37 protein-coding genes, 1 rRNA gene and 1 pseudogene (1 of these 39 cut by a window edge) are annotated in these 41,844 nt (G+C 63.9%); 21 read left to right on the forward strand and 18 right to left on the reverse strand.

Translation table 11 applies throughout. The features are described 5' to 3' along the window. The 3 genes from AC1X6S_RS11365 to AC1X6S_RS11375 form a co-directional block, all read right to left on the reverse strand. Nucleotides 1–300, reverse strand: partial view of a multidrug effflux MFS transporter gene (locus AC1X6S_RS11365; protein WP_483405839.1) — the 5' end (the start) only. It extends 915 nt beyond the left edge of the window; only the first 300 of its 1,215 coding nucleotides appear in the window; its start codon is at nucleotides 298–300; its stop codon lies off the left edge, out of view. Beyond that, nucleotides 297–914 carry a CGNR zinc finger domain-containing protein gene (locus tag AC1X6S_RS11370; RefSeq protein WP_483405840.1) on the reverse strand — a complete coding sequence of 206 codons (618 nt, stop codon included), beginning with the start codon at nucleotides 912–914 and terminating at the stop codon, nucleotides 297–299. The genes AC1X6S_RS11365 and AC1X6S_RS11370 overlap by 4 nt, the downstream gene beginning before the upstream one ends. 163 nt (nucleotides 915–1,077) lie before the next feature. After that, nucleotides 1,078–2,412, reverse strand: coding sequence for an MFS transporter (locus tag AC1X6S_RS11375; protein ID WP_483405841.1), 1,335 nt, complete (start codon nucleotides 2,410–2,412; stop codon nucleotides 1,078–1,080). Between the two features lie 160 nt (nucleotides 2,413–2,572). Here AC1X6S_RS11375 and AC1X6S_RS11380 point away from each other — a divergent pair, with 160 nt between their 5' ends. The 4 genes from AC1X6S_RS11380 (at nucleotide 2,573) to AC1X6S_RS11395 (ending at nucleotide 9,577) form a co-directional block, all read left to right on the forward strand. Next, nucleotides 2,573–4,789, forward strand: coding sequence for a glycoside hydrolase family 3 C-terminal domain-containing protein (locus tag AC1X6S_RS11380; RefSeq protein ID WP_483405842.1), 2,217 nt, complete (start codon nucleotides 2,573–2,575; stop codon nucleotides 4,787–4,789). Between the two features lie 174 nt (nucleotides 4,790–4,963). Next, complete coding sequence (locus AC1X6S_RS11385) at nucleotides 4,964–7,951, forward strand: IPT/TIG domain-containing protein (RefSeq protein ID WP_483405843.1); 2,988 nt, start codon at nucleotides 4,964–4,966, stop codon at nucleotides 7,949–7,951. A gap of 118 nt (nucleotides 7,952–8,069) precedes the next feature. Next, complete coding sequence (locus AC1X6S_RS11390) at nucleotides 8,070–8,915, forward strand: alpha/beta fold hydrolase (RefSeq protein ID WP_483405844.1); 846 nt, start codon at nucleotides 8,070–8,072, stop codon at nucleotides 8,913–8,915. 101 nt (nucleotides 8,916–9,016) lie between these two features. After that, nucleotides 9,017–9,577: a dihydrofolate reductase family protein gene (locus AC1X6S_RS11395; protein WP_483405845.1), complete on the forward strand. Its 561-nt coding sequence runs from the start codon at nucleotides 9,017–9,019 to the stop codon at nucleotides 9,575–9,577. 12 nt (nucleotides 9,578–9,589) lie between these two features. On the opposite strand, the gene AC1X6S_RS11400 is transcribed toward AC1X6S_RS11395, so the two are convergent. The 7 genes from AC1X6S_RS11400 to AC1X6S_RS11430 all read right to left on the reverse strand — a co-directional run bounded on the left by AC1X6S_RS11400 (nucleotide 9,590) and on the right by AC1X6S_RS11430 (nucleotide 14,232). Further along, entirely contained in the window at nucleotides 9,590–9,916 is a 327-nt protein-coding gene (locus AC1X6S_RS11400; protein ID WP_483405846.1) for a transcriptional regulator, read from the reverse strand. Next, nucleotides 9,913–10,416 carry a hypothetical protein gene (locus tag AC1X6S_RS11405; protein WP_483405847.1) on the reverse strand — a complete coding sequence of 168 codons (504 nt, stop codon included), beginning with the start codon at nucleotides 10,414–10,416 and terminating at the stop codon, nucleotides 9,913–9,915. Before AC1X6S_RS11405 ends, AC1X6S_RS11400 begins: the two co-directional genes overlap by 4 nt. A gap of 192 nt (nucleotides 10,417–10,608) precedes the next feature. Continuing rightward, on the reverse strand, nucleotides 10,609–11,022 hold the full coding sequence (locus AC1X6S_RS11410) for a hypothetical protein (protein ID WP_483405848.1): 414 nt from the start codon (nucleotides 11,020–11,022) through the stop codon (nucleotides 10,609–10,611). Nucleotides 11,023–11,123: 101 nt separating this feature from the next. Continuing rightward, on the reverse strand, nucleotides 11,124–11,885 hold the full coding sequence (locus AC1X6S_RS11415; protein WP_483405849.1) for an SDR family oxidoreductase: 762 nt from the start codon (nucleotides 11,883–11,885) through the stop codon (nucleotides 11,124–11,126). 505 nt (nucleotides 11,886–12,390) lie between these two features. Next, nucleotides 12,391–13,113, reverse strand: coding sequence for an alpha/beta fold hydrolase (locus tag AC1X6S_RS11420; RefSeq protein WP_483405850.1), 723 nt, complete (start codon nucleotides 13,111–13,113; stop codon nucleotides 12,391–12,393). Further along, nucleotides 13,106–13,459 carry a hypothetical protein gene (locus AC1X6S_RS11425; protein ID WP_483405851.1) on the reverse strand — a complete coding sequence of 118 codons (354 nt, stop codon included), beginning with the start codon at nucleotides 13,457–13,459 and terminating at the stop codon, nucleotides 13,106–13,108. The genes AC1X6S_RS11420 and AC1X6S_RS11425 overlap by 8 nt, the downstream gene beginning before the upstream one ends. 512 nt (nucleotides 13,460–13,971) lie before the next feature. Next, entirely contained in the window at nucleotides 13,972–14,232 is a 261-nt protein-coding gene (locus tag AC1X6S_RS11430) for a GNAT family N-acetyltransferase (RefSeq protein WP_483405852.1), read from the reverse strand. A 687-nt stretch (nucleotides 14,233–14,919) separates the two neighbouring features. On the opposite strand from AC1X6S_RS11430, the gene gad reads away from it, so the two are divergent. The 3 genes from gad (at nucleotide 14,920) to AC1X6S_RS11445 (ending at nucleotide 18,783) form a co-directional block, all read left to right on the forward strand. Next, nucleotides 14,920–16,296 (forward strand): glutamate decarboxylase, encoded by a 1,377-nt coding sequence (gene gad, locus AC1X6S_RS11435; protein ID WP_483405853.1) that lies wholly within the window; start codon nucleotides 14,920–14,922, stop codon nucleotides 16,294–16,296. A 9-nt stretch (nucleotides 16,297–16,305) separates the two neighbouring features. Continuing rightward, the gene (gadC, locus tag AC1X6S_RS11440; protein ID WP_483405854.1) at nucleotides 16,306–17,841 is read left to right on the forward strand and encodes a glutamate/gamma-aminobutyrate antiporter GadC; all 1,536 of its coding nucleotides are present in this window, start codon (nucleotides 16,306–16,308) and stop codon (nucleotides 17,839–17,841) included. 435 nt (nucleotides 17,842–18,276) lie between these two features. Next, nucleotides 18,277–18,783, forward strand: a complete 507-nt coding sequence (locus AC1X6S_RS11445; protein ID WP_483405855.1) for a GNAT family N-acetyltransferase — start codon at nucleotides 18,277–18,279, stop codon at nucleotides 18,781–18,783. 443 nt (nucleotides 18,784–19,226) lie between these two features. Here AC1X6S_RS11445 and AC1X6S_RS11450 read toward each other — a convergent pair whose 3' ends face one another. Further along, a complete protein-coding gene (locus tag AC1X6S_RS11450; protein ID WP_483405856.1) occupies nucleotides 19,227–19,715 on the reverse strand; it encodes a GNAT family N-acetyltransferase in 489 nt (162 codons plus the stop codon). 228 nt (nucleotides 19,716–19,943) lie between these two features. Here AC1X6S_RS11450 and AC1X6S_RS11455 point away from each other — a divergent pair, with 228 nt between their 5' ends. Then, complete coding sequence (locus AC1X6S_RS11455; RefSeq protein WP_483405857.1) at nucleotides 19,944–20,387, forward strand: hypothetical protein; 444 nt, start codon at nucleotides 19,944–19,946, stop codon at nucleotides 20,385–20,387. Nucleotides 20,388–21,216: 829 nt separating this feature from the next. Here AC1X6S_RS11455 and AC1X6S_RS11460 read toward each other — a convergent pair. The 4 genes and pseudogenes from AC1X6S_RS11460 to AC1X6S_RS11475 form a co-directional block, all read right to left on the reverse strand. Continuing rightward, entirely contained in the window at nucleotides 21,217–21,561 is a 345-nt protein-coding gene (locus AC1X6S_RS11460) for a hypothetical protein (protein ID WP_483405858.1), read from the reverse strand. Between the two features lie 194 nt (nucleotides 21,562–21,755). Continuing rightward, nucleotides 21,756–22,793 (reverse strand): cell division protein ZapE, encoded by a 1,038-nt coding sequence (gene zapE / locus AC1X6S_RS11465; RefSeq protein ID WP_483405859.1) that lies wholly within the window; start codon nucleotides 22,791–22,793, stop codon nucleotides 21,756–21,758. Nucleotides 22,794–22,894: 101 nt separating this feature from the next. After that, nucleotides 22,895–23,281 (reverse strand): tautomerase family protein, encoded by a 387-nt coding sequence (locus AC1X6S_RS11470; RefSeq protein ID WP_483405860.1) that lies wholly within the window; start codon nucleotides 23,279–23,281, stop codon nucleotides 22,895–22,897. 111 nt (nucleotides 23,282–23,392) lie between these two features. After that, nucleotides 23,393–23,809: pseudogene (locus tag AC1X6S_RS11475) on the reverse strand (GNAT family N-acetyltransferase); the annotation flags it as partial. Nucleotides 23,810–23,985: 176 nt separating this feature from the next. Here AC1X6S_RS11475 and AC1X6S_RS11480 point away from each other — a divergent pair. Continuing rightward, entirely contained in the window at nucleotides 23,986–24,333 is a 348-nt protein-coding gene (locus tag AC1X6S_RS11480; RefSeq protein WP_483405861.1) for a hypothetical protein, read from the forward strand. A 321-nt stretch (nucleotides 24,334–24,654) separates the two neighbouring features. Here the strand turns inward: AC1X6S_RS11480 and AC1X6S_RS11485 are convergent, their stop codons facing one another. Then, nucleotides 24,655–26,169, reverse strand: coding sequence for an SDR family NAD(P)-dependent oxidoreductase (locus tag AC1X6S_RS11485; RefSeq protein ID WP_483405862.1), 1,515 nt, complete (start codon nucleotides 26,167–26,169; stop codon nucleotides 24,655–24,657). Between the two features lie 63 nt (nucleotides 26,170–26,232). Between AC1X6S_RS11485 and pnuC the strand changes: the two genes are divergently transcribed. From pnuC to AC1X6S_RS11535, 10 genes are all read left to right on the forward strand, one after another. After that, the gene (gene pnuC, locus AC1X6S_RS11490) at nucleotides 26,233–26,922 is read left to right on the forward strand and encodes a nicotinamide riboside transporter PnuC (protein WP_483405863.1); all 690 of its coding nucleotides are present in this window, start codon (nucleotides 26,233–26,235) and stop codon (nucleotides 26,920–26,922) included. 196 nt (nucleotides 26,923–27,118) lie between these two features. Beyond that, nucleotides 27,119–29,641, forward strand: coding sequence for a DEAD/DEAH box helicase (locus tag AC1X6S_RS11495; protein ID WP_483405864.1), 2,523 nt, complete (start codon nucleotides 27,119–27,121; stop codon nucleotides 29,639–29,641). A 232-nt stretch (nucleotides 29,642–29,873) separates the two neighbouring features. After that, complete coding sequence (argC, locus tag AC1X6S_RS11500) at nucleotides 29,874–30,929, forward strand: N-acetyl-gamma-glutamyl-phosphate reductase (RefSeq protein ID WP_483405865.1); 1,056 nt, start codon at nucleotides 29,874–29,876, stop codon at nucleotides 30,927–30,929. After that, nucleotides 30,926–32,077 carry a bifunctional glutamate N-acetyltransferase/amino-acid acetyltransferase ArgJ gene (gene argJ / locus AC1X6S_RS11505; protein WP_483405866.1) on the forward strand — a complete coding sequence of 384 codons (1,152 nt, stop codon included), beginning with the start codon at nucleotides 30,926–30,928 and terminating at the stop codon, nucleotides 32,075–32,077. Before argC ends, argJ begins: the two co-directional genes overlap by 4 nt. Nucleotides 32,078–32,079: 2 nt before the next feature. Next, nucleotides 32,080–33,006 carry an acetylglutamate kinase gene (gene argB, locus AC1X6S_RS11510; RefSeq protein ID WP_483405867.1) on the forward strand — a complete coding sequence of 309 codons (927 nt, stop codon included), beginning with the start codon at nucleotides 32,080–32,082 and terminating at the stop codon, nucleotides 33,004–33,006. Beyond that, on the forward strand, nucleotides 33,003–34,238 hold the full coding sequence (locus tag AC1X6S_RS11515; RefSeq protein WP_483405868.1) for an acetylornithine transaminase: 1,236 nt from the start codon (nucleotides 33,003–33,005) through the stop codon (nucleotides 34,236–34,238). The genes argB and AC1X6S_RS11515 overlap by 4 nt, the downstream gene beginning before the upstream one ends. Next, nucleotides 34,235–35,158, forward strand: a complete 924-nt coding sequence (gene argF, locus AC1X6S_RS11520; protein WP_483405869.1) for an ornithine carbamoyltransferase — start codon at nucleotides 34,235–34,237, stop codon at nucleotides 35,156–35,158. The genes AC1X6S_RS11515 and argF overlap by 4 nt, the downstream gene beginning before the upstream one ends. 72 nt (nucleotides 35,159–35,230) lie before the next feature. Next, nucleotides 35,231–36,430, forward strand: a complete 1,200-nt coding sequence (locus AC1X6S_RS11525; protein ID WP_108962794.1) for an argininosuccinate synthase — start codon at nucleotides 35,231–35,233, stop codon at nucleotides 36,428–36,430. Nucleotides 36,431–36,434: 4 nt separating this feature from the next. Further along, on the forward strand, nucleotides 36,435–37,871 hold the full coding sequence (gene argH, locus AC1X6S_RS11530; protein WP_483405870.1) for an argininosuccinate lyase: 1,437 nt from the start codon (nucleotides 36,435–36,437) through the stop codon (nucleotides 37,869–37,871). A gap of 2 nt (nucleotides 37,872–37,873) precedes the next feature. Then, the gene (locus AC1X6S_RS11535; protein WP_483405871.1) at nucleotides 37,874–38,464 is read left to right on the forward strand and encodes a DNA-3-methyladenine glycosylase; all 591 of its coding nucleotides are present in this window, start codon (nucleotides 37,874–37,876) and stop codon (nucleotides 38,462–38,464) included. Between the two features lie 34 nt (nucleotides 38,465–38,498). Here AC1X6S_RS11535 and AC1X6S_RS11540 read toward each other — a convergent pair whose 3' ends face one another. Together AC1X6S_RS11540 and AC1X6S_RS11545 are read right to left on the reverse strand one after the other, a co-directional pair. Further along, nucleotides 38,499–39,107, reverse strand: a complete 609-nt coding sequence (locus tag AC1X6S_RS11540; RefSeq protein WP_483405872.1) for a hypothetical protein — start codon at nucleotides 39,105–39,107, stop codon at nucleotides 38,499–38,501. Beyond that, nucleotides 39,104–39,730 carry a DNA-binding protein gene (locus tag AC1X6S_RS11545; protein WP_483405873.1) on the reverse strand — a complete coding sequence of 209 codons (627 nt, stop codon included), beginning with the start codon at nucleotides 39,728–39,730 and terminating at the stop codon, nucleotides 39,104–39,106. Before AC1X6S_RS11545 ends, AC1X6S_RS11540 begins: the two co-directional genes overlap by 4 nt. A 131-nt stretch (nucleotides 39,731–39,861) precedes the next feature. Here AC1X6S_RS11545 and tyrS point away from each other — a divergent pair, with 131 nt between their 5' ends. Together tyrS and AC1X6S_RS11555 are read left to right on the forward strand one after the other, a co-directional pair. Then, nucleotides 39,862–41,157: a tyrosine--tRNA ligase gene (tyrS, locus tag AC1X6S_RS11550; RefSeq protein ID WP_483405874.1), complete on the forward strand. Its 1,296-nt coding sequence runs from the start codon at nucleotides 39,862–39,864 to the stop codon at nucleotides 41,155–41,157. A 573-nt stretch (nucleotides 41,158–41,730) separates the two neighbouring features. Beyond that, a 16S ribosomal RNA gene (locus AC1X6S_RS11555) occupies nucleotides 41,731–41,844 on the forward strand; the annotation flags it as partial.

The raw sequence follows: 41,844 nt of genomic DNA on the forward strand, positions 1-41,844 counted from the left end.
GGCCGTGATGTCCGTCGCCAACGCGCACCCGATACTGGCGGCGACGTGCACCGAGGTGCTGGCGAGGAGCGGCCAACGGCGCCCGACGCGATCGCTCAGCGCGCCGATGAATAACTCCCCGATCGCGAGGCCAAGGGTTGTCGCGGCGAGGGTCAGTTGCACCGCTCCATCTCCAACGGAGAAGTCCTCTTTCAGCGCGGGAAAGGCGGGCAGGTAAAGATCGATCGTCAGAGGCCCAATGGCGGTGAGCATGCCGAGGAGGAGGATGAAGGCCACGCGGGGCCGACGGGCGGCGGTCATTCGCGCACCGACCCGTTTCGTCCTCCTGTTCCTCTCGCTCGGGGCCGGTCACCGGTGATGGATTCCGCGCGACGCTCGGCCACTCGCCGCATCTTGATGTAATTACCGCACCCGGCCATCGAGCACCACCGGCCCGACCGGTTTCGGGACGCATCGTAGAACGCCCACTGGCACGACTCGCGAGCACATGCCTTGAGTCGTTGCCAGGTCCCGTCGGCGTGAGCAGTCGCGATGGCGTTCACGAGGGCGTTTGTCAGGCTGGTTAGATTCCCCTCCCCAGCAGCGACAAGCTCAGGATCGCCCGAGGGGCCGATGCTGAAATGAACGGTGGCTGCGGCAAGAGCCGCGTTCATTCGATCAATCGCACGAAAGTCCGCCTCATGGCGGGCGTGGAGGTGGAGCACGGCCCGCAGTCCTTCGCGGATGGTTCTCACGGTTTCCAGCTCGGTCGCCGTGAGGCGCGTGCCGGCGCTGAGCAATCGGCGTTGAGCGAGCCAGACTGCCAGTTGATCCGGGGTGCCGAAGGCATCTTCTCCGACCTGGAACTCAACGGAGTTCACGAAATCGAGTACTAACTGGAGCGATCCAGGGATCCGGGCATCGGTGCCGTCCATAACACCAGCGTAAGCGTTTTGGTGGTGTGAAGGAAGGGCGAAATCTGCGCCGTGCGGCGCCGGTAAATCCGAGTGTCACCGAGAACACCCGTGCCGGTCGAGATCACCCGGCACGCCGGATGTTCTCGACCGGAACGGGTGTTTTCGCGTTCGCGGCGAAGCGCTATCTGACTTTCTTTATCGGGAAAATCACGAGAGCACCGATGATCGCGGCGACAGCACAGACGGTGAACCACAACCCGTAGTTGCTGCCGGTTGGATCACCGACGTAAACGAGGATGCCGCCAATCAGCGGGGCAATCGTCTGCGGGAGCGCGTTGGCGATGTTGAACACACCGAGGTCCTTCCCTGAGTCATCAGGGTTGGGTAGCACGTCGACAACCAGTGCGAGGTCGACGCCAACGTACATGCCGTAGGCGACTCCCAGAATGGCCTCGAGAATGAAGAACGTACCGACGTCATCCACGAAGATCAGGGCGAACGTGCCGATGGCGAAGAGCGCCGTTGAGCTCCAGACGAACACCTTGCGTCGGCCGATTTTGTCGGAGAGCCAGCCCGCGAAATAGCTCACAGCGACGAGCGCGACGGTGTAGATGAGCACACTGGTCGAGATCACGGCGGGGACATCTTCTTCCTCGACCCCGATGTGGTTGAGCAGGTAGAAGAACCGGAAGGTAGTGAAGCCGAAGCTCGCGAAGGTGATGAGGAATCGTGACCACCAGGCCAGTCCGTAGTCGGGGTACCTCGCCGGGCTGACCCAGAACGTCTCGGCCCAGTCGCGCAACGATGCGCGCGGTGGGTGAACCGGGAGCACCTTGTCTGGCAGGACGAAAGCGAAGATGACCATCACGATGATCGCCAGAACGGACGGTCCCACAAACATGATGATCAGCTGGTCGGCGAACCACTCGGCGACGTAGGTGCCACCCAGGATGCCGACGTTCTGCGCGATGCCCAGCGCCGCGGCGATCTTGCCCCGCTGGAACTTGGGCACCTGGTCGGCAATTGTCGCAATGAACGGTGCCAGCGTCATGTTGGCACCCAGCTGGGCGATTGACCAGCCCACCGTCGCGATGAGCAGGCTCGGTGCCAGTGCCATGATGACGAAGGCCAGGGTCATGATGACGGTGCCGCTGACGACCCAGATTCGACGGCGCCCCAGCTTGCTGGTCGTACGGTCGGACAGGCGTCCGAAGATCACGTTGGCAACGGTGGCGAAGAGCGCTCCGAAGCCACCGAGTACGGCTGCCGCTCCGGTTGCGCCGTTCTCGGGGATTGCGCCCGCCGCCACGAGCGACTGGATTTTGATCCCGATTCCGACGATCGCCGGGCCGAGAAGTGCGATGAAGAAGAACAGCTGCGCGAGGAGCAGCCAGAGCACATAGCTTTTCTTGGCTGGCTCCGTCGGTTCAGGTATCCAGTGGTGCTCCCGTACGACCGTTGTCGCCGTCGTCATGCGCGACGGCATGCCCGCTGCGGACCCGCTCGATGTCGACATACCTGCCCCCTTTGGCCGGTTGGGTGGGGAACCGGTCGCTGGAGGACACGGATCCTTGTCTGTGGAAATGTAGCCCTATAGAGTTGCGAATCGCAAGCACGATCTCCGTGCCGATCCGAACCGGCAGCGTTGCCGGTTCGGCCGACGGAAGGGCTCTTTCATGGACGACCTCTCTGACCTCACCCTCGGGGAGAAGGCATCGCTCACCAGCGGAGCGGACTTCTGGAGAACCAAGGCAGTTGACCGAGCTGGCATCCCCTCGGTCATGCTGACCGACGGCCCGCACGGTCTCCGCAAACAGGCCGGTGACACCGATCACCTGGGGTTGGCGGCGAGCGTACCCGCGACCTGCTTTCCGCCGGCGGTGGGGTTGGGCGCGTCCTGGGACGTCGACGCGGCCGAGCGCGTCGGGGAGGCTCTCGGTGTGGAGTCGGCCATTGAGGACGTCGCGGTTCTTCTCGGCCCTGGCATCAACATCAAACGCTCCCCGTTGTGCGGCCGAAACTTTGAGTATTTTTCGGAAGATCCGATAGTTTCCGGCGTGATGGCATCCGCTCTCGTTCGTGGAATCCAGTCACAGGGTGTCGGTGCTTCGCTCAAACACTTCGCCGCGAATAACCAGGAGACGGATCGGCTTCGTGTGTCGAGTGACGTCGATCCTCGCCCGTTGCGCGAGATTTACCTGCGTGGTTTCGAGCGGGTGGTGCGCGACGCGCAGCCGTGGACCGTCATGTGCTCGTACAACAGGATCAACGGCGTGTACACCTCGGAAGATCCCTGGCTGCTGACGACTGTGTTGCGCGACGAATGGGGCTTCGAAGGACTCGTCGTGTCTGACTGGGGCGCGGTGAACAACAGGGTCGCGGGTGTCGCGGCGGGTCTGGACCTGGAAATGCCGTCGAGTGGCGGTCGAACCGACGCGCAGGTGGTCGATGCGGTGCAGAACGGCTCGCTCCCGGAGGATGCACTCGATCGGGTTGCCCGTCGGGTCGTGAATCTGGTGCGCAAGGCGCAGGCACGTCCGGCCGCGCCCGGTCCGCTGGACGTCGACGCCCACCACGCGCTCGCACGTGAGGTTGCCGGCAGGTGCCTGGTGCTGCTGAAGAATGACGATGAGGTGCTGCCGCTGGCGCGCGACGCCAGGATCGCGGTGATCGGTGAGTTCGCGCGGACGCCCCGGTATCAGGGCGCGGGATCATCGCAGATCAACCCGACCCGTCTCGACAACGCGCTGGATGCGATCCGCGCCGAAGCGACCGCCGACGTGGTGTTCGCTCCCGGTTTCACGCTCGACGGCAGTGGGGACACCGACGCGCTTCGAACGGATGCCGTTGCGGCGGCATCCGAATGCGACGTCGCCGTTGTCTTCCTCGGGGTTCCGGCCGACGAAGAGTCAGAGGGGTTCGACCGCCAGCATATGGAGCTCCCCACCGATCAGCTGCGCCTCATCGACGCCGTCGCGGCGGCCAATCGAAACACCGTCGTGGTGCTTTCCAACGGCGGAGCGGTCACGCTGCCGTTCGCCGGTTCCGTGCCGGCGATTCTGGAGGGATGGCTGCTCGGCCAGGCCGGTGGATCTGCGACGGCTGACGTCTTATTCGGCACCGTCAATCCCTCCGGCAAACTCACCGAGACGATCCCGCTGCGGCTGGAGGACACCCCCTCCTTCGGTAACTTTCCCGGTGAGCACGGGCACGTGCGCTACGGCGAGGGCCTCCTGGTGGGGTATCGGTGGTACGACGACGCACGAGCAGATGTGGCGTTCCCCTTCGGTCATGGTCTGTCGTACACGCGCTTCGAGTACGGCGACGTGTCCGCGACCGTGGGCGCCGACGGCGACATCGTGGTCACCGTGCCGGTGACGAACACCGGGTCGGTGGCCGGTCGGGAAGTCGTTCAGGTTTACACCTCGCTGCCCTCATCGACGGTCCAGCGGCCGCCACGCGAGTTGAAGGGCTTTGCTGTGGTGTCCCTTGAGCCGGGGGAGACGGCCGAGGCCGTTGTCGTCGTGCGTCGCGACGAGCTGGCCTACTGGGACGTCCGAATCGACCGCTGGGTTGTCGAGCGCGGTTCGTACGGTATCGAGGTCGGCACCTCGAGCCGCGATATCCGCACAACTACCGCGCTCGAGCTCGACGGCGACGACGTCGTACTCCCGCTCTCGCTCGAGTCGTCGTTCGAGGAGGTCCTGGCACACCCGGTGGCTGGCCCCATGCTGACGGAAGCGCTTGAGTCTCGTCCGGGAGGGGTCCCGCCCGAGCTGGTCCAGCTGCTGGGCAATTTCCCCGTTGGACGACTCGACGGTTTTCCGCTGCCTCGCCGGGACATGGAGGTCATCATCGACGACGCGGCGTCACGAAAAGAGCACCGCGGTTAAGAGTCTGTTTCGGTCTGATTTCCTGGCCGGTTTCGGCCGATTCGCGCCGATAGGTTTGCAGCGCTCCTTGTTGGACCGACAGTTGTACGTCGAGTGAACGGACCGGCGAGGTGCGCAACCCCGTCCCATTCACACAGGAGCAGCTTGCCCAGATCAGCGCGCCCGTGGAGAAGTGTGGCAATAGCCACCGCTCTCTGCCTTGCAGCAACCCCCGTATTCATTTCCCCACCCGCCTTCGCCGTCACAGCGACATCTCCGGTCATCGCCCAGGGCGACGACTGGTCCGTCACCACGGTTCCCGGTGGCTATCAGGTCGATAAAACTCTGTCAGTACCCCTCGAGATCCGGGCGGATGCCGCCACCCTGTGGGCTGACGGAATCGAACTCGGTATCGCGACCGAGTCGCTCGACGGCCTTACGCTCACCGTCACGACGTCGGACCCGATGGTGACCACCGCCTCTGATATCAGCCAGGGCTGGAGCGGGGCCGGCGACCCGACCGTCGACATCCCCGAGAAGCGCTCGCGGCTGCGCGCTGTCGAACCACCGGCCCGCGATGTTGCTGTCCTCGCCGATGACCCAGCGGCAGTCGGCCCGTATGCCGTCGCACGCTACGACTACGACCTCGGAGACGAGGCAGTCGAGATTCGGGACTTTGACCGGAAGGGCGAGATGCGTGCGGCTGTGTTCATGCCGACCGGCGCAACGGGCGAGCGCCCGGTCGTCGTGTTCCTTCACGGGCGCCACACCTCCTGTGCCGGCGGGGCCCGTAACCCGCTTGCGTGGCCGTGCAACCCCGACCAGGTCGATGTCGAAAGCTACCTCGGATACAACGACGCGGCCGCCATCCTCGCCAGCCAGGGTTACGCCGTCGTCTCGATTTCAGCGAACGCCATCAACGCCCTCGACGGCTCCCTCGCGGATGACACCGGTGCGGCAGCCCGCGGACAGCTGGTCCTCGACCACCTCGCGCTCCTGCGCCAGGCGAATGCGGGCGCAGACGTCGGCCTCAGCGCTGCGCTTGCCGGTCAGCTCGACCTCGACAATGTTGGCCTGATGGGCCACTCCCGCGGTGGTGAGGGCGTGATGCGTGCAGCTGTGCTCAACGCAGAACTCGAGCAGCCGTTCGGCATCACCGGTGTGCTGCCCCTTGCCCCGACGGACTACACCCGGATCACCGTTCCCGGCATCCCGACAGCCACGATCCTGCCCTACTGTGACGGCGACGTCGAAGACCAGATGGGCCAGAAGTACATCGACGACTCTCGTCACGCCTATGGCGATGACGTGCTCCGTTCGTCTGTTCTCGTGATGGGAACGAATCACAACTACTTCAACACGGCATGGACCCCGGGCAAGTACCCCGTCGCGACAAGTGACGACTGGGCGATCATGGACAGGAACCAGACCGACCCGACCTGTGGCGCGAGCGCTCCGACCCGGTTGAACGCCGACGAGCAATACGCATTCGGCAACGCGTACATCGCTGCGTTCTTCCGTCTGACCGGCGGTGGTGACGAGCAGTTCCTCCCGATGTTTGACGGTAGCGACGCGAAGCCGCTGTCGGCAGGCCGTGCCGATGTTCGAGTGAGCGCAACTCTCCCCTCGTCGGCGCGTTTCGACATCAACAACTTCACAGCTCCCGACACAACGGTGCGGGTGACGGGTGCGGGCACGTACGCCGTCTGCGAGAGCCTCAGCCCGGTGGATGTTCCTGGCGTGCTTCCGTACTGCATCACCAGGCTTGAGTTCGCCCAGGCGCCGGACTGGAGCACCACCGGTTCGAACGGCAAGGCCAACTCGGTTCCGTCCACGACGGCGATGCACTTCTCGTACACAGAACCAGTTCGAGAATCGGATGCCGCTGGCGAGCTTCGCGTGCGGGTGCCCGGTGGCTCCGTGAATGCCTCCGCGTACGAAAATCTGTCGTTCCGGGTGAGTCCGGATGACACGGTGACTGGTTCGACGGAGGTCACGGTCACTCTTCTCGATGGTTCCGGAGGCTCCGCGTCGGTGACGGCATCCGAATTCGGAGACGCGCTTACCGTGCTTCCCGGTTCGGCAAACCCTCTCCGTAAGGCACTGCTGCAGCAGATCGCGGTTCCGGTCGCGGCATTCGACGGCGTCGACCTCTCTGATGTTCGGGAAGTTCGCTTCACCGGTGCGCGGGCCGACGGGGGAGTTCTGCTCTCCGACCTCGCCTTCCTCGCCGCACCCGGCGTGGGAAGCGTTGAACTCTCGACCCGTCCGGTCGCTTCGGTGCCGGAGGTGACCGTTGATGAAGGAAATGGCATCGGATCGGTGAGCGTGCCGGTCGTGTTGTCGAAGCCTGCCGAGACCGCGTCGACGATGTACTTCACGGCGCTGGGCTCGGGTGTCGGACGCGTCGGGACAGCGATGCAAAAAGTGGAATTCTCGCCCGGCGAGATCTGCAAGGCTGTCACGATCACCATCGAGGGCGACCGCGCGGCGAGCACCGCAGCGAGTGCGTCGTACGTCACGAACGTGTCGAACACGCAGGGTGGTGCGACGATTGGCGATGCTTTCGGTGCCATTGTCCTGCGCGAAGACGACGGCGTCGTCGATCGCAACGGTGTCGCTGGGGCGTCTCTGCCAGAGGTGGGTGTGCAGGGCGATGCCTGTGAAGAGGCACTCGCTGAACTCGGGACTCTCGAGGTTTCGCCCGCTGCCGGTCCCGCTGGCACCACAGTCACGGTAACCGGTGACGGGTTCCGTACCGGGGAGACGGTGGACCTGGTGTTCCACTCGGAACCTGTGACAGTTGGCTCGGTTGTCAGCCCTGACGGTTCAGTGTCGTTCGAGGTCGCGATTCCCGCTGGCGCGGAGTTTGGCGCCCACGAGTTCGTGGCCACCGGTTTCGGCTCGGGCTATTCGCAGGCGGCTGAGTTCGAGGTTCTCGATCCGGCAGCGGTTGTTCCGCCGAGCGGTGAAGAGCCGACCGTCGGTGAACCCGGTGCGGCGATCCCGGTCGTGGACGGTCCCGTGGTCGAACAACCGACCGACGAGGCGGGTACCTCTGCAGGCACCGACGACGACCTGGCCCACACCGGCGCGTCGGTTGTGGGTTGGGTGACGGTCGCCGTTGTACTCCTCGGACTCGGTGCAGCACTGATGGTTCGCCGCCGCAGGGTCGCCGAGTAGCGGAACGATGAACGCCGGTGCGCCCAGTGGTGCGCACCGGCGTTCTGTCGCGCTCGGGGTCAAAAGGTGAACACTTCACCCCCTGCATCCGGTGGACGAATTCGGCGAAGATGATGGCATGACCGATCGCAGCACCGCGAAGCGCATCAGCACGTACTCCAGGGAAGGCCTCACCTTCGACGTGGCCGACAGCGGCCCGCTGGACGGGTCGACCGTCGTGCTGTTGCACGGGTTCCCAGCCAACCGGCACTCGTTCGACGGCGTCGTGCCGATCCTGAACGCGGCTGGGCTCCGGACGCTGGCCCCGGATCAGCGCGGATATTCCGATGGAGCTCGTCCGCGGCGGCGACGGGACTACCGCGCCGTGGAGCTCCAGCGCGATGTCCTCGCGTTGCTGGACGCCGCTGGAGTCGAGCGCGTCCAGCTCGTTGGGCACGACTGGGGTGGTGCGATCGCCTGGCAACTGGGAGTGGCGGCGCCGGAGCGGCTCACCGGCCTCACTGTTCTGTCGACACCGCATCCGGCCGCGCTGGTTCGTTCGCTTGTGACATCCGCCCAGTTGTACCGGTCCTTCTACATTCTCGTATTCCAACTGCCCGTTTTGCCCGAGGCTCTGCTGCGCGGACGCCTTGCCGCGCTGCTGCGACGGATGGGGCTGAACCCCTCTTCTGCGGATGAATATGGAAGGTTCATGTCGAAGCGGGGGCGGCTCACCGGAGGGCTCAACTGGTACCGGGGAATGTGGCTACCGGACCGGGACGCACCCCGCGCCCGGGCAGTGACGGTGCCGACCACGTATGTCTGGGGTAACGGCGATCAGGCCCTTGGACGTCGCGCTGCCGAACTCAGCGGGTCGTTCGTGCGGGCCAGGTACCGGTTTCTGGAGGTGGAGGAGAACCACTGGCTGCCCGAGAACGCGCCGGAGCTCGTTGCCCGCCAGATCATCGCCGACGTGTTGCCATGATCTGATGCGCCCGGGTCGACCTTCGTCGACAACCCCAGCGCGCCACTAGCCTCGGTTGTCGTTCGTTCTTACGATGGATCCGTTGCCGAGGAGGTCTTCTGATGCGCACTGTGACGTATTCGATGGGGGTGTCGCTCGACGGCTATGTCGTGGACCCGGACGGCGACCTCGACTGGGGCGCTCCCGATGACGAAGTTTTCAGCTTCATCATCGACGAGATCCGCGGGGTGGACGTTCATCTCCTGGGCCGACGGCTCTACGAGACGATGGTGTACTGGGAGACCGCAGATCAGGACTCCTCGCTCGACGACGCAAGCCTCACGTGGGCGGCACTGTGGAAGACCCTGCCCAAGGTGGTCTTCTCCACCACCTTGACGGAGGTGCAGGGCAATACCCGGCTGGCGTCTGGCGGGCTGGCCGAGGAGATCGAGCGGCTGCGCGCCGAGGGCGATGGCGAGATTGCGATCGGCGGCCCGACTCTCGCCGCGGCCGCAGCCGAGCTGGGCCTGATCGATGAATATCGCGTCAGGATCTCTCCGGTGTTGCTGGGCGGCGGCATCCCGTTCTTCCCGCACGAGGAGAGGCGCGCGGATCTCGAACTCGTCGAGACGCGGACGTTCTCATCAGGAGTTATCTACGCCCGGTATCGCGTGACGCGATAACCGCGGAGGAGGTCAGTCATCGACGGCGGGTGTACTGTCTGCGATCTGGGCAAGTGCGGCGAGGTGGCCTTCGAGAGCGCCGCGTCCGTTGGCGGTCAGTGACACCCAGGTCAGCCGCCGCGAGTCGGTTCTCTCGGGTGAGCTCTCCTTGCGCACCGAGATGAGTCCCGCTTCGCTGAGCACCTTGAGGTTTTTCGACAGGTTGGCATCGTTCAGTTCGAGTGTGTCGCGGATCACGGCAAACTCCAGCTCGGTGGTGCGCCGCATCAACGCGCAGATGCGCAAACGTACCGGCGAATGGATCACGTCGTTGAAGGCTGGGGGAGTAGGAGCCGTCATGCGTCTCTACTGTCCCTGCCAGCAATCTCGCTGCGGAGCGCATCGTCGTAACGGCGGCCGAGCACGACAGTGGCAACGAAGGCAAGTGCGGCCGGCGCCAATACCCACCCTTGGGCGAGCCCGCCAAGCTTGATCATCAACCCGCCGATCATCGCCAGCACGAGAACGCTGAACGTGACGATGAGGAGGCGTTTGCTGCGCGGGCCCGCGGGTTGGCTGAGCGAGACGCCGTAGCGCCGGGTGTATGTCGTGGTGAGCACAGGGAGTGCGACTATTCCGAGCACGACGACGGCGCTCGCCGCTGCTGGCGGAAGCGCCTGCGAGGCGACAAACAGGGCCACGATGCCTCCCAGCACCACGTGGTACCACCACGGAGTCACAACCTGTTGCGCGAGCCGCGAACCATCTGCCTCGAGTGCGGAGAGAACATCGCGTGCTTGTGAGGGGGAGGGGGCGGGGACTCGACCAGCTGAGTCATCGCCTGTGAAGTGATTTTCCATGTGGGCAACTCTATAGGTTACTTGCGCACTTGGAAAGAGACTTGTTCTTTTCCGCGCTATCCCGTCACAAGGGGCGTGCCATGACGCTGTCGTAGGTCTTCCCTGGCCAATGGATGGTGTCGACCGGGGTGAACCCCCACGAACCATAGAGCCGAACGAGGTGTTCTGCTGGGACAGCGGTGTCGACGAGAATCACTCGAGGGTGAGCGTGCGGGTCTCGTCCGAATCCTCGTAGCTGACATCGATTGTGACTGTGGTGCGTGTTACCTCGTCTGGCAGTTCGAACTCATGAGTTGTCGGCGCGATATCAGCGGTGCAGACTTCGTTCGGCGACGGCGCAAACGTTACGGCGATCTGATCCGTGCCCTCAGCGGTAAGGGCGGATGCGGCGGGCGGACACGTTGAACTGCCCCAGGTAACGATGGCGAACGTTTCGCCGCGTTCGAGCCAGGTCGCGGCGATTGTGGTGTCCGTTGGGTCGACGTCGAAGCCGTCCGGAACACCCGGTCGCACGTCCTGTGCGACATCGTTCCCTCCGCAACCGGTCAACAAGCACACGGCGAGTAGGGCTCCCAGGCTGACGGAGCCAGCGCGCGTATTGATCACAAGTTCATTATCGACGGGGCGGCGGGACCGTCCACTGATCGTTACGTCATCGAAGCCGGGCCTGGCGAGCGTGGGCAGCGCCGCCGGTGGGCGTCGGAACTCTAGCGTCCTCCCGCCACGTCCAGAATGCTCCCCGTGGTGTAGCTGGCATCGTCACTGAGCAGCCAAACGATCGCCGCTGCGACTTCCACCGGATCGCCGGGTCGCTGCATCGGGATGGTGTGCGCCAGGTCCTTTGCTCGATCAGGACGACCGTTCCGACCGTGCAGTTCCGTGTCGATGACTCCAGGTCGAACGACGTTCACGCGGATGCCTTCAGCGGCAACTTCACGAGCGAGGCCAACGCCGAGAGTGTCGATCGCGCCCTTTGATGCGGCGTAATCCACGTACTCGCCTGGCGCCCCAAGCCGACTCGCCGCTGAAGAGACCAGAACGATGCCTCCACCCGCGCCCCCGCGGAGTGTGGACATCCGTCGCACCGCATGTCCACAAGCAAGCAGAGGCCCCGCCACGTTGACCGCGAGTATTTCTGCGACGCGTGAAGCGGTGAGCTCATCCACTCTCGACTGAGTGGCGGCGATTCCGGCGTTAGCGACGAACGCCGTAACGGTGCCGAGCTTGTCTGCGGCCTCGAAGATCGCCGCTATGTCATTTTCGTCCGCCATGTCTGCGCGGATGGAGGATGCGAGCCCGCCTGCGGTTCGAATCGTCTCGACAACTTTGCCCGCTGCTTGCTCATCACTCTGAAAAGTGGCGAGCACTGACCAGCCGGCACGTGCCGCGGCGATCGCGGTGGCGGATCCGATTCCACGGCTCCCGCCAGTTATTACTGCGACGCCGCGTGCCCCTGGTTCTGTGTTCATCCCGCAAGTATGCACCGAAGCCGAAGGTCACCCGTCGAGAAACGCTTGCGCGGGTCTCACCAGCCGACGGGACCTCACCGCGCAGCGCGCAGGGTCGACTGTGCGAAGTAGCAGCGTCAGAGCTTTCCGTAGAAGCGTCCCTGGTCAATGTCTCGTTGAGCATCTCGTAGCGCCTGAGCGATTTCGGGATCGCTTCCTTGTAGGTCTCTCACCTTGCGATCAATCGAAGCACGACGTGAGACTGCGCCCGTCGCTAGTCCGACTATCGCAAGGCCCACGATTGCGACCCACAACATGACGTCCCCCAATTTCAGTCACACCGGTTCAACCAAAGTTCCTGAGCAGTACAGCTAGCGCAGCCTAACGGTGCACTTCGTCCGGGGACAAGCATTCATGGGGTTCGCCCAGACTAGGTCTGAATCTCAGAGCGCAATTCCTTCTTCAACTGTTCGCGCCAGCTCGTGCGGGGCGGTCACATGCGCGATGTGATCGTGCCCCTTCAAGATCACGACAGATTGGAGTCCCAGAGCCTCTTGATAGAAGTCAACGCCAGGCCCATAAGGGTGGCGATGTCTGCTGGTTTCGCCCGCAACCAGCATGGTCGGACCGTCCAGGTGGCAAGAGCTGTGAATTCGTATCTCGTGATCGCGTCTAACTCGGCCCAGGCAGGCGCGGCAAGTTCTCTCAGCCGCGGCCATGCAGGGCCGGACCGCAACGACGCGACGTGCTCTCGGCTGTAGCCGGAGAGATCGACATTGATGATCTCAACGGCGGCATCAAAATCACCAGCGGTAATGGCCGAAGACAGGAGTGAAAGAACTTCGGTACCAAAGGGCCGAACGACTGGCTCGTACAGCACAAGGGAGCGAATATCGGCGCCTTGCCGCACCGCTTCGACCGCGATGAGGCCGCCGAAGCTGTGGCCGATCACGTCGACCGGGCCGTCAAGTGTTGAGAGCCACAGAAGCAAGTCCTCGACCTCCCTCTCGACGCCATAGTCCGGGGCAAGTGGGGCGCTGGGTGTGCGTCCGCGCCGGTTGACTATCAGGGCAGGGCGCCCGGGAGCGATCAGCTCAACCACTGGCATCCATGCAGCAGCGTCTGCCATAACACCGTGGACGAGCACAATCGGGATGCCGCTCCCTCGCCGAGCAACAGCAGTAAGAAATCCGTGGCCAGAGTCGACAGTCACTTCGGTGAGTTCGTGGAGTGTGTCGGTCTCATTCATCCAAGGGCCGGAGTTCGTCGTTGTTCACGGGAAAGGACACTACGTAGTAGACCTGGGTCGCGTTCATGTCTCCCCAGTCATCTTTTTTTACGCGGATTGCGTCAGGTGACACCTCGGCGATCCGCACTCGTAGCCAGGAGCCGTCGTCCAGCCGAAACTCATGCGGGTCGGCGAGGTAGCCCAGTCCCAGCTCGTCGAGAGTCTCCTCTGCGCGTATCCAGTCCACCACCCCTGTCCGTCGACGCCCCAACAGGTCGATCGCGACGAATCCCTCACCGAGGGGTTTCATCCAGCCCACCCGCTCCCCGTCGAGCGAGCGTCGATGTTCGATCCAGTCCGCGTCCACGCCTCTAGGGTATCGACCCGCACACACTAGTGGCCCAGATTACGGTCGCCTTCGACAGTTCTCCGCGGGACAGTCTCCCTACATGGCCTCGGGAAGTCGACCGCGAGCGTCGCTGGCCCATACGCATCGCTGCTGGACGCGGGGCGGTCCGAACGCGGTATTGAACCGGAAGGCGGTTAAGTGACGGCCCTCAGTATGCTTGCGGCAGGACCCCCCAACTTCACTTTCGACCAACGAGGACTAAAGACCGAAATCGACGAGCTGCTGGGCTTCGTCCATGCGCAAGCGCCACTCCAATCGGAAGCACTTTTCGACCCAGGGAGCAGCCAACCGGGATTCGACTTGGTATGGAACCCGCTTTTACGACGCGTGCCGCAATAACGGCTCCGAAATAATCACCATGGACGCGCCATGAGACCGCTGCCAGCTCGCATCCGAAATATTGCCACGAACGTTGAGGCGTGACGCAGTCGCCGGTGGCTTACACGTCCCGTCCGGGTGAGCGAGACAGATCAGCTGGCTGGGTCGGTCAGAATCACCTGATAGAGATTGTGGTCTTGCCATGTCCCCGCGATTTGCAGATAGCGCGGCGCCATACCGATTTGTTGGAAGCCGGCTTTCAGGAGCACACGCTGCGAGCCGACGTTGTGCAGAAGGGTGCTCGCTTCGATGCGGTGCAATCCGAGTTCGTCGCGCGCCGTCTGGACGATCGCCTGGACCGCAGCTGACGCCAGCCCGCGACCTGCGTACTCCTTGTCGACCCAATAACCCAAGCCACCGTTCTGAAAGGCCCGCGCACGATTCCGGCCAGGTTGAATCGACCAACGATGGCGTCGCCAACAAACAAGCCGTAGGGATAGGCTTCTCCGGCTTCGTTCGCAGCAAGTCGTGCGGCAATATCGGTGGCCTGCCAGGCCGTGGTGTAGTACTCCTCGGGGCGCACCGGTTCCCAGGCGGAAAGATAGGCACGATTGCGTCGATATGCATCCGCAAGGGCTGTCGCGTCGTTCTGGCGCAGCAGTCTCATGCTGACGTCTCGGTCAAGCTGGCGCGGTCTAGTCACAATCAAACGCTAGTCGCTCGCGGAGGGGCGATATTCACATGCACCCGCCACCTACGCACAGCTGGAATCCCATGGAATTCGAGACATCACGGTCGTTCTCAATGCCCGTGCAGATTGTCCGGACTCGGGCAGGGCACCGATCGCGGATGAACTCGTGACCCGATCCGCACGGTGAGCACTTCGCGCCCCACAGGGCTTTAGTCAAGGAGTAGAACCCGAGGCTGAGGCGGGCCTGCTACTCGCTCGTGAGCAAATTGCCGACGAGAGGGGGGGGCGAAAGGCACTGTTGAGGTTCCTCATGGCAAGAAAGGATTTCTCCATCGGATTCGATGCGCACAAAACCGTATGTCAGCGATCCATCTGGACCGCTGCAACACAAGGAAATGGAGCCGGACCAATGAGCACATCCCAGGCTGACGACAATCTGATCCCACAATTCGCCCGACCGGGAGAAGCCACAATCGCCGCCCGACACGTTATCCCGCAGCAGGAATCTCTGCCCGGAACAGCGAAACAAATCGTCGACGACGAAACAATGCTCGACGGAAACTCCCGATTGAATCTCGCCACATTCGTCAGCACCTGGATGGATGACGACGCCAAGCAGGTCTACGAAGCATCCTTCGATAAGAACATGATCGACAAGGACGAGTACCCGCAGACGGCGGCCATCGAGGACAACTGCTGGCACATGATCGCCAACCTCTGGAACGCGCCTGACGCGTCCCAGAGTATTGGCACCTCCACCATCGGATCGTCAGAGGCATGCATGCTCGGGGGTCTCGCCTTCAAACGACGCTGGCAGCAGGCACGGCGCGCAGCGGGTAAAGACACCGCGAAGCCGAATCTCGTCATGTCCTCCGCGGTACAGGTCTGTTGGGAGAAGTTCTGCAACTACTTCGACGTCGAACCCCGATTTGTGCCCATCACCGAGGAGCACAAGACACTCGACGGGCATGACCTTGAAAAATACATCGACGAGAACACCATCGGAGTCGTCGCCATCATGGGTGTCACCTACACCGGTATGTACGAGCCGGTCGCCGAGATCGCCAAGGCGCTCGACGACATTCAGGCCAAAACCGGGCTCGACGTCCCGATCCACGTCGACGGCGCTTCCGGAGCCATGATCGCACCGTTCCTTCAGCCGGACCTCCTCTGGGACTTCCGACTCGAGCGGGTGCACTCGATCAGCACGTCAGGCCACAAATACGGACTGGTCTTCCCAGGTCTGGGCTGGGTGGTGTGGCGCGAGTCAAAGTGGCTCCCAGAGGACCTCATCTTCCAGGTGAGCTATTTGGGTGGCAAGATGCCAACGTTTGCGCTCAACTTCTCGCGCCCCGGCGCCCAGGTTCTCCTGCAGTACTACATGTTCCTCCGGCTCGGGTTCGAAGGATACCGCGCCGTTCAGCAGGCATCGCAAAACGTCGCGAAGTTCCTTTCGGCGGGTATCGCGAAACTGGACGCTTTCGAACTGTGGAATGACGGCAGCGACATCCCGGTCTTCGCGTGGCGATTGAAAGAGGGACATACCTCGAACTGGAATCTCTACCACCTTCAGGACAGGCTGCGCATGAAGGGCTGGCTGGTTCCCGCTTATCCCATGCCAGACGATCTGACCGACCTCGTCGTGCAGCGCATCGTGGTGCGCAACGGGCTCAGCATGGATCTGGCCGAAGAGTTGCTTGAAGGCATCGAAACCGAGACCGCTTACCTCGACGCACTCGAGTCGCCGATGCCCGTTGAGGGCCCGCGTCCCGCGTTCCACCACTAGGAGCCGAACATGTCAACCAACGCGTCTGCACAAACGCCGGATGCCGCGGCCCACGCCGCATCCAACCATCCACTCACCTCACGGAAGGCCGTGACGACCTTCCTCGGCGTCGGCCAGCTCGCAATGCTCACGGTCGTTGTGGTGGCGAGCCTGCGCTCGCTGCCCGCGATGGCGGTCTACGGGCTCGGCAGCGTCACGCTCTACATCATCCCGGCGATCTTCTTCCTCATCCCGACCGCACTGGTGGCAGCGGAGCTCGCGACAGGATGGAAGGGCGGCGTCTTCGTCTGGGTGCGAGAGGCTTTCGGAGATCGGTGGGGGTTCACCGCCGTCTGGCTGCAATGGATCCAGAACGTGGTGTGGTACCCAACACAGATCGCGTTTATCGCGGCGGCCCTCGCATTCGTCTTCTTCGACCCGACGCTGTCCAGCTCAGGTTTGTACACCGCGATCGTGATCCTCGTGCTGTATTGGGGTTCAACACTGATCACCCTGCGCGGTGGAAACCTGTTCGCCAAACTGGGTTCGTGGGGAGGAATCCTCGGCACGCTGCTCCCGGCCGCACTGCTCATCGTGTTCGGGTTCATCTGGTTGGGAACCGGGGAGAAAAGCGAGGTCCCGCTTGACGCGTCGGCGATCATCCCGCCGTTCACCGGTATCGCGTCCATCGTGCTGATCGTGTCGAACATCCTCGCCTACGCCGGCATGGAGGTCAATGCGGTGCACGTGAACCAGATGAAGGACCCCGGGAAGGGATACCCCAAATCGATCCTGCTGGCATCCATCTTGATCCTGCTGGTATTCATCCTTCCGACGCTCGCAATCTCGATCGCGGTACCGGAAAAGGAACTGGGCCTCACCAACGGCATCATGTTGGCCTTCCAGGAATACTTCGATCACTGGGGAGTGAGCTGGGCGACGGCCATCGTGTCGGCGCTCATCGCTGCCGGTGCGCTGGCGTCGGTGATCACCTGGATCGCCGGCCCGTCGAAGGGCCTCCTCATCGCTGCCCAGTCCGGTCTTCTGCCACCAGCGCTGCAGAAGCGGAACAAGGCTGGCGTCCAGTCGGGCATCCTGATGCTCCAAGGCACCATCGTCACGATCCTCGCGGCGATCTTCGTTGTCGTACCCAACGTGAGTTCGGCATTCGTCGCGCTCGTAGACATGGCAGCGGCGCTGTACCTGATCATGTACATGCTGATGTTCGCCGCGGCGATCGTCCTTCGGCGTAAACGACCGAACGTCAAGCGCACCTACCGGGTACCGGCGATGAACCTCATCGCCGGGGTGGGATTCGTCGGGTGCCTCCTGGCATTCATCCTGGCGTTCATCCCCCCGTCAGGATTCAACGCTTTCCCTGCTGCGTCGTATCCATGGATCGTCGGGCTGGTCATCGTGCTGCTCGGTGCACCCCCACTCGTCTTCTATGCTCTTCGGAAGCCGAAGTGGGATCAGCGGACCGAGGCAGAGAAGGCCGCAAGTGGAGCGCACGAGGAGGATGACAACGATGCTCCCGCGCCACAGGCGGGAGCCACCACCACCTGACGTCATCGAGACCGCTCGAGGAAGGCCCTCGGCGTGCAGAGCTCTCTGCACGCCGAGGGCCTTCTGGGGCTCACGGCGCCGGACTGGGCGCATCTCGCATTGTCAGACCTTCGCATCCTCGTAGCTGTTCTCCTCGGATTATTGCTGAGTCAGCGCAAACGTCACGCCGCTCGTCGCCCCTAGAACGAGTTGCCCATCATTTCGGTACACACAGTGACGACTCCATGACGTGCTCGCCCGAACCATTCTCGTGCTGAGCCGTTTCAAACCTCATGGGTTTCGAGGCAGTTAGGTTACGAGACACAGGGACTTCGTGACGGTTCCCTCGAAGTGGCGGTTCAGCGCAGCTGTCTATAACGGCGCGGCGGGTCCCGGAAGCGGAACCTCGAACGGGCGTTCGGTGAGGTCGCCTCGAGCATGTGAAACGATTGAGGGATGACCGGCAGCAGCTCGATGGATCAGTCCCTCGCCGACACGTTCCGCATCGGTCCTGAGCAGCACGGCCATGATGCAGCGCTCGCGGCCGCGGGTATCTGGGCCCGCGCTATAGCACGCCGTGATCAACTCCCCGTCACTCCTTCCGCTGATGACAAACTGCCCGGCGTTGAGGGCGCACTGTCACAGGAAGGAGCACAGCTCCTTGTCGCCCGCAACGAGGAGGCGCCGATCGCGTTCGCAATCCTCATCCCACGCGTCGGGGTAGTGGAACTCATTTATCTGGCCGTGGATCCTCAAGCTTGGGGGCAGGGTGTCGCCGGACAGCTGCTCGACTTCATCCGGCGGCGAAGCGAGACAGCCGGGACACCACTCGAACTCTGGGTTATCGCTGACAACGATCGGGCCATCAGCTCCTACGAGCGGGCGGGGTGGACCAGGACGGCGAACGTGGAGGTGCGCAATTCCTCGGGACGACCCGAGCGGCGCTACACACTGGGTCACTAGCCGGACTGAGACATTTCCCCCGCGCGGCGGGCCACCTACACGATCATCAGACGCGCTTCCGCACCCGGTCAGCGAGACTATATATGGGTCGGAGACAGTCGAACTCACCGCGGAAGACGCTGCCGACTTTCTGTCGGCCATTGACTCGAGCACTCAGTCCTTCCGGAGGTTAGAGCCGGGTTTGCTCATTACGGTCTGGAGTTCCGTCCGTGACCGCGTTGGTCGGCATCCGCAATAGACGGACCTCCACCCAGACTCGCCAGAACCGGTCTCTCAAAAGTGTGGGTCCAACGCCGTTGTCTTTAGCGGCACGGCGACGCTGCGGGTCCCTTAGACAGAACCCTCAGTGCGAAACCCGTCCGACCTTTGCGCTCAAGGTGCCACGAGCGTTACCGCGCCGGCGCCTGTTTGACGCTCAATCATCGGGCACTATTGGCTGAAATCTAACGAAGCTCCATGCAGAGGAGCCGGGGCCTGTCTTCCCAGGACTCGACCGGGATAAAGCCGCGGGTGCGGTAGAGCCTCACTGCATCGTCTCGCCAATCCCAGACGGTTAGCCGGAGAGGACGAGTTTGCTGGTTGAGAACGGCATCGATCAAGGCTGAGCCAACCCTCAGGCCGCGCGCGCTTGGATCGACCCAAACGCGCTTGATCTCGGATGTTGTCATGTTCTGCTGGAGGACGACGACTCCCACCAGCGAACCCAACTCCGCGACGTAGACGACGGCGTTCTCGTACGCGCGCGCAGGATCGTCGACTTCGGCTCGGTACCGATCGGGAAGGCCTGCACCAACGTGGGCTTCGCCCAAATACAAGACTTTCTCGATTTCGGTCTGCCTCAAGTACGCCTCAACGAGGCGACTCACCGCGTCGTTGTCAGGCCCGGTGAGGTCGGCCGGACGGATGTTGATCGAATCCAGTTCGGTTTGCACCGCTTCATTCTCCTATTGAGAACCCGAGATGCCCGGATACCCCGCCCGCTGAAAATGCTCGCAGGGGTGTCATCTCTGCAAGACAGTCAGGTGTTCCGCGAACCTCCTAGGCGGGATCTTCGGTGGGACGCAAGTCGCTGCGAGGGATCACATCGGCGGCTTCGCCCAGAGGCCCGGTATGTTGACTCAGGGAGGCGAAAGCCCGCTCCAATGCGGACTCTCAGAAAGATGACCAACGTGCCCTGGAATCCTTCGTTGCCCGAGAATCGCATGTATCCGTCGCATCTTGCGGTGTTCGACAACACTGTCGGGCGTCTTTGGCGCGACGGAACACCGGTGGGCTATGTGTCGTTCTCGTTGGAGCAGGCTGTTACGCAGACGGGTGGAGCGCTTTGGTGGCGTAGGTACTCCGATCCGTACGACATTGTCTGGTACTTGGAATGGCTTTACCCCGACACTCCCGAAGAGCGGGTAGATGAGGGGCCGCTCAGCGCACCGACCGCAGAGGATGCGCACCCAGAGAAATGGCCGGTGAGTCCCTGGCGTTTGAACACCGATCCTCGCGCATCAGAAGAGTCCTTCGATAAAGCGCCTGTCATTTTGAGGGTCGAGTTTCTCACCGGCGATGAGCGCGACATGGCATGGGAGCGTTACGGGCAGGGCGACGAGTGAAGGCTCAGACAGCCGTCATCCCAGAACGCATCATTTCACGACGCCCTGACGCCGGACCGATAGCTGCAGCCTTCGGCTGCGGGGCGTAGCGAGGAGCGTCAAACTCCAAGCGCAAGCGAACTCGCTTCTCTGCCGCTGGGAGGAAGCCGCCGAGAACCATGCACAATGGGCCCCGCAGGACGGACACCTCCAACGGGTACTCGCGCGGAGGCTGGATGTTCCGCCACTCCCCAGTTGTGACGGTACCCGTTTGGCTGTCCCGACATTCAGCCCGATGACGGGGTCACGCGCACGAGCTCGAGCTCGTCGTCTCCTGTCTCGGAACCCTAGTGTTTGACCCGTGGTCTCATATCCATGGCGGAGCTTCCGAGCGACGTGACCTGGCTTGGGAACGTCGAATCCGGCGGCGGCCCGAGCCGAGCAGAAAGCCAAGGCGGCGTCGATGCGGGGGAGAAGTGTGACGCTGCTCGATGCCTCATCGGCACGCACCCACACCTGCACCGAGGCCCAACGATGAAGGATGGTGCCCGGTTCCGGCTCCTGACGCGTGATGATGAAGATGCTCGGCCACGCCAAAGCACCGATCGGGAGGCCGTCGGGGTCGGGGTTCACCAGCGTGACGCCGGCTTCGGTCGCCAAAGCCCGACCGATACTGAAAATCGTGCCGACCACGTCGGGGACGACAACGCGATCCGCAGACCGGTCCGAGTCAACTCCCATCGGCTTCTCTCGCTTGACAGTGCACCAGGTGATCATCGCGCCAACGCGTCTACGCCGCAAGGAGTGTCGCGCAACGCGAACGTTCGAAGGATCGAAGCCGGGAGGCAGATTAGTAGTAGCGGAGCTCAACCGTGTTCGCCAACGACAAATTCGTGCCCACAATTATGACGATGAAGAGAGCCACGAATCCCAACACGACGCCGGAGACCCGCACCCTAGGGGTATGACTCTTGCTCGCGAAAAAGAGCACCAGCACGCACGCGATCAGCCCGACACCGGTTGCGGCAAGGCCGCTTCCCACGACCTCTACTACCGGGCATTGCAGCGGATACGACTCCATACAGGCACCGCCGCCGAGGGGCGGTGCCACCAGAACGAAAGCAACGAACGCGGCTGCTATTCCGACACCGACAAATCCTGGCCAGAAGCGGCGGGGGCTAGCGAGTATCGGCACACCCGATAGTCCCAGCACTCAGTCCGCCGCGCAAGAACCGGAGACCTGCCACATGTCGCACATGCATAGAGGATCCGAGACGTCTCGCTCTGTTTTCTGCATGTCTCGATGCCTGGCACACGTCTCGTATCCCATGGGTTTCGAGACAGTCAGGAACCCTGATCGAGAGGCATTCTGAACAGAATGCCTCTCGATCACAAATCGTCGGAGTCGCGGAGGAGTTGCAGCCGGCTCGCCATGCGGAAAGCGTCAGGGCGACGCGACGCGATGCTGAGAAACGAGCTGAGGCTGTGGGAGGAGACAAATGTGGCGCACACGTCAGCATCCACGAGAACATCGATCAGGTTGATAAATCTCTGTTGCGCCTCTGGATCGGCATCTTCGAAGTTCGGGACGTCGTTGACGACCCATCGAGGAAATGACCGCGCCCATGCGAGATACTCGATCGTGGATGTGGGCGATCCACAGAGCTGGGCGAACGTCGCTCGCAGTTCGCCTGGCCGTGCCGCTAATACCGGAAATTGTCGGCCTCGCACAGCGATGCTCGTTGCCTCCTCCGGACGCGGTTCAGGCGTCGGCGATTCGCGCGCCCAAACGCCGGCCGCGAACCCAGTGGAGTGATCCTCGCGAGTGTTTCGATAGTCGGTGGCACCGCCGAGTTTGTAGACCTCCATGTTGTTCTTGATGAGGTCGATACCCGGTTCGAAGATGTGGTGCCAAATGGGGTTGGGGAGCAGATCGTCGGGGGCATAGTTCGATGTCGCAAGAACTGTGAGCTTGCGGCGGAACACGTGCTCAAGTAGCCGTGTAAGTAGACGGGCATCGCCTGAGTCGTGGACATGCAGCTCGTCAAAGAAGAGTAGTTGATTATTGCCGGTCAGATCGTCGATGGCGCGCTCGACGGCGTCGCGCTCCGAGCGGTGGTCCTGGATGCTCCGATGAAGATCATCGAAGAACCTGTGGAAGTGAACCCGGGTCTTGCGAGCAGTCGGGAGGGCGACAAAGAACGCGTCGGCCAGCCAAGACTTACCGCGGCCGGCTGGTCCATGGATGTAGAGGCTCTGCGTCGTTGACCGGCGCAAGGATCGGTGTTCAATATCGGCGCTGAGGACTGCAAGCCGGTCGACGAGAAGCAATTGTGCAGGGTTGAGAGCGATACCAGCGCGGATTGCTGCGGCATCCAGAGCAGCGGACAGTCGTTGCTCTTCTTTCACGATCCCAACACTGGCCACAGATCGAACTCTAGGGGATAAGGAGTGGCGGAAGCGTCCTATCGACTACCCCCCCCAGACCGGACGTTCAACGGACTCGTCTCCGCGTTCGCCCTGCGTGCTCAGACTTCCACGGAGTAGTTGAGCTGCAATTCGTCAGCGGGCACTCCCCGGATTCCCCAGTTCGCACGAGGCGTCTCGGTGATGGTGATCTCAAGGTCGTTGGGGGTGACGCCGACCGCCGCAATATTTTTGATGAGTTCGCGGAGGAAGTCCTTCTTTGTGTCCGTCGAGCGACCCTCGAACATGCTCACCTCGACGATGGTGTAGTCGATCGAACGATCTGTAGGCGTTATGAATTGTTCGGGGTCCAGAGTGATGAAGCGGTGGAATCGCTTCTCGACCGGCAGTTGGAGCGCCGATACCGCCGCTGTGTGGATCGCGTCGGACAGCGAAGAGATGCGAGGGGCAAGCGCCGCTTTATGTCCGTAGACAATGATTTGAGCCATGCTCTAGTTTCGCAGCCCACGCGATACGAGCTACCTCGGATGGCTCGAGAAGCGATCCCTATGTCTCGTATCCCATGGGTCTCAAGACACTCAGGATGCGAGACGCTTGGTTTACGGGTGCATGTCACGCCATTCGTGGTCCAGGAGCGCGTACTGGTAGCCGTCGACCCAGCCCAGCTCGGCATGCCAGGAGTCTTGGACCCCGTGCTGCTCCCGTCGCATGCCGACCTTTTCGAGCACGCGGGCTGACGCGACGTTGTCGGCATTGCAGCTCGCCATGACGCGCCGTAGTTCGAGCGAGTCGAATGCTGCGGACAGAAGACCACGGGCCAGGTCGGTCCCGAGCCCCCTCCCGGCGAGGTCGAGTTCGAGCATGTAACCCATGACGCCCTGCGTGCGTTCAGGCATCCCGGGCTGGCCCATGCCGTCGATAACGTCGAGGAAGCCCAGACCAGCGATCTCTCCATCGAGCTGGGCAACGCAGGAATAGTCCGTTTCGCTGTCCGGGATCGCCATCCACTCTCGCCATCTGGGCGCTGGCCATTGTGATGGCGTTCATTGCCATTGGGCTCGCGTTTATCGGAATGACTCGGCGCGCGGCACGTCAACGTATCGCCTTGGTCGCATTGATCGTTGCTCTCGTTTCCATACCAGGATCCACTGTCTCCCTTCTGCACTCTCTACTGGTGCCTACGGGGAACCCTGTGCAGCAGGAAACGGCCGAGGGAATGCGGGTGACGGCAAAGGTGCTCGATAGCTTCGATGGCTACATCGCCGTCGGAGTTGAAGTGGAGAACGCAGGTACGACGACACTGAGGTTCAGCGACGATGACTACGACGTCTTCCCGAGCAGCGGCGCTTCTTGCGAATTGCCATTTGGTCCCCTGCCACCGAGCGGAGAGATAGATGGATATCCCATAAACGCAGGATTCCCTAGCTCACTTGAACCCGACGAGACCGCGACCACCGGGTTCTGTATTGACGCGAATTTCTTTCCCTCAGTCGCGCGGGCTATTTCGCTTAATGGGGGAACGCTCGAGTTCAAGCTTTGATGAGCCGGAGAGATGCTCGCCGCGATGATGAAGTCAGGCTCCTCAGCGCCACCGAAGAGGTCCGCCCTATACGCCCGCCCCAGAAAGTCTCTTTAGAGACTCCGGCTGTCTCATATCCCTAGGGAAACGAGACATCTCACGACTCGTGACCCGTGTTTCCGGCGTTCGGCGGAATCTCGTAACCCGTCGAGTCTCATAACTACGTCGCATAACCTTCTGGTTGTATGGCGTTACTCGTCGTTAGTTATGAGACACCGGAAATCGGTCCGGAAGCACATTGCTCGACTGCCGACCAACTGAAGCGGTTGGTGCGGGTGTTGTTTACCAGGCGCCGGGCTTGTAGTCCTTGAGGAAGCATCCGTAAAGGTCTTCGCCGGCCTCGCCACGCACGATCGGGTCGTAGACGCGCGCAGCACCGTCGACGAGGTCGAGCGGAGCGTGGAAGCCCTCCTCCGCGAGGCGGACCTTCGTCGGGTGCGGCCGCTCGTCGGTGATCCAACCGGTGTCGACGGCGGTCATGAGGATGCCGTCGGTCTCAAGCATCTCGCCCGCGCTGGTGCGGGTGAGCATGTTAAGCGCTGCCTTCGCCATGTTCGTGTGCGGATGGCCCGGCCCCTTATAACGACGGGAGAACTGACCCTCCATCGCGGAGACATTCACCACGTACTTGCGGCGCGCAGGAGACGCAGCCATCGCGGGCCGGAGCCTGCTGATCAGCAGGAACGGCGCCGTGGTGTTGCAGAGCTGCACCTCGAGCATCTCGAGCGGGTCGACGTGCTCAACGTTCTGCACCCAGCTGTTGGTGGTCTGCAGGTCGGGCACCAGCCCGCCGGCGTCGATGGCCGTTCCGTCTGCGTGCTTCTGGAGCGACGACGATCCCGGCGCCATGGCCAGGTTCGCGAGGTCAGCCGCGGTCAGCGCAGGCGCGCCAGCCTCGGCCACTGTCCCGGCCAGCGACGCCACCGAGAGCAAAGGATGCGCTGAAACGGATGCCTGCAGCGCTTCGGGGTGCTGATCGGCGGTGTGCCCGAACGTCTCCATCTCCGGAAGAGGACCGTCCGGGAGCGGCTGCAGCTCGGCATCCGCCAGCAGCGAATACGAACCGGGGGAGCGGCGCACGGTCTGCGCCGCATTGTTGATGAGGATGTCGAGTGGACCCTGCGCTGCGACAGAATCGGCGAGGCTGATCACCTGTGCCGGGTCACGCAGGTCGATACCGACAACGCGGAGCCGGTGCAGCCAATCGTCGGAGTCGGGCAGCGACGCAAAGCGACGGACGGCATCCCGCGGGAACCGCGTCGTGATCGTCGTGTGCGCGCCATCACGAAGCAGGCGAAGGGCGATGTACATGCCGATTTTTGCGCGGCCACCGGTGAGCAGCGCACGCTTGCCTGTCAGGTCGGTGCGGGCGTCGCGCTTGCCGTGGCTGAACCGGGCGCAGTCGGGGCAGAGCTGGTGATAGAACGCGTCGACGAGCGTGTATGGCTGCTTGCAGATGTAGCAGTTGCGCGGCTTCAGCAGTTCTCCGGCGGTGGGCGCCTCAATCGTGGTCGAGAGGGGGATGCCGCGCGTCTCGTCATCGATGCGATCGGATGCCCCGGTCGCGGTGGCCGCGATGACCGCCTTGTCGGCGTTGGCGATGGTGTCGCGCAGTTCACGGCGACGGTTGCGTTTGACGGCTTTGAACATCGCCGCGGTTGCCCGGCGTACGGTGATGTAGTCAGGGTGTTCCTCGTCGAGAGTGTTCATCGAGGCGAGGACTCGGAGCGTTGTCTCGAGTTCAGTGGGGTCAATTCCGGCGCCGGAGATGTCGGATTCACGGATGGCGTCGGTCATTTGGGCAAGTTTACCTGAGGTCATCTGCGAGAACGCCGCGCTCCCGAGTGGAAGGATGGCACTATGAACCCGATCGAGTGGCTGTTTGATGCCCAGCTGGTAATCGGCGACCAGACCATCCTCTGGCGCGAGGTCATCGGCAACCTGTTTGGCATGCTCAGCGCAGTCGGCGGTATGCGCCGCAAGGTGTGGGCGTGGCCGGTCGGTATCGTCGGCAACCTGCTGTTGTTCACGGTGTTCCTCGGCGCGGTCTTCGGGACCCCCAACCCGGTGAATCTGCTCGGCCAGGCTGGCCGCCAGGTCATGTTCATCATCGTTTCCATTTATGGCTGGGTGCAGTGGCGCAACAGCCGCAACTCGGGCGAGCAGACCGCGGTCACCCCGCACTGGGCGTCGAACAAGGTTCGGGTGTTCCTCATCCTCGGCCTGGTCGGCGGAACCCTCGTGCTGACCCCGATCTTCCGCGCGCTCGGCTCGTACGAACCGGTCTGGGCAGACGCCTGGATCTTCATGGGCTCACTCCTCGCCACCTACGGCATGGCCAAGGGCTGGGTCGAGTTCTGGCTGATCTGGGTCGCCGTCGACATCGTCGGCGTTCCGCTCCTGGTCAGCGCCGGGTACTACGCCTCAGCGGTCCTCTACCTCTTCTATGGTGGCTTCACCCTCGTCGGCTTCTTCATCTGGATGCGCGTGCAGAAGAAGAACTCACTGACGATCGAGACGGCGTTCCCCGACCCGACGGTGAAGCGGTAGCGGGCGCTCGCCGAGGCCACGTCGACGCGAGAACACCACTTCCGGTCGTGAGCATCCGGCGGAACTGATGTTCTCGACCGGAGCGGATGCTTTCGGCACGGAGACCACGGAGACCACGGCGACCGCGGAGATCGCGAAGGGCACAGCGAGCGCAGATCGCGGGCTTGCCAGCCGAGTAGGGCATGATCGAAGCACAATGACTTCTCTGCTGCTCGACCCGCGCGCCCTTTCGACAACACAGGGCGAGGCGATCGATCCGGATGCCGTCTACGAGGCATTCAGCGACTGGGTCACCGCCACCGGCATCCGTCTGTATCCGGCACAGGACGAAGCGATCATCGAGATCGTCTCCGGGCAGAACCTCATCCTCAGCACCCCAACGGGCACCGGTAAGTCGCTCGTCGCGGTCGGCGCGCATTACGCCGCCCTGGTCGCGGGCAAGCGCAGCTTCTACACGGCCCCGATCAAGGCACTCGTGAGCGAGAAGTTCTTCTCCCTCGTCGCGATCTTCGGCGCCGAGAACGTCGGCATGATGACCGGCGACTCCTCGGTCAACGCCGACGCCCCGATCATCTGCTGCACCGCAGAGATCCTCGCCAACCTCGCCCTCCGCCACGGTGAAGACACCGAGGTCGACCAGATCGTCATGGACGAGTTCCACTTCTACGCTGACCCCGACCGCGGCTGGGCGTGGCAGGTGCCGCTGCTGTCACTGCCGCGCGCCCAGTTCATCCTGCTCTCGGCGACCCTCGGCGACGTCACGGAGATCGCCGAAGACCTCACCCGCCGTACCGGGCGGGAGACCGCCCGCGTCACCGGTGTCGAGCGCCCGGTACCGCTGCATTTCTACTACGAGACCACGCCGATTCACGAGACCGTCGAAGAGCTCCTGACGACGGGCCAGGCCCCGATCTACGTCGTGCACTTCTCGCAGGCCGCCGCGATGGAGCGCGCCCAGTCGATGTCGAGCATGAAGGTCGCCACGAGAGAGCAACGGGATGCCATCGCCGAAGCGATCGGCGGCTTCCGGTTCACCACCAGCTTCGGCAAGACCCTCTCCCGGCTGCTTCGCGCCGGCATCGGTGTGCACCACGCGGGCATGCTGCCGAAGTACCGCCGTCTCGTCGAGCAGCTCGCGCAGCAGGGCATGCTGCGCGTGATCTGTGGCACCGACACTCTCGGCGTCGGCATCAACGTTCCCATTCGCACCGTGCTGTTCACCGCGCTGACCAAGTACGACGGCGTGAAGATGCGCCAGCTCAAGGCCCGCGAGTTCCACCAGATCGCCGGTCGGGCTGGGCGTGCGGGCTACGACACGGCCGGAACCGTCGTCGTGCAGGCGCCCGAGCACGAGACCGAGAACCTCAACGCCATCAAGAAGGCCGGCGACGACCCGAAGAAGAAGCGCAAGATCATCCGCAAGAAGGCGCCTGACGGGTTCGTCTCCTGGGGAGAGCCGTCCTTCCAGCGCCTCGTCGCCGCTGAACCGGAGACGCTCACGTCGAGCATGCAGATCACCTCGGCGATGCTCATCAACGTCATCGGCCGCGGGGGAGATGTCTATCAGCACGTCCACGACCTCGTCTTCGACAACCACGAACCGTTCAAACGCCAGCTCGAGCTCGCCCGACGCGCCCTCGGCATCTACCGCACGCTCCGCGACTCGGGCATCGTCGAGCAGTCGGCAGACGGGACGATTCGCCTCACCGTGGACCTGCAGCCCAACTTCGCGCTCAACCAGCCGTTGTCGCCGTTCGCGCTCGCCGCATTCGAGCTGCTCGACCCCGAAGACCCGAGCTACGCACTCGACATGATCTCCATCGTCGAGGCGACCCTCGATAACCCGCGTGCCGTGCTCAGCCAGCAGCAGTTCCTCGCCCGGGGCGAGGCTGTCGCCGCGATGAAGTCAGAGGGCATCGAGTACGACGAGCGGATGGAGCTGCTCGAGGAGGTCAGCTACCCGAAGCCGCTCAACGAACTGCTGACGATCACCTTCGAGACCTACAGCGCCTCCCAGCCGTGGATCCGTGACTTCGAGCTCAGCCCGAAGTCCGTGGTGCGCGACATGTACGAGCGCGCGATGTCGTTCGGTGAGTTCATCGCGTTCTACAAGCTCGCCCGCAGCGAGGGTGTCGTGCTGCGCTACCTGTCGGACGCGTACCGCGCCGCCCGCCAGACCATCCCCGACGAGGCCAAGAACGAAGACCTGCTCGACCTGATCGAGTGGCTCGGCGAGCTCGTGCGCCAGGTCGACTCGAGCTTGCTCGACGAGTGGGAAGAACTCACCCACCCCGACCCGGAGAAGCACGCCGAGCACGCGGGCGAGATTGTTCCGCCAGCACCGCAGCGCCTCAGCTCCAACGTTCGGGCGTTCCGCATCCTCGTGCGGAACGAGCTCTTCCGCCGGGTGCAACTGGCCGCGCTGGAAGACTACGACGCCCTCGGGGAGCTGGACGCGGCATCCGGATTCGACGCCGACCGCTGGGCCAACGCGCTCGACGGCTACTACGAACTGCACGACCAGATCCTCACCGGACCAGACGCGCGCAGCTCGAAGCTCCTCATCCTCGATGAGTCAGGGCCCGTCTGGACCGCCCGGCAAATCTTCGATGACCCGGCCGGCGACCACGACTGGGGGATCAGCGCGACGGTCGACCTCGCTGTGTCCGACGAGCAGGGGTTCGCCGTTGTCACCGTCACCGCGGTGGATTCCCTCTAGGTTCGGTTCGGAGCACGCCGTCGATTGGCGGATGCCGCTCGGAACCCGCTAAAGTCGAGGAATGGCCATCTTCGACAGCAGTGTTTCAGCCCAGGGCTTCGCCCCGAGCGCACTTCGTCGACGCCGTAACACCTCAGAGCGACGATAGGCGACGCTGGGCGAACGGTGCATGGCACGGTTCCGAGAGGCGCCGCCGACCATCCATCGTTCATCACCTCAATAAGGTAGAGCCATGTCCTTCTCTGTAGCCGTAGCCGGAGCATCCGGGTACGCAGGGGGCGAGTTGCTGCGATTGCTCGCGGCCCACCCCGACTTCGACATCCGCACCGTCACCGCGCATTCCAATGCGGGCCAGCCACTGGCATCCGTGCAACCGCACCTGCGGTCGCTCGCGCACCTGACCCTGACCGACACCACCCCGGAGAACCTCGCCGGGCACGATGTTGTCTTCCTCGCGCTGCCGCACGGCAAGTCCGGTGAGGTCACCGCCCAGCTCGACCCCGACACGCTCGTCATCGACTGCGGTGCCGACCACCGCCTCACCAGTGAGGCCGACTGGGCACAGTTCTACGGCGGCGACTACTTCGGCGCCTGGCAGTACGGCGTGCCGGAGCTTCAGCTCAGCACCCCGACGGGCTCGATCAAGCAGCGCGACAACCTCGTCGGCGCACGGCGGATCGCGGCCCCCGGCTGCAACGCGAGCACCGTCGCCCTCTCGCTCGTGCCAGGCATCCTCGCCGGAGTGATCGAGGCGACCGACATCGTCTCGGTACTCGCGGTCGGGCCGTCCGGTGCCGGCAAGGCGCTCAAGACCAACTTGCTCGCGAGTGAAATCCTCGGCTCCGCCAACCCATACGCGGTCGGCGGCACCCACCGGCACATCCCCGAGATCGCGCAGAGCCTTCGCACGGCGGGCGCCACCGACGTGAGCGTCTCGTTCACGCCGGTCCTCGTGCCGATGTCGCGCGGCATCCTCGCGACCAGCACCGCCCGCATCGTGCCGGGAACCAGCGCGGATGCGGTCCGTGCGGCCTGGCAGGACGCCTACGGTTCCGAGATCTTCGTGCAGCTCCTGCCGGAGGGGGAGTTCCCCCGGACCGCCGATGTGATCGGCGCGAACACCATGCTGATGGGGCTCGCCGTCGACGAAGCGGCCGGCCGTGTCGTCGTCGTGACCGCCGTCGACAACCTCGCCAAGGGCACCGCTGGTGCCGCCATCCAGTCAGCGAATATCGCGCTGGGACTCGACGAAGCAACTGGGCTTCCTCTGAACGGAGTAGCACCGTGACCGTCACCGCAGCACAGGGATTCGAAGCGTCAGGGATCGCAATCGGCCTCAAGGACTCGGGCGGCAAGGACCTCGCGCTCGTCGTCAACCGCGGACCCCGCCATGCGTCCGCCGCCGTGTTCACGAGCAACCGTGCGCAGGCCAACCCGATCCTCTGGTCGAAGCAGGTCATTGACGACGGAACGGTCAACGCGATCGTGCTCAACTCGGGCGGCGCGAACTGCTTTACCGGCCCCGAGGGCTTTCAGACCACCCACGCCACAGCCGAGGCCGTGGCATCCGCACTCGAGGTCTCAGCCGGCGACGTCCTCGTCTGCTCGACCGGCCTCATCGGCGTGCAGCTCGATCGTGACAAGCTCCTGCCCGGCGTCGCAACGGCTGCAGCCGCGCTCAGCACCGACGGCGGAACCGACGCCGCCGAGGCGATCCTCACCACCGACAGCCACGCGAAGACGGCGGTTGTCGAGGGCGACGGCTGGGTGATCGGCGGAATGGCGAAGGGCGCAGGGATGCTCGCGCCAGGGCTCGCCACCATGCTCGTCGTGCTCACAACCGACGCCGATCTCGCCAGCGACCAGCTCGACCGCGCGCTGCGGGCGGCCACCAGGGTCAGCTTCGACCGCCTCGACTCGGACGGCTGTATGTCGACGAACGACCAGGTCACTCTCCTCGCGTCGGGAGCATCCGGGGTCTCACCCGACGCCGATTCGTTCGCCGCTGCCGTCCGCGAGATCTGCCTCGACCTGGCCCGCCAGCTCCAGGGCGATGCTGAGGGCGCGAGCCACGACATCACCATCGAGGTCAACGGGGCTGTGAGCGAAGACGACGCCGTCGAGGTCGGCCGCTCCGTCGCACGGAACAACCTCTTCAAGGCCGCCGTCTTCGGCAACGACCCCAACTGGGGCCGGGTGCTCGCCGCGATCGGAACCACCCAGGCCGTGTTCGACCCATACGCCGTTGACGTCTCGATGAACGGTGTTCGGGTCTGTCATGCCGGGGCGCCGGACGCCCCGCGCGAGGACGTGGACCTCACCGGCCGTGCGGTCTCGGTCGTCATCGATCTCAAAGAGGGCACCGAGTCGGCCACCATCCTGACCAACGACCTCACGCACGACTACGTGCACGAGAACAGCGCGTACTCGAGTTGATGATGACGGATACAGCAGCTACCACAGACGCCATAGCGAAAGCCGCGGTGCTCATTGAAGCGCTGCCATGGCTCAAGCGCTACCACGGTGCCATTGCCGTCGTGAAGTTCGGCGGGAACGCCATGGTCAGTCCTGAACTCACCCGTGCCTTCGCCGAAGACATGGTCTTCCTCCGCCACGCGGGCCTCAAGCCCGTCGTCGTGCACGGAGGTGGACCGCAGATTTCGGCACGGCTCACCGAGCTCGGCATCGAGAGCGAATTCCGTGGCGGCTACCGTGTGACAACGCCCGAGGCCATGACCGTTGTTCGAGACGTCCTGAACCACGACGTCAACGCGCACCTCGTCGAGCTCATCAACGAGCATGGCAGCTTCTCGATCGGACTGAGCGGCGAAGCGGCGAGCAGCACCGAGTCCGGAGCGGCAACAACGCTCTTCACCGGAGCGCGCCGCGGTGCGGTCGTGAACGGCGAAACCGTCGACCTCGGTCTCGTCGGCGACGTCGTGTCGGTGGCGCCCCAGACCGTGCTCGACGCCATCGACGCCGGACTCATCCCCGTCATCTCATCGATCGCGCCCGACGGCGACGCGCCGGGCCAGGTGCTCAACGTGAACGCTGACGCCGCGGCATCCGCTCTCGCTGTGGCTCTGAACGCCGACAAGTTCCTCATCCTCACCGATGTCGCAGGCCTCTACAGTGACTGGCCCGATCGTGATTCGCTCGTGTCGGTCATCTCGACCACGGCGCTGCGCGATCTTCTGCCGGCGCTCGAATCGGGAATGATCCCGAAGATGGCCGCGTGTCTCGAGGCCGTCGACGGCGGAGTGCGCAACGCGGCGATCATCGATGGCAGGCTCGAGCATTCGATCCTGCTCGAGGTATTCACCCAGCAGGGCATCGGAACACAGATCGTGGGGGAGGACTCATGAAGGACTGGCACCTCGTCGCCGCGCACGACATGATGCGCGTCTTCGGCGAACCTCAGGCACTGCTCACGCACGGTTCAGGATGCATGGTCTGGGACGAAGACGGTCGCGAATACCTCGACTTCCTCGGCGGGATCGCCGTCAATGCGCTCGGCCACGCCCACCCGGTGCTCGTCGAGGCCATCGCCACCCAGGCGGCAACACTCATCCACGTGTCGAACTACTTCGTCACGGCACCGCAGCTCGAACTGGCCGCACGGCTCAAGCGGCTGACCGGTGCGGGGGATGCCGGCCGGCTCTACTTCGCAAACTCAGGGGCAGAAGCCAACGAGGCGGCGTTCAAACTCGCGCGGCTCAACAACGGCGACGGCCGCCGCACCCGTATTCTCGCGCTCAACAACTCGTTCCACGGCCGCACGATGGGTGCGCTCGCGCTCACGGGCAAGCCGTCCATCCGTGAGGCGTTTGAGCCGATGGTGCCCGGTGTCACCCACATCGATGCCACGCTCGAGGCGCTCGAGAGCGCTTTCGACGACACCGTCGCCGCGATCATCGTCGAACCGATCCAGGGCGAGGCAGGCGTGCGCGAGCTGCCGGCCGGGTTCCTCGGCCGCGCCCGTGAGCTCGCCACCCGGCACGGCGCGTTGCTGATCGTCGACGAGATCCAGACCGGTGCCGGCCGCACCGGGTCCTGGTTCGCGTTCCAGCGGGAGGGCATCGTTCCGGATGCCGTGACCCTCGCGAAAGGAATCGGCGGGGGAGTGCCGATCGGCGCCCTCGTGACGTTTGGTGCGGCATCCGACCTCTTCACACCGGGCCAGCACGGTTCGACGTTCAGCGGCAACCCGCTCGCGACCGCGGCAGCCAACGCCGTGCTCGGCGAGATCGAGACCGCTGGCCTCGTCGATAATGCCCGGGCGCGCGGTGAGCAACTGAGTGACGCGATCACCGGCATCGGCTCACCGCTGATCGCCGGCGTTCGGGGACGCGGACTGCTCCTCGGCATCGAGCTGACCGAACCCGTCGCACCGGCGCTCGTCTCGGCGGCGCTTGCCGAGGGCCTCATCATCAACGCGCCGAACCCCCAAACGATCCGGCTCGCACCGCCGCTGATTGTCGGCGACGCCGAACTCGCCGGGTTCGACCGACGCTTCCGTGCGGCACTCGATCGCGCGACAGCGATCGCCGACGGCACACCTTCGCCCACCACAACACCGATTGCAGGCACGACATGACCCGGCACTTCCTCCGCGACGACGACCTCAGCCCCGCTGAGCAAGCCGAGATCCTCGATCTCGCGATCGAGATGAAGCGCGACAGGTTCTCGCGTCGTCCCCTCGAGGGTCCGCAGACCGTTGCGGTGATCTTCGACAAGTCGTCGACCCGCACCCGGGTTTCGTTCGCCGTCGGCATCGCCGACCTCGGCGGATCACCGCTTATCATTTCCACCGCGTCGAGCCAGCTCGGTGGAAAGGAGACCGCTGCCGACACCGCGCGCGTGCTCGAACGCCAGGTCGCAGCGATCGTCTGGCGCACCTTCGGCCAGGCCGGACTCGAGGAGATGGCAAACGGCACGACGGTTCCCGTCGTCAACGCGTTGAGTGATGAGTTTCACCCGTGCCAGTTGCTCGCCGACCTGCTCACGATCAAGGAGCACAAGGGCACCCTCGCGGGGCTCACCCTCACCTTCGTCGGTGACGGTGGCTGCAACATGGCGCATTCCTACCTGCTCGCGGGTGCGACGGCGGGGATGAACGTGCGGATTGCGTCACCGGAGGGGTTCACTCCGGACCCAGCAGTTGTCGCCGACGCCACACGCATCGCAGCGACGACCGGCGGATCGATCGCCCTCTTCGGCGACGCCCGCGAGGCGGCATCCGGTTCCGACATCCTCATCACCGACACCTGGGTGTCGATGGGCAAGGAAGAGGAGAAGGCGGCACGGGTTGCCGTGCTTAACCCGTTCAGGGTCGACGCCGAGATGATGGCGCTCGCGAAGAGCGACGCCGTATTCATGCACTGCCTCCCGGCTGACCGTGGCTTCGAGGTCACCGCCGATGTCATCGACGGACCGCAGTCGATTATCTGGGACGAAGCAGAAAACCGACTGCACGCCCAGAAGGCGCTGCTCGTCTGGCTGCTCGAACGCGCCTGACCCACAGGGCCAGCCCGGACCATCCGGGCACTTTCACTACACTTTTAACCACAAGCAATCAAGGAGAATCTCATGGCGGAACGCGTCGTACTCGCATACTCGGGCGGTCTCGACACCTCGGTCGGCATCGGATGGCTGAAGGATGCGACAGGTAAAGAGGTCGTGGCACTCGCCATCGACGTCGGACAAGAGGGCGAGGACATGGAGGTCATCCGCCAGCGCGCCCTCGACTGTGGCGCCGTTGAGTCGGTCGTCGTCGACGCGCGCGAGGAGTTCGCCAGCGACTACCTGATGCCGGCACTCAAGGCGAACGCGCTGTACCAGAAGCGCTACCCGCTGGTCTCGGCTCTCAGCCGTCCGCTCATCGCGAAGTACCTGGCATCCACCGCCAAGGAGCTCGGCGCCAACAGCGTTGCACACGGGTGCACCGGCAAGGGCAACGACCAGGTCCGCTTCGAAGCCGCCGTCGCCGCACTCGCGCCAGACCTGACGAGCATCGCTCCGGTCCGCGACCTCGCGCTGACCCGCGACAAGGCCATCGTCTACGCCGAGCAGCACAACCTGCCGATCGCGCAGTCGAAGAAGAGCCCGTACTCGATCGACCAGAACGTCTGGGGTCGCGCCGTTGAGACCGGCTTCCTCGAAGACCCGTGGAACCCGCCGATCGAAGACCTCTACACCTACACGAAGGACCCCGCTCAGGCCGGAGCGCCGACCGAGGTCGTCATCACCTTCGACCAGGGTGTGCCCGTTGCCTACGACGGCAAGTCCATCACGCCGCTCCAGGCCGTCGAGCTCATGAACCGCCTCGCCGGTGACCAGGGCGTCGGCCGGATCGACATCGTCGAAGACCGCCTCATCGGCATCAAGAGCCGCGAGGTTTACGAGTCACCAGCCGGCATCGCGCTCATCACCGCACACGAAGAGCTCGAGAACATGACTATCGAGCGCGACCTCGCACGCTACAAGCGCACCGTCGAGTCGAAGTGGGCAGAGCTCGTTTACGACGGACTCTGGTTCTCCGGTCTCAAGAAGGCGCTCGACGTCTTCATCGACGAGACCCAGAAGCACGTTTCGGGCGACATCCGCCTCAAGCTGCACGCCGGTTCTGCCGTCGTCACCGGCCGCAGGAGCGACTCGAGCCTCTACGACTTCAACCTCGCCACCTACGACACGGGCGACACGTTCGACCAGTCGATGGCGAAGGGCTTCATCGAGCTGTGGTCGCTGCCGAGCAAGATCTCGGCTCGGCGCGACGCAGGTCAGGAGTAGCGCCGTGTCGGGTGACGACTCCACCAACCGGGCAAGTGAAGCCGGTGCACTCTGGGGCGGACGCTTCGCCAGCGGGCCGTCACCCGAACTGGCTCGCCTGAGCAAGTCGACGCAGTTCGACTGGCAGCTTGCACCATATGACATCGCCGGTTCACGGGCGCACGCCAAGGCACTCGCCGCGGCGGGTTACCTCAGCGACGACGAGCTTGTTGCCATGCTGGATGCCCTCGATCGCCTCGAAGAGGACGCCGCCTCCGGCGCGTTCACTGCTGACGAAGCCGACGAGGACGTGCACTCCGCGCTCGAGCGCGGTCTGATCGACCGCGCCGGTGTTGAACTGGGCGGCAAGCTTCGCGCCGGTCGCAGCCGGAACGACCAGATCGCGACCCTGGTTCGGCTGTACCTGCTGAACCACTCGCGCGTGATCGGGCACCTCGTCATCCAGCTGATCGATGCCATCGCCTCACAGGCCGAGGCGCACGCCGACGCCCCGATGCCCGGACGCACGCACCTCCAGCACGCTCAGCCGGTGCTGCTCGCGCACCACCTGCTCGCCCACGCCTGGCCGCTCGTGCGTGACCTCGAGCGCCTCGCCGACTGGACCAAGCGGGCCTCGGCGTCGCCGTACGGATCCGGTGCGCTTGCGGGAAGCTCGCTTGGCCTCGATCCGCAGCTCGTGGCATCCGAACTGGGCCTCGACCGCCCGACCGAGAACTCGCTCGATGCGACGGCGAGCCGTGACGTTGTCGCGGAATTCGCCTTCATCGCATCGCTCATCGGTATCAACCTGTCGCGTTTCGCCGAGGACATCATCGTGTGGAACACACGCGAGTTCAACCTCGTCACCCTCGACGATGGCTACTCGACGGGCTCGAGCATCATGCCGCAGAAGAAGAACCCGGACATCGCCGAACTCGCTCGCGGCAAATCGGGTCGGCTCATCGGCAACCTCACCGGGCTGCTGGCGACGTTCAAGGGACTTCCTCTCGCGTACAACCGCGACATTCAGGAAGACAAGGAGCCGGTCTTCGACACTGTGGAACAGCTCGAGGTCCTGCTGCCCGCCTTCACCGGCATGGTTGCGACGCTGCGTTTCAACACCGAGCGCATGGCCGAGCTTGCCCCGCAGGGCTTCTCGCTCGCGACGGATGTTGCCGAGTGGCTTGTTCGACAGGGCGTCAGCTTCCGCGATGCGCACGAGATCTCGGGTGAGCTCGTGCAGTTCTGCGAGAAGCGCGGACTCGAGCTCCATGAGCCCTCTGACGAGGACCTCGCCGGAATCTCCGAGCACCTCGTGCCGGCGGTTCGGGATGTGCTCACCGTCCAGGGGTCGATTGCGTCACGCAACGGCGTCGGCGGAACCGCTCCCGACCGGGTGGCCGAGCAGCGCCACCAGCTGGTCGAGCGTGTCCGTGTTCTGTCGCAGGCACTCCGCGCCTGAGAATGTTCGACCGCGCGTTCTTCGAGCGCCCGTCCGTTGACGTAGCACCGCACCTTCTGGGTGCGGTGCTTCGTCATACGACGGATGCCGGCACCGTCGGTGTGCGCATCACCGAGGTGGAGGCGTATATCGGGCAGGGCGTGGACCCGGGTTCGCACGCGTTCCGCGGTAAGACGGCTCGGAACGCGAGCATGTTCGGTGAGCCGGGGCACCTGTACTGCTACTTCACCTACGGGATGCACGTGTGCGCCAACGTGGTCTGCTCACCCGAGGGCGAAGCATCCGCGTGTCTGATCCGTGCGGGCGAGATCGTCGAGGGTATCGAGCTGGCGCGGTTCCGGCGGACAACCTCGAAGAGCGACCGCGACCTGGCGCAGGGGCCGGCGCGGCTCGTCGTCGCCCTCGGCATCAGCCTGGCTGAGAACGGGAGCGACCTGTTTGCCCCGCCATTCTCGCTCGAACCAGCGGGCGAGCCCGCCGCGTACGAGACGGGTCCCCGAACCGGTGTCGCTGGCGGTGCCGACCTGCCCTGGCGGTTCTGGATCCCCGGTGAGTCGAGCGTGTCACCCTACAAGCGGCATCCGAAGGCCTGAGCGCTGGCGCAGGTCGCTGCCAACCGGCAGCGGATCAGCTGAGCGCCAGGTAGAACAGCGCCGCACTCGACGACGCCCAGATCAGGCTCGCGAACGTGCCGATGATGAACCGCTCACGGGCCTCGGGGGCCTCGAGCTCGGTGAACCGGCCGACACCCTTGATCGCAACGATGATCGCGATGGCCTCGGGGAATCCGGCCATGAGTGTGGCCACAACGGCGAACCGCTCGAGGTACCCGATCGTGCGTCCACCGCGCAGCACCTCGTGCTGGGCGCCGGCAGACGCGCGCGCCGTTCCGCGGCCGGTGCGATCGGGCTCGGTCACGAGGATGCCGCCGAACAGTCCGGGCCGGACGAGCCCGCGGGTTGCGAGCTTGAGCACATAGCTCGTGGCGGTGCCGCCCCCGAGCACGGCGATCGCGACGGAAAGCACGCCGAGCGCGATGAGCACGCCGAGCGGAACGACGGGCGACGGGATCGCGAGAAGGATGACGTCGACCGCGAGGATCACGGCGGCGATGATGATCCACCGTGGCCGCTGGCGCCACTGCGCGAGCAAAATCACACCGAGACAGGCCGCGGCGAGCAGGAGGACGAGCACCCAGTAGATGGTGCCGGGAACCGTGCCGACGATCGGGGTCATGCCTCGGTCTCCTCGCTGGGGTTGATGGTGTCGAGTAGCCTAACAAGCGCCTCGGACGCTGCCCGTTCGACACGGATTCCCGCGGCCCGGGCACGGAGGCTCGCGGCTCCCGGCGTGATCCCGAGCCTGTCGGCCGACTCCGACTGGGTCAGTCCGCTCGACAGGAGGTCGTACAACTCCCAGCCCCCGTCGGTGCGACGATCCCGCAGGTGCAGCAGCAGCGTCACGAGAGCCTCGACGTCGCTGCCACGAAGAGCCGGGGAGTCGTTCTCTTCACCGGCCAGGGTGAGCGCGAAACGGGTCGGCTGCTTCTTTGCGCGCGTGACGGCATCCCGTGCCGCATAAAAGGCCTCGCCCGTCGCTTCGCGGGTATCGGCGGGGAGCGGCTGGCGGACGGAACCCACCCCGACGCCAACACTCCAGGCGCCGTCACGGGTCAGCGCGAGGACGAGGGAGAGGACGAGCTCGGCATCGTCGACGAGGAGCTGCAACTCATCGCCAGCCGTGCGGTCGGCGGGGAGCAGCAGCCGAGCACCGTACTCAGAGTTGAGAGCGGCGAGCGTGGCAGCGACCTTGTCTGCGGTGTTGCGGCTGTCGACCTGGTCGGCAGTGAGAACGAACATGGCACTCCTTGGGTTTAGGCCACAAGCATAACTCCAACGATATTAGGAAATAACCTAAACCATGTCAAGGGTGAGGTCCCAACCTCACATGTGCCACGGGCGTGCCCGACCGCGCTGGTATCGTGTCAGTCGTGTCCACGTCACTACTGTCCAGCCAAGCGAATGATTCCACCTTCGATGACATCTGGGAGGAACTCGTCTGGCGAGGACTCGTGCACGTGTCGACCGATGCGGGTGAGCTGAAAGAGCTCCTCGCCGGCGCGCCGATCACCTACTACTGCGGGTTCGACCCGACCGCACCGAGCCTGCACCTCGGAAACCTCGTTCAGCTCCTGGTCATGCGCCGCATCCAGCTCGCCGGCCACAAGCCGCTCGGCCTCGTCGGCGGATCGACCGGGCTCATCGGCGACCCACGCCCGACGGCCGAACGCACGCTCAATACCCGCGAGACTGTTGCCGACTGGGTGGAGCGACTGCAGGGCCAGGTCTCCCGGTTCCTGAGTTTCGACGGCGACAATGCCGCACGCATGGTGAACAACCTCGACTGGACGGCGCCGCTCTCCGCCATCGACTTCCTCCGCGACGTCGGCAAGTACTTCCGGGTCGGGACAATGCTCAAGAAGGATGCCGTCAGCGCACGCCTCAACTCCGACGCGGGTATCAGCTACACCGAGTTCAGCTACCAGATCCTGCAGGGCATGGACTTCCTCGAGCTGTTCCGCAGCTACGGCTGTGTGTTGCAGACCGGTGGCAGCGACCAGTGGGGAAACCTCACGAGCGGAACCGACCTCATCCACAAGGCCGAGGGGAAGAGCGCGCACGCCATCGGCACCCCGCTCATCACCAACTCGGACGGCACGAAGTTCGGCAAGAGCGAGGGCAACGCCGTCTGGCTCGACCCCGAGATGACGAGTCCGTACGCGTTCTACCAGTTCTGGGTCAATTCCGACGACGCCGATGTCATCGCGCGGCTCAAGGTGTTCACCTTCCTCACTCGCGAAGAGATCGAGCGACTCGAAGAAGCTGTGGCTTCCGAGCCGTTCCGTCGGGAAGCACAGAAGCGACTCGCGTACGAGGTCACCTCTCTCGTTCACGGTGTCGACGCAACGGATGCCGCGATCGCCGCGTCCGCAGCCCTCTTCGGCCAGGGTGAACTGACGGGTCTCGACGCCGCAACGCTCGCCTCAGCGCTTTCCGAACTCCCGAATGTGACCGCTGCGCTCGGGGTTCCGCTGACCCAGCTCCTTGTCGACACCAAGCTCACCTCGAGCATCGGCGAGGCACGCCGTGCGATTGCGCAGGGTGGTGTGTACCTCAACAACGCCAAGGTCACCGATGAGTCTGCCGTTCTCGACGACACCCTGGCCGGGGGAGTGGCGGTTCTCCGGAGGGGCAAGAAGACTCTCGCTGGCGTGTTTACGGCGTAGTCGAGCGCCCCGGTCGGGGTGTCCGCGGGGGTCGCCCCGGGCGACACGCCCGACCTGCACCGGCGAGTTGCGAGCTGGCCGCACTGAACGTAAAGTACTTACTTGTCACCCCAAAGGTGCGGCTGAGCTTAGCTCGCCGGCCTCATGCGGGACGAACTTCTTCAGATACGAAGACACTCGATTATTCGGGTCGATCGGCGTTTGAAGATGACCCTCCACCAGGGTCCAACTCGATACGAGTCTGAACGAACTTCGGTTCGGAAAGAGCGTGGTCAGGATGGCAAATAACTGGTGCTAGGGTAGAGAAGTTGCCCTGCGGAGCAGCCCGGAAGGGTGAAAAGCGGGAGCATCCGATCCTTGAGAACTCAACAGCGTGCACAATGTCAAATGCCAAATACCCGTTGACTCGACCTTTTCTGGTTGGGTTACGGATTCCTTTGGAAAACATTTAAACAACAAAGCAAGTCAGTAATGATTTGTTCTGTCAGTTTCAAACTCGCGGTTTTTCGAACCTATTCCGGTTCGTTACCGCAAACAATGTGCCGGCACCTTCGGGTGCCTGGCAATTAAACATTTACGGAGAGTTTGATCCTGGCTCAGGACGAACGCTGGCGGCGTGCTTAACACATGCAAGTCGAACGATGATCCAGAGCTTGCTCTGGTGATTAGTGGCGAACGGGTGAGTAA

Source organism: Mycetocola sp. Y442, from assembly GCF_056898615.1.

Excerpts from the sequence above, each read along its gene's own strand:
- AC1X6S_RS11370 (WP_483405840.1), bottom strand. The coding sequence starts at position 914 with ATGGACGGCACCGATGCCCGGATCCCTGGATCGCTCCAGTTAGTACTC.
- AC1X6S_RS11375 (WP_483405841.1), bottom strand. The coding sequence starts at position 2,412 with ATGTCGACATCGAGCGGGTCCGCAGCGGGCATGCCGTCGCGCATGACG.
- AC1X6S_RS11380 (WP_483405842.1), top strand. The coding sequence starts at position 2,573 with ATGGACGACCTCTCTGACCTCACCCTCGGGGAGAAGGCATCGCTCACC.
- AC1X6S_RS11390 (WP_483405844.1), top strand. The coding sequence starts at position 8,070 with ATGACCGATCGCAGCACCGCGAAGCGCATCAGCACGTACTCCAGGGAA.
- AC1X6S_RS11395 (WP_483405845.1), top strand. The coding sequence starts at position 9,017 with ATGCGCACTGTGACGTATTCGATGGGGGTGTCGCTCGACGGCTATGTC.
- AC1X6S_RS11400 (WP_483405846.1), bottom strand. The coding sequence starts at position 9,916 with ATGACGGCTCCTACTCCCCCAGCCTTCAACGACGTGATCCATTCGCCG.
- AC1X6S_RS11405 (WP_483405847.1), bottom strand. The coding sequence starts at position 10,416 with ATGGAAAATCACTTCACAGGCGATGACTCAGCTGGTCGAGTCCCCGCC.
- AC1X6S_RS11415 (WP_483405849.1), bottom strand. The coding sequence starts at position 11,885 with ATGAACACAGAACCAGGGGCACGCGGCGTCGCAGTAATAACTGGCGGG.
- AC1X6S_RS11420 (WP_483405850.1), bottom strand. The coding sequence starts at position 13,113 with ATGAATGAGACCGACACACTCCACGAACTCACCGAAGTGACTGTCGAC.
- gad (WP_483405853.1), top strand. The coding sequence starts at position 14,920 with ATGAGCACATCCCAGGCTGACGACAATCTGATCCCACAATTCGCCCGA.
- gadC (WP_483405854.1), top strand. The coding sequence starts at position 16,306 with ATGTCAACCAACGCGTCTGCACAAACGCCGGATGCCGCGGCCCACGCC.
- AC1X6S_RS11445 (WP_483405855.1), top strand. The coding sequence starts at position 18,277 with ATGACCGGCAGCAGCTCGATGGATCAGTCCCTCGCCGACACGTTCCGC.
- AC1X6S_RS11455 (WP_483405857.1), top strand. The coding sequence starts at position 19,944 with ATGACCAACGTGCCCTGGAATCCTTCGTTGCCCGAGAATCGCATGTAT.
- AC1X6S_RS11470 (WP_483405860.1), bottom strand. The coding sequence starts at position 23,281 with ATGGCTCAAATCATTGTCTACGGACATAAAGCGGCGCTTGCCCCTCGC.
- AC1X6S_RS11485 (WP_483405862.1), bottom strand. The coding sequence starts at position 26,169 with ATGACCGACGCCATCCGTGAATCCGACATCTCCGGCGCCGGAATTGAC.
- pnuC (WP_483405863.1), top strand. The coding sequence starts at position 26,233 with ATGAACCCGATCGAGTGGCTGTTTGATGCCCAGCTGGTAATCGGCGAC.
- AC1X6S_RS11495 (WP_483405864.1), top strand. The coding sequence starts at position 27,119 with ATGACTTCTCTGCTGCTCGACCCGCGCGCCCTTTCGACAACACAGGGC.
- argC (WP_483405865.1), top strand. The coding sequence starts at position 29,874 with ATGTCCTTCTCTGTAGCCGTAGCCGGAGCATCCGGGTACGCAGGGGGC.
- argB (WP_483405867.1), top strand. The coding sequence starts at position 32,080 with ATGACGGATACAGCAGCTACCACAGACGCCATAGCGAAAGCCGCGGTG.
- AC1X6S_RS11515 (WP_483405868.1), top strand. The coding sequence starts at position 33,003 with ATGAAGGACTGGCACCTCGTCGCCGCGCACGACATGATGCGCGTCTTC.
- argF (WP_483405869.1), top strand. The coding sequence starts at position 34,235 with ATGACCCGGCACTTCCTCCGCGACGACGACCTCAGCCCCGCTGAGCAA.
- AC1X6S_RS11525 (WP_108962794.1), top strand. The coding sequence starts at position 35,231 with ATGGCGGAACGCGTCGTACTCGCATACTCGGGCGGTCTCGACACCTCG.
- AC1X6S_RS11535 (WP_483405871.1), top strand. The coding sequence starts at position 37,874 with ATGTTCGACCGCGCGTTCTTCGAGCGCCCGTCCGTTGACGTAGCACCG.
- AC1X6S_RS11540 (WP_483405872.1), bottom strand. The coding sequence starts at position 39,107 with ATGACCCCGATCGTCGGCACGGTTCCCGGCACCATCTACTGGGTGCTC.
- AC1X6S_RS11545 (WP_483405873.1), bottom strand. The coding sequence starts at position 39,730 with ATGTTCGTTCTCACTGCCGACCAGGTCGACAGCCGCAACACCGCAGAC.